At 70.9% G+C, this 57,671-nt stretch carries 47 protein-coding genes, 1 tRNA gene, 1 other RNA gene and 1 pseudogene (1 of these 50 running past the window's edge); 16 read left to right on the plus strand and 34 right to left on the minus strand.

Features of this window, described 5'->3' with window-relative positions; all coding sequences use genetic code 11:
* On the plus strand, positions 1-243 hold the final stretch of the coding sequence (locus tag C3481_RS04615; protein WP_103840964.1) for a fumarylacetoacetate hydrolase family protein. Its footprint begins 627 nt before the window's first position; only the last 243 of its 870 coding nucleotides appear in the window; its start codon lies off the left edge, out of view; its stop codon occupies positions 241-243.
* Here the strand turns inward: C3481_RS04615 and C3481_RS04620 are convergent.
* The 10 genes from C3481_RS04620 to C3481_RS04665 form a co-directional block, all read right to left on the minus strand.
* On the minus strand, positions 233-1,387 hold the full coding sequence (locus C3481_RS04620; protein WP_023951832.1) for a LacI family DNA-binding transcriptional regulator: 1,155 nt from the start codon (positions 1,385-1,387) through the stop codon (positions 233-235). The genes C3481_RS04615 and C3481_RS04620 overlap by 11 nt on opposite strands.
* Before the next feature lie 37 nt (positions 1,388-1,424).
* On the minus strand, positions 1,425-3,269 hold the full coding sequence (locus tag C3481_RS04625) for a glycoside hydrolase family 3 protein (RefSeq protein ID WP_103840966.1): 1,845 nt from the start codon (positions 3,267-3,269) through the stop codon (positions 1,425-1,427).
* 56 nt (positions 3,270-3,325) lie between these two features.
* Positions 3,326-4,210 carry a carbohydrate ABC transporter permease gene (locus tag C3481_RS04630; RefSeq protein ID WP_023951834.1) on the minus strand — a complete coding sequence of 295 codons (885 nt, stop codon included), beginning with the start codon at positions 4,208-4,210 and terminating at the stop codon, positions 3,326-3,328.
* A gap of 4 nt (positions 4,211-4,214) precedes the next feature.
* Positions 4,215-5,165, minus strand: a complete 951-nt coding sequence (locus C3481_RS04635; RefSeq protein WP_036305017.1) for a carbohydrate ABC transporter permease — start codon at positions 5,163-5,165, stop codon at positions 4,215-4,217.
* Positions 5,166-5,170: 5 nt separating this feature from the next.
* Positions 5,171-6,436, minus strand: coding sequence for an extracellular solute-binding protein (locus C3481_RS04640; RefSeq protein WP_258039012.1), 1,266 nt, complete (start codon positions 6,434-6,436; stop codon positions 5,171-5,173).
* Positions 6,437-6,611: 175 nt separating this feature from the next.
* Entirely contained in the window at positions 6,612-7,019 is a 408-nt protein-coding gene (locus C3481_RS04645) for a DUF4190 domain-containing protein (protein WP_023951837.1), read from the minus strand.
* A gap of 76 nt (positions 7,020-7,095) precedes the next feature.
* Positions 7,096-8,556: an aspartate ammonia-lyase gene (locus C3481_RS04650; protein ID WP_103842010.1), complete on the minus strand. Its 1,461-nt coding sequence runs from the start codon at positions 8,554-8,556 to the stop codon at positions 7,096-7,098.
* 54 nt (positions 8,557-8,610) lie between these two features.
* Positions 8,611-9,558 (minus strand): phosphodiesterase, encoded by a 948-nt coding sequence (locus C3481_RS04655; protein WP_103840970.1) that lies wholly within the window; start codon positions 9,556-9,558, stop codon positions 8,611-8,613.
* A gap of 23 nt (positions 9,559-9,581) precedes the next feature.
* On the minus strand, positions 9,582-9,917 hold the full coding sequence (locus C3481_RS04660) for a hypothetical protein (RefSeq protein ID WP_023951841.1): 336 nt from the start codon (positions 9,915-9,917) through the stop codon (positions 9,582-9,584).
* Positions 9,914-11,158, minus strand: a complete 1,245-nt coding sequence (locus C3481_RS04665) for an inorganic phosphate transporter (protein WP_064956942.1) — start codon at positions 11,156-11,158, stop codon at positions 9,914-9,916. Before C3481_RS04665 ends, C3481_RS04660 begins: the two co-directional genes overlap by 4 nt.
* A 199-nt stretch (positions 11,159-11,357) precedes the next feature.
* On the opposite strand from C3481_RS04665, the gene C3481_RS04670 reads away from it, so the two are divergent.
* The gene (locus C3481_RS04670; RefSeq protein ID WP_374754837.1) at positions 11,358-13,577 is read left to right on the plus strand and encodes a S9 family peptidase; all 2,220 of its coding nucleotides are present in this window, start codon (positions 11,358-11,360) and stop codon (positions 13,575-13,577) included.
* Here C3481_RS04670 and recR read toward each other — a convergent pair.
* Both recR and C3481_RS04680 read right to left on the minus strand, forming a co-directional pair.
* The gene (gene recR / locus C3481_RS04675; protein ID WP_023951846.1) at positions 13,537-14,130 is read right to left on the minus strand and encodes a recombination mediator RecR; all 594 of its coding nucleotides are present in this window, start codon (positions 14,128-14,130) and stop codon (positions 13,537-13,539) included. The genes C3481_RS04670 and recR overlap by 41 nt on opposite strands.
* Positions 14,131-14,133: 3 nt before the next feature.
* A pseudogene (locus tag C3481_RS04680) lies at positions 14,134-16,441 on the minus strand (DNA polymerase III subunit gamma and tau).
* An 89-nt stretch (positions 16,442-16,530) separates the two neighbouring features.
* Here C3481_RS04680 and C3481_RS04685 point away from each other — a divergent pair.
* A complete protein-coding gene (locus C3481_RS04685) occupies positions 16,531-17,670 on the plus strand; it encodes an NAD(P)-binding domain-containing protein (RefSeq protein WP_103840972.1) in 1,140 nt (379 codons plus the stop codon).
* Between the two features lie 34 nt (positions 17,671-17,704).
* On the opposite strand, the gene C3481_RS04690 is transcribed toward C3481_RS04685, so the two are convergent.
* From C3481_RS04690 to ffs, 5 genes are all read right to left on the minus strand, one after another.
* A complete protein-coding gene (locus tag C3481_RS04690; RefSeq protein ID WP_023951853.1) occupies positions 17,705-20,284 on the minus strand; it encodes a glycoside hydrolase family 65 protein in 2,580 nt (859 codons plus the stop codon).
* 66 nt (positions 20,285-20,350) lie between these two features.
* Positions 20,351-21,079, minus strand: coding sequence for an HAD family phosphatase (locus tag C3481_RS04695; RefSeq protein WP_071918374.1), 729 nt, complete (start codon positions 21,077-21,079; stop codon positions 20,351-20,353).
* 26 nt (positions 21,080-21,105) lie between these two features.
* The gene (locus tag C3481_RS04700) at positions 21,106-22,335 is read right to left on the minus strand and encodes an acetate/propionate family kinase (protein ID WP_023951857.1); all 1,230 of its coding nucleotides are present in this window, start codon (positions 22,333-22,335) and stop codon (positions 21,106-21,108) included.
* Positions 22,332-24,449, minus strand: a complete 2,118-nt coding sequence (pta, locus tag C3481_RS04705; RefSeq protein WP_064955919.1) for a phosphate acetyltransferase — start codon at positions 24,447-24,449, stop codon at positions 22,332-22,334. Before pta ends, C3481_RS04700 begins: the two co-directional genes overlap by 4 nt.
* Positions 24,450-24,541: 92 nt before the next feature.
* An RNA gene (ffs, locus tag C3481_RS04710) (signal recognition particle sRNA small type) lies at positions 24,542-24,638 on the minus strand.
* A 107-nt stretch (positions 24,639-24,745) separates the two neighbouring features.
* Here ffs and C3481_RS04715 point away from each other — a divergent pair.
* The 3 genes from C3481_RS04715 to C3481_RS04725 are packed head-to-tail and all read left to right on the plus strand — an operon-like array spanning position 24,746 to position 29,340.
* Positions 24,746-25,738 (plus strand): MoxR family ATPase, encoded by a 993-nt coding sequence (locus tag C3481_RS04715; RefSeq protein ID WP_023951861.1) that lies wholly within the window; start codon positions 24,746-24,748, stop codon positions 25,736-25,738.
* Positions 25,739-25,745: 7 nt separating this feature from the next.
* Positions 25,746-27,026, plus strand: coding sequence for a DUF58 domain-containing protein (locus C3481_RS04720; protein WP_103840974.1), 1,281 nt, complete (start codon positions 25,746-25,748; stop codon positions 27,024-27,026).
* Positions 27,027-27,057: 31 nt separating this feature from the next.
* A complete protein-coding gene (locus C3481_RS04725) occupies positions 27,058-29,340 on the plus strand; it encodes a DUF3488 and transglutaminase-like domain-containing protein (RefSeq protein WP_103840976.1) in 2,283 nt (760 codons plus the stop codon).
* A 107-nt stretch (positions 29,341-29,447) separates the two neighbouring features.
* On the opposite strand, the gene C3481_RS04730 is transcribed toward C3481_RS04725, so the two are convergent.
* Entirely contained in the window at positions 29,448-30,842 is a 1,395-nt protein-coding gene (locus tag C3481_RS04730; RefSeq protein ID WP_064955922.1) for a dicarboxylate/amino acid:cation symporter, read from the minus strand.
* Between the two features lie 200 nt (positions 30,843-31,042).
* Here C3481_RS04730 and C3481_RS04735 point away from each other — a divergent pair, with 200 nt between their 5' ends.
* Positions 31,043-31,651 carry an HD domain-containing protein gene (locus tag C3481_RS04735; RefSeq protein ID WP_023951868.1) on the plus strand — a complete coding sequence of 203 codons (609 nt, stop codon included), beginning with the start codon at positions 31,043-31,045 and terminating at the stop codon, positions 31,649-31,651.
* A 41-nt stretch (positions 31,652-31,692) separates the two neighbouring features.
* Here C3481_RS04735 and C3481_RS04740 read toward each other — a convergent pair.
* Positions 31,693-31,781 (minus strand) — tRNA-Ser (locus tag C3481_RS04740).
* 73 nt (positions 31,782-31,854) lie between these two features.
* On the opposite strand from C3481_RS04740, the gene C3481_RS04745 reads away from it, so the two are divergent.
* Together C3481_RS04745 and C3481_RS04750 are read left to right on the plus strand one after the other, a co-directional pair.
* Positions 31,855-32,895 carry a beta-propeller fold lactonase family protein gene (locus tag C3481_RS04745; protein ID WP_088380798.1) on the plus strand — a complete coding sequence of 347 codons (1,041 nt, stop codon included), beginning with the start codon at positions 31,855-31,857 and terminating at the stop codon, positions 32,893-32,895.
* Between the two features lie 29 nt (positions 32,896-32,924).
* The gene (locus tag C3481_RS04750) at positions 32,925-33,701 is read left to right on the plus strand and encodes a siderophore-interacting protein (protein ID WP_103840978.1); all 777 of its coding nucleotides are present in this window, start codon (positions 32,925-32,927) and stop codon (positions 33,699-33,701) included.
* A 31-nt stretch (positions 33,702-33,732) separates the two neighbouring features.
* Here the strand turns inward: C3481_RS04750 and C3481_RS04755 are convergent, their stop codons facing one another.
* Together C3481_RS04755 and C3481_RS04760 are read right to left on the minus strand one after the other, a co-directional pair.
* Positions 33,733-33,930, minus strand: coding sequence for a helix-turn-helix transcriptional regulator (locus C3481_RS04755; protein WP_088380800.1), 198 nt, complete (start codon positions 33,928-33,930; stop codon positions 33,733-33,735).
* Positions 33,931-33,932: 2 nt separating this feature from the next.
* A complete protein-coding gene (locus tag C3481_RS04760) occupies positions 33,933-34,418 on the minus strand; it encodes a hypothetical protein (protein WP_242435679.1) in 486 nt (161 codons plus the stop codon).
* 97 nt (positions 34,419-34,515) lie between these two features.
* Here C3481_RS04760 and C3481_RS04765 point away from each other — a divergent pair, with 97 nt between their 5' ends.
* Positions 34,516-35,151 carry an NADPH-dependent F420 reductase gene (locus C3481_RS04765; protein WP_103840980.1) on the plus strand — a complete coding sequence of 212 codons (636 nt, stop codon included), beginning with the start codon at positions 34,516-34,518 and terminating at the stop codon, positions 35,149-35,151.
* Between the two features lie 40 nt (positions 35,152-35,191).
* Here the strand turns inward: C3481_RS04765 and C3481_RS04770 are convergent, their stop codons facing one another.
* Both C3481_RS04770 and C3481_RS04775 read right to left on the minus strand, forming a co-directional pair.
* A complete protein-coding gene (locus C3481_RS04770) occupies positions 35,192-35,689 on the minus strand; it encodes a DUF427 domain-containing protein (protein ID WP_036305025.1) in 498 nt (165 codons plus the stop codon).
* A 10-nt stretch (positions 35,690-35,699) separates the two neighbouring features.
* Entirely contained in the window at positions 35,700-36,104 is a 405-nt protein-coding gene (locus tag C3481_RS04775; protein WP_103840982.1) for a DUF3054 domain-containing protein, read from the minus strand.
* A 55-nt stretch (positions 36,105-36,159) separates the two neighbouring features.
* On the opposite strand from C3481_RS04775, the gene C3481_RS04780 reads away from it, so the two are divergent.
* From C3481_RS04780 to C3481_RS04790, 3 genes are all read left to right on the plus strand, one after another.
* Entirely contained in the window at positions 36,160-36,777 is a 618-nt protein-coding gene (locus tag C3481_RS04780; RefSeq protein ID WP_103842014.1) for a Type 1 glutamine amidotransferase-like domain-containing protein, read from the plus strand.
* Positions 36,778-36,874: 97 nt separating this feature from the next.
* Entirely contained in the window at positions 36,875-38,590 is a 1,716-nt protein-coding gene (locus C3481_RS04785; protein ID WP_103840984.1) for an AMP-binding protein, read from the plus strand.
* A 108-nt stretch (positions 38,591-38,698) separates the two neighbouring features.
* A complete protein-coding gene (locus C3481_RS04790) occupies positions 38,699-40,462 on the plus strand; it encodes a pyruvate dehydrogenase (protein WP_103840986.1) in 1,764 nt (587 codons plus the stop codon).
* 126 nt (positions 40,463-40,588) lie between these two features.
* Here the strand turns inward: C3481_RS04790 and C3481_RS04795 are convergent, their stop codons facing one another.
* From C3481_RS04795 to C3481_RS04810, 4 genes are all read right to left on the minus strand, one after another.
* Positions 40,589-41,716, minus strand: a complete 1,128-nt coding sequence (locus C3481_RS04795) for a hypothetical protein (RefSeq protein WP_103840988.1) — start codon at positions 41,714-41,716, stop codon at positions 40,589-40,591.
* Between the two features lie 89 nt (positions 41,717-41,805).
* Positions 41,806-42,360, minus strand: coding sequence for an NYN domain-containing protein (locus tag C3481_RS04800; RefSeq protein ID WP_023951887.1), 555 nt, complete (start codon positions 42,358-42,360; stop codon positions 41,806-41,808).
* A gap of 47 nt (positions 42,361-42,407) precedes the next feature.
* Entirely contained in the window at positions 42,408-43,589 is a 1,182-nt protein-coding gene (locus tag C3481_RS04805; protein WP_083990573.1) for a sorbosone dehydrogenase family protein, read from the minus strand.
* 9 nt (positions 43,590-43,598) lie between these two features.
* Positions 43,599-44,993 (minus strand): serine hydrolase, encoded by a 1,395-nt coding sequence (locus C3481_RS04810; protein WP_103840990.1) that lies wholly within the window; start codon positions 44,991-44,993, stop codon positions 43,599-43,601.
* Between the two features lie 97 nt (positions 44,994-45,090).
* Between C3481_RS04810 and C3481_RS04815 the strand changes: the two genes are divergently transcribed.
* Complete coding sequence (locus C3481_RS04815) at positions 45,091-46,398, plus strand: SLC13 family permease (protein WP_103840992.1); 1,308 nt, start codon at positions 45,091-45,093, stop codon at positions 46,396-46,398.
* 17 nt (positions 46,399-46,415) lie between these two features.
* Here C3481_RS04815 and C3481_RS04820 read toward each other — a convergent pair whose 3' ends face one another.
* The 4 genes from C3481_RS04820 to C3481_RS04835 form a co-directional block, all read right to left on the minus strand.
* Positions 46,416-47,126 (minus strand): CoA pyrophosphatase, encoded by a 711-nt coding sequence (locus tag C3481_RS04820; protein ID WP_103840994.1) that lies wholly within the window; start codon positions 47,124-47,126, stop codon positions 46,416-46,418.
* 20 nt (positions 47,127-47,146) lie between these two features.
* Positions 47,147-48,841 (minus strand): AarF/ABC1/UbiB kinase family protein, encoded by a 1,695-nt coding sequence (locus C3481_RS04825; RefSeq protein WP_064956202.1) that lies wholly within the window; start codon positions 48,839-48,841, stop codon positions 47,147-47,149.
* A gap of 53 nt (positions 48,842-48,894) precedes the next feature.
* The gene (locus C3481_RS04830) at positions 48,895-49,479 is read right to left on the minus strand and encodes a PadR family transcriptional regulator (RefSeq protein ID WP_023951899.1); all 585 of its coding nucleotides are present in this window, start codon (positions 49,477-49,479) and stop codon (positions 48,895-48,897) included.
* Between the two features lie 90 nt (positions 49,480-49,569).
* A complete protein-coding gene (locus C3481_RS04835; RefSeq protein ID WP_023951900.1) occupies positions 49,570-49,938 on the minus strand; it encodes a helix-turn-helix domain-containing protein in 369 nt (122 codons plus the stop codon).
* Positions 49,939-50,034: 96 nt separating this feature from the next.
* Here C3481_RS04835 and C3481_RS04840 point away from each other — a divergent pair, with 96 nt between their 5' ends.
* Entirely contained in the window at positions 50,035-50,892 is an 858-nt protein-coding gene (locus C3481_RS04840) for an SDR family oxidoreductase (protein WP_103840996.1), read from the plus strand.
* A gap of 61 nt (positions 50,893-50,953) precedes the next feature.
* Here C3481_RS04840 and C3481_RS04845 read toward each other — a convergent pair whose 3' ends face one another.
* Both C3481_RS04845 and ykgO read right to left on the minus strand, forming a co-directional pair.
* Positions 50,954-51,733 (minus strand): isocitrate lyase/phosphoenolpyruvate mutase family protein, encoded by a 780-nt coding sequence (locus C3481_RS04845; protein ID WP_023951904.1) that lies wholly within the window; start codon positions 51,731-51,733, stop codon positions 50,954-50,956.
* Between the two features lie 78 nt (positions 51,734-51,811).
* Positions 51,812-51,934 (minus strand): type B 50S ribosomal protein L36, encoded by a 123-nt coding sequence (gene ykgO, locus C3481_RS04850; protein WP_023951906.1) that lies wholly within the window; start codon positions 51,932-51,934, stop codon positions 51,812-51,814.
* An 82-nt stretch (positions 51,935-52,016) separates the two neighbouring features.
* Between ykgO and C3481_RS04855 the strand changes: the two genes are divergently transcribed.
* On the plus strand, positions 52,017-52,946 hold the full coding sequence (locus C3481_RS04855; RefSeq protein WP_103840998.1) for a GTP-binding protein: 930 nt from the start codon (positions 52,017-52,019) through the stop codon (positions 52,944-52,946).
* A 15-nt stretch (positions 52,947-52,961) separates the two neighbouring features.
* Here the strand turns inward: C3481_RS04855 and C3481_RS04860 are convergent, their stop codons facing one another.
* Positions 52,962-57,512 (minus strand): lamin tail domain-containing protein, encoded by a 4,551-nt coding sequence (locus C3481_RS04860; protein WP_103841000.1) that lies wholly within the window; start codon positions 57,510-57,512, stop codon positions 52,962-52,964.
* Positions 57,513-57,671 lie beyond the last annotated feature (159 nt).

Consider the following 57,671-nt stretch of genomic DNA (forward strand, 5'->3'; position numbering starts at 1 on the left):
GTCGTCGACGGACAGACGGTGCAGGACGCCTCGACGGGGCAGATGATCCGATCGGTGGCCACGCTCGTCGCGCACCTCTCGACCGCGGCGACGCTGCTGCCCGGCACGCTCATCTCGACCGGCAGCCCGGGCGGAGCGGGCTACTCGCGCGACCCGCAGATCTTCCTGCGCGACCGCTCCGTCGTGACCGTCGGGATCGACGGGATCGGCGAGCTGCGGACGCACTGCCGCATCACGGACTGACCGCGCACCCGCAGCTCCCGCCGACCCGGAGTCCCACCTCGACGCGCACGCTTCGGCGCGCTGACCCGTCGCCCGGATCGTTCAGCAGCAGGTGGGCGGCGATGCGCCCCATGAGTTCCATCGGCTGACGCACGGTGGTGAGCGGGGGCGACGACATCCCCGCCGCCTGGATGCCGTCGAAGCCCGCGAGCCGGACGTCGTGCGGCACCTGCACGCCGCGGGCGTGCAGCACGTCGAGCGCAGCGAGCGCGATCTGATCGGTCGCGCACAGGACCGCGTCAGGCAGCGTGCCCGCGTGCGCCCGTGAGCTGAGCCCCGGGAAAACCGGCGCGCGCTCGAGCTCGACGGTGTCGATGATCTCCGCGCTCGCGCCGGGATGGGCCGCGACGGCCTCGAAGAAGGCAGCGCGGCGCTCGTCGGTGTCGAAGCCCGCGGGCGCGTCGATCCACCCGAAGGTGGAGACGCCGTGGACCTCGACGAAATGCTCGACGAGCATCCGCTCCCCGCCCGCGTTGTCGGCGAGGACGTGGTGCGCGTCGCCGAGCGGCGAGCTGAGCACGGCGACCGGAAGCGTCGACGACACCGAGCCGAGGGATGCCGTCACCGTCGGACCCGGGAGGATCGCGAGGCCGTCGACCTGGCCCGCCGTGTCGGCGATCTCGGATGCTCCCAGGCCCCCGGTGCTGAGCAGCACCGCGGTGCCGGCCCGTTTGCACTCGAGCACGAAGCCGCGCTGGATCTCGTCGACGTAGAGCGGGAAGGTGCGCGGAGCACTCCGGCGGACGTCCTCGTCGGCGTCCCAGGCGATCAGGTCGACGTCGAGGTCGAGCTCGGCGAGATCGGTGAGCCCGGGTGGCGGCGTCGGCCCGGCGGACGGCGCGCCCGCGGACAGCCCCGTCTCGACGGGCGGCGCCGATTCGACCAGCAGGTCGAACAGGTGCAGCCCGAGCACACCGGTGCGGCCGCGTGCGAGGTTCCGGGCCGATCCGCTCGGGACGTATCCGAGCTCGCGCGCGACACGCAGCACCGTGTCACGCGTCTCGGTGCGCACCTTGTCGGGGCGCCGGAACGCGAAGGAGACCGTCGCGATCGACACCCCGGCCCGTTCCGCGACGTCGTACACCGTGGGCCGTCCGACCACCATGACTACCTCGATTCCCCGGGGAGTCTACCGACGCGCCTCACGCCGGCACGATCGACAGCCCGGTCCCCCGCGGGAAGATCGGCTCGTCCGTGTCGCCCGGGACGTCGGTCCGGGAGCGGCGCACGGCCTCCATCGATCGCGGGATCTCGACCGGCAGCGTTCCCCGCGGCGGCACGGCGCCGGTGAGAGCGGCGAGCACCGCGGCATCCGAGCTGCCGTAGTCGGCGACGATCGCCGAGGCGATGGGGACGAAGGGGGTGAGCACGGCGGGCCTGTCGAGACCGACGACCAGCACCAGCGGGGCGTGGGCGGCGACACGGCCCAACCGCGACACGAGCCCGGGCCCGAAGTCGAGAGAGCCCTGGTGGAACCACTTCTCGAGGAACAGGTCGTCGCGGGGCTCGAAGGGCGCTCCGACACGGACGATCGCGACGTCGGCATCCTCGGGCCGCTCGACGCGGTCGCCGTGCGCGGCGAGTGCGCTGTCGCCGACGTTCTCGGCGTAGATCCTCGGCCGGGGCTCCGAGCGGATGGGCAGCACGTCGTCGCGATTCTGCAGGACGGTCAGCGACTCCGCCTGCGCACGGGTCCCGAGCTCGCGGAAATCGGCGTTGCCGACGATGCGCTCGGCCGCGTCCTCGTCGACGTACGGGTCGTCGAAGAGGCCCAGCCGGAACTTCACGAGCAGGATGCGGCGGGCGGACACGTCGATGCGCTCGAGGGGCACGGTGCCGGACTCGACGAGGTCGACCAGCAGCTCCGTGCACTCCTCGCCGCCGAACTGGTCGACACCGGCATCCAGCAGCCGCAGCATCCGCTCGGTGGGGTCGAGGTCCTCGACGCCCCACGCCCGCGCCGGCAGCACCTGATCGCCGACGTGATTGTCGTTGACGAGCTCCCAGTCCGTGACGACGACGCCGTCGTAGCCGAGCTCGTCGCGCAGGAGGTCCGTCACGATCTGACGGTTGTAGGCGAACCCCACCTCGGCGATCGGCACCCCGTTCCGCTCGAGTCCGACAGGCATGCCGTAGTACGGCATCATGCCGGCCGTGCCGCGCCGGATCGCCTCGCGGAAGGGCTCGAGGTGGTAGTCGAACATGCCGCCCGGGTACACCTGCTCGCGGCCGTACGGGAAGTGCGCGTCCTCGCCGTCGAGCTGAGGCCCGCCGCCCGGGAAGTGCTTCGTCGTGCAGGCGACGCTCTCGGTACCGAGCTCGTCGCCCTGGAAGCCCCGGAGGTAGGCGGCGGTGATCTGCGAGACCCGTTCGGCATCGAAGCCGAAGGTCTGCGCCTGCCGCCCCCATCGCGCCTCCGTGGGCAGGTCGATCTGCGGATGCAGCGCGGCTCGGATGCCGACCGCGCAGTACTCGCGTCGGGCGACGTCGGCGAACTGCTCGATGACCTCGAGGTCGTCGAGAGCGGCGAGACCCAGCGGCTCGGGCCACTGCGAGAACGGTCCCGCCGAGAAGGCGACCCCGGTGTTCTCGACGAAGGCGTGCCGCGGATCCGTGCTGATCGTGACCGGGATGCCGTGCGGCGTGCGCTCGGCGAGACGCTGGAGGTTGTTGTTCCAGCGCGCGCCCTCGCGGGCGGTCCGGATGGCGTGCACGTTGAAGTGCGTCATGTTCTTGCCGACCACGACATCGGTCGTGGGCGACTTCGAGATGGCCCCCGGCGTCTCGAGGAGCTCGCCGTCGGGGCCGATCTCGATGACGGTCTGGAACATGAGGCCGATCTTCTCGGCCGGCGACATCCGGCCGAGAAGATCGTCGGTGCGTTCCTCGGGGGTCAGGCGCGGGTCCTCGTACGGGTCGAGGATGCCGTTGCCGTTGAGGTCGCGGAAGCGGGTTCCGTCGGGGGCGGTGTGGAATTCGGGTCGCATGAGGGACTTTCGATCGTGGGGGGACGGATGCGGCGACGCGGGGGTCCGCGCGAGGGTCACTTCAGGCCGGTGGTGGCAACGCCCCGGATGAACCAGCGCTGCAGGAACACGAACAGCACGATGATGGGCGCGATGACGAGCACCGAGCCGGCCAGGAGCAGTCCGTAGTTGGTCGCGTTCTGCCCCGTGGAGTAGAGCGACAGCGCCACGGGGAGCGTGTACATCTCCTCGGTCTGGGCGGCCACCAGGGGCCACAGGAAGTTGTTCCATGAGGCGAGGAACGTCAGGATGCCGAGGGTCGCGAGCGGCGGCCCGCACAGCGGCATCACGATGCGCGAGAAGATGCGCCACTCCCCCGCCCCGTCGAGGCGCGCCGCCTCCAGCAGCGCGTCGGGAATGCCCATGATGAACTGCCGCATGAGGAACACGCCGATGGGGGCGGTGATGAAGGGCAGGATGAGCGCGGGATAGGTGTTGACGAGCCCGAGCGAGGAGACCATCACGAACAGGGGCACGAAGGTGACGACTCCCGGCACCATGAGCGTCACCATGACGAGGACGAAGAGCGCCTTCTTGCCGGGGAACTCCATCTTCGCCAGGGCATAGCCCACCATCGAGCAGAACACGATGTTGCCGAGGACGGTGACGACCGCGACGATGAGGCTGTTGGCGAAGAAGTGGCCGAAGTCCAAAGGCCCGAACCACTGCGCGAAGTTCTCGCCCGTCGGGTTCTCCGGGAACCACGTGGGCGGACGGCGCAGGATCTCGCCCTGCGTCTTGACCGATCCCAGCACCATCCACAGGAACGGGATGAGCCAGAGGGCGAGTCCGACCGTCAGGACGGTGTAGGTGATCGCGCGCGGGCCGAACCGACGGCGACGGCGCCGGGGAGCGGGCGGTGGCGTGACGGTGTCCACCACGGGAGCGGGGATGGTTGTCATCGGGTCAGTCCTTCGAACGGAGCAGCCGGAACTGCAGCAGGCTCAGCAGCGCGATGGCCAGGAACAGGACGTAGCTGGCGGCTGACGCCAGGCCGTATTCGCCGAAGCCGAACTGCTGGAAGGTGTAGTACGCGACCGACAGGGTGGAGTCGAGCGGCCCACCCTTGGTCATGACGAACGCCTCCTCGAAGAACTGCAGGTAGCCGACGGAGATGAGCACCGCGCCGAGGAGGATCGTCGGCCGCAGCAGCGGAAGGGTGACCGAGGTCAGACGCCGCCAGGCTGATGCGCCGTCCATCGTCGCGGCCTCGTTGACGTCCTGAGGCACGGCCTGCAGGCCCGCGAGGAAGATGACCATGAGCGTGCCGACGTTGCGCCACACCGCCATCATGATCAGCGACGGCAGAGCGAAAGCGGGATCGTTCAGCCAGTTGGGACCGTCGATGCCGACGAGGGCGAGGGCCGAGTTGAGAAGGCCGTCGGGCTGGAGGATGTACCGCCAGACGACCGCGACCGCCACGATGCTCGTGACCACCGGTGCGTAGAAGCCGACCCGGAAGAACGCGACGATGCGCCCGCCGCCGCTGTTGAGTGCGAGGGCGAGGGCGAGGGCCAGCACCATCGTGACCGGGATGCCCACCACGACGAAGATCGCGGTGACCCCGAGGGAGGTGAGGAAGCGCGGGTCGCCGAAGAGCGTCGCGAACTGGTCGAACCAGACGAAGTTCACCGCGAAGGGCGAAGTGATGTCACGCGCCGTGAAGTCCGTGAACGACATCGCGAACGAGCCGACGATCGGGAACAGCATGAAGACGGCGAAGACCGCGACGAAGGGCAGGCAGAACGCCCAGGCGATGAGGGCCTGGCGCTTGCGCTGCCTCGCGTGCAGCCCGCCGGGGCGGGAGGCCCCGCGGCCGGAGTCGACTCCGGCCGCGGGGAGGGTGGTGGTGGACATCGAGGTCACTCGAGTCCGATCGCGTCGGCGTCGGCCTGCAGCTTCTGCAGCACCGCGGGAACGTCGGCGCCGCCGCGGCGCAGCTGCTCGAGGGCCTGGTCGCCCTTCGCGGCGACCTGCACCCAGCTGGTCGTCACGGGCGGAGCCTTGGCGGTCTGGAGCTGTTCGCCGAAGGTCGTCAGGCTCGCGTCGTCTGCCAGCGCAGGAGCGTCCCACGCCGCCTGGAGAGCGGGCAGGTCACCCGTCGTCTCGTAGAAGGCCGCCTGGGTCTCCGGCTCGCTGAGCCAGCGGACGAGCTTCCACGCCGATTCGGCGTTCTTGCTCTGGTTGAACACGACGAGGTTGGCGCCGCCGCTGAACGAGACCGACCCGCTGTCGGCGGGCAGGACCGCTGTGGCGTACTTCGAGGCGAAGTCGGGGCCGCCCAGCAGCTCGAGCTGACCACGCAGGAACGGGCCCTCGACGACCATCGGGGTGGTCCCGGCCACGAACTCGGCCTCCGTGGCTCCGGCCGAGATGTCGGCGTTCGCGTCGGCGAGGCCCGTGTCGAAGAAGCTCTTGTAGTACTCCAGCCCCGTGGTCATCTCGGGGGTGTCGAGCGTCCAGGCGTCACCGTCGGTGAGCTCGGCACCGGCAGACCACGGCATCCACATCGCGCCCTGGAACGAGTCGTTGCCGCCCGGCATCCGGATGCCGTACTCGGCGCCGGCCTTGTCCTTCATGTCGGCGGCGAGCTGCTGCAGTTCGTCCCACGTGGCGGGAGCCTGCGTCCAGCCCGCCTGCTGCGCGAGATCGGTCCGGTAGTAGAGCACCCGCGTGTCGACGTACCAGGGCACGCCGGCGGCACGGTCGTCGAACTCCGTCGTGCTGAGGGCACCGGGGAAGAAGCCGTCGGTCGCGATCTCGGCCGGGACGGTGGCGAACGCGTCGCCGAAGTCGGCCATCCACGTCGAGCCGACCATGGCGACATCGGGGGTGTTCCCGCCGGCGATCGCCGTCTGGAACTTGTTGTGCGCCGCGTCCCACGGAATGGCGGTGACGTCGATCTTCACGTCCGGGTTCGCTTCCTGGAACTTCTCGACGAACGCGGGCAGCGCTTCGCCCTCGGCGCCCATCGCCCACACGCTGATCGTGCCCGTCGCCGGGCTGTCGTCGATCGTGGTGACCTCAGCAGGTCCGGCAGCCGACTCGTCCGCCCGGCCGCAGCCGGTCAGGATGAGCGACACCGCGGCCAGGGTGGCGATGCCACCTGCCACTGTCCTGAACTTCACGTCTTCCTCCTTGAATCGCGGGACCGCCGCGGCGATCAAAGCGCTTAACCTTTGCGCCGTCGTCGAGTTTAAGCGCTTTGAGCGCCAAGACGCAATCGCGCCCGGGAGTCCTGAGCCGGGCATGAGGAAGCCCCCGCGGATCGGATCCGCGGGGGCTTGCGGTGTTGGCGTCGGCTCAGTACCGCGCGGAAGAGCAGGGCTGGGTCTGACCCCAGACCGTCACGGTGTCGGCCCCTTCCACGACGCAGGTCTGGTAGATCTCGTTCGCCATGTTGCCGAAGACGGTGAACAGCACGATCGCCACGACGACGCCGATGACCATGAGCACGGAGCTGATGATGATCGCGGCGAGCGCGAACCCGTTCTTGTGCCCCGCCTTCTTGCTCTGGACGAGCGCGACGATGCCGAGGACGAGGGCGACGAGCTGCGCGAAGAACGACAGGACGAAGGCGACGATACCGAGGGTCTTGCCCGGGATCGGTGCGTTGGGGTTGCCGTACGAGGCGTCGGAGGATGACGTCGGGTACGCCGGTGGCTGGTAGGCCGGAGGCTGCGGCGCGGACGGGTTGTTCGGGTCGGTCATGGGATCCCCCGGTCGGTCGGTAAGAGGTGGACTTCTCGACGTTAGCGAGAGCCGACCCCCCGGCACAAAGGGGTGGTCAGCCCGACACGCTCTCCTCAGCGTCGGCGAGGACGATCGGGATGGCCGCCGTCACGGCCTGCAGCCCCGACAGCCGCGCGGGCGAGAGCTGCTTGTCGACCTCCTCGCGCGACATCAACCCCGCCTCGACGACGAGGTCGCCCACGTTGCGGTGGGTCAGCAGTGCCGTCTTGGCGAGGGCCGCCGCCGCCGCGTAGCCGATGAAGGGGGTGAGCGCCGTGACCACGCCGACCGACGAACCGACCATCGCGCCCAGCCGCTCGCGGTTGGCGGTGATGCCGTCGACGCAGTTGACGCGCAGTGTGCGCATGGCCCGCCGCATCCACGTGATCGACTGGAAGATCGAGTGGGCGATGATCGGTTCGAATGCGTTGAGCTGCAGCTGTCCACCCTCGACCGCCATCGTCACCGTCAGGTCGGCGCCGGCGACGGCGAACGCGACCTGGTTGACCACTTCCGGGATCACCGGGTTCACCTTGCCGGGCATGATGCTCGACCCCGCCTGGCGCGCCGGGAGATTGATCTCGCCCAGGCCCGCCTGGGGGCCGCTCGAGAGCAGGCGCAGGTCGTTGCTGATCTTCGAGAGCTTGATGGCGTTGCGCTTGAGCGACGAGGAGAACGACATGAACGCGCCGGTGTCGCTCGTCGATTCGACGAGGTCGACGGCGCTGGAGAGGTCGAGGCCGGTGATCTCGCGCAGGTGGCGGACGACCGCGGGACGGTATTCCGGATGCGTCGTGATGCCCGTGCCGATGGCGGTCGCACCCATGTTGATCTCGTAGAGGAGCGACGCGTTCTCGCCGAGGCGGGAGTGGTCCTCACCCAGGGTCGTCGCGAAGCCGTGGAACTCCTGTCCGAGCGTCATCGGAACGGCATCCTGGAGCTGCGTGCGCCCGACCTTGAGCACGTCGTGGAACTCGACGGCCTTCGCCAGGAACGATTCGCGCAGCAGCGCCAGCTCGTCGAGCAGCCCCTGCAGGTCGAGGGCGAGACCGACCTTGATCGCCGTCGGGTAGACGTCGTTGGTGGACTGGCTGCGGTTCGTGTGGTCGATCGGCGAGAGGAAGCCGTAATCGCCCTTGGGGCGGCCCGCCAGCTCGAGGGCGATATTGGTGATGACCTCGTTGGCGTTCATGTTCGTCGAGGTGCCGGCACCGCCCTGGACGACGCCGACCACGAACTGGTCGTGGTACTCGCCGTCGATGACGAGCTGCGCGGCCCGGTCGATCAAGTCGGCGCGCTCGGCGTCGAGCACGCCGATCTCCCGGTTCGCACGCGCCGAGGCCTGCTTGACCATCGCGAGGGCCCGGACCAGGTCGCGATAGACGGAGATCGGCCGCTGCGAGATCGGGAAGTTCTCGAGTGCGCGAGCGGTGTGCACGCCCCAGTAGGCGTCGGCGGGGATTTCGAGCGAACCGAGCGAATCGGTCTCGGTGCGGGTGGCGGGAGTGGACGACATCATGCACGGGTCCTTGTGGGTCTCACGGCGATGGGAGGGACGATCCCAGCCTAGTCAGCGCTTGCGGGAAAACGCCTCGAGACGCTCCTGCGGCGACAGCCGCGCCATCTCGGCGACCCACTCGGCGGAGAAGTATTCGCCCGTCGGAGCGTCGACGACGGGCACGACGGTGTGGGTGATCACGTCGTCGTAGACGTGCACCAGCTGGAACGCCTGGCCGGCATCCATTCCGTTGACCGCCTGCGGCGGGCGCTGGAGGTTCATCGTGTAGCAGGTGGCCGACGCGACCGAGACCGGAACGCCCGCGAATGTCCCGGAGGTGGAGTAGTGAAGGTGACCGGCGAGGATGCCGCGCACGTCGGTCCCCGCGATGGTCTCCGCCAGCGCCTCCTGATGACGCAGCTCGAGGATGTCGAAGAACGGCACGTGGCTCGGCAGCGGCGGATGGTGCATCGCGAGGATCGTGCCGTGGGGCGCGGGCTCGGACAGGATCCCGCGCAGCCAGTCGCGCTGATCCGCATCGATGTCACCGTGGTGCCAGCCCGGGACCGTGGAGTCGAGGGCGACGAGCCGCAGTCCCGACAGGTCCCAGGCCCCGGTCAGCGGTTCCCGGGTCGACGGTCCGCCGAACAGGCCCACGCGCATCGCGTCGCGTTCGTCGTGATTGCCGGCCACCCACACGATCGGCGCCGCCAGCCGCTCCGCCACGGGTTCGACCGCCTCGCGGAGGCGGCGATACGCGTCAGGCTCGCCGAGGTCGGTGAGGTCACCGGTGAAGACCAGCGCGTCGGGTCGGACGCCGGTGCGCTCGACGGCCGCGAGGGTGGCGTCGAGGTTCGCCTCGACGTCGTAGCGCCCGCCGAGCGCAGCGCCACCCGCCAGCAGGTGCGTGTCGCTGATATGGACGAGGACGTGACCAGCGGGCTCATGACGACCGAAACGCACGGATGCCGCAGGGTCGCGAGGCTGTGTGGAACCGTCCGACGGCGCTGCTGAAGTCATGGCCACAGCCTATGCCGGGGGTCCTACCGCCCCGCCACGATGAGGACGATGCCCCCGAGGACGGCGAGCCCGCAGAGGGCGAAGGCGCCGTAGGCGGCCACGAGCGCGACCCTCTTCTGGGCCGCCGTCAGCGGGTTCTTCTTCGCCGCCTTGGCCGCGGCCTTCGCGTGGCGGCGCGCCTGCTTCTCGCTGATGACCGCGATCGCGTCGGTGAACTCCGCGGGAGTCACGACCGGCACGCGGCCCGCACGAACCAGCATCCGCAAGCCGAACGCGTAGAAGCCGACGACGAGCACGGCGCCGGTGATGGCCGCCGCGAACACCTGGACGAAGGCGAACCAGTCGATCGAGACGTTCATCGCTCGCCCTCCGTCTGCTCCGAGCCCGACTTCCTCGCCGCGGCCGCCGCCTTCGCGCGCCGCTGCCGCCGCGTGGGCGGCGGATCGGCCGGCACCTCGACGGCGAGACCGGAATCGGCGACCTCGCTCATCGCGTTGCCCGCGTGCACCTCGTTGCGACGCGAGCGGAGGAACAGCGCGAGGACGATCGCGACGGCGGCGATCGCATCGATGACGATGCCCACCGGCCCGAACCACACCACGAGCAGAGCGGCGACGGCGCCCACGGCCCCCGAGGCGGGAAGGGTCAGCAGCCAGCCGACCGCGATGCGGCCCACCGTGGCCCAGCGGACCGTCGAGCCGCGGCGTCCGAGTCCGGAGCCGATCACCGAGCCCGACGCGACCTGCGTCGTCGACAGCGCGAAGCCGAGGGCGCTCGAGGCGAGGATCGTCGACGCGGTCGACGCCTCGGCCGAGAACCCCTGGGCGGGCTTGACGTCGGTGAGCCCCTTGCCGAGAGTGCGGATGATGCGCCATCCCCCCATGTAGGTGCCGAGCGCGATCGTGACGGCGCACGCCACGATGACCCACAGCTGGGGCTCGGCGTGCTCGGCGCTCTGCCAGCCGGCCGCGATGAGGGCGAGGGTGATGACGCCCATGGTCTTCTGCGCGTCATTGGTGCCGTGCGCGAGCGCGACGAGAGAGGAGGTGAAAATCTGCCCCCAGCGGAAGCCGTCGCGACCATCGGGCTTGCCGTCGTGGCGACGGGTCACGGCGTAGGCGACCTTCGTCACGGTGAACGCGATGACACCGGCCGTCACGGGCGCGATCAGCGCGGGCAGGATGATCTTGCTCAGCACGACGCCGAAGTCGATCGCCATCGCCCCGACACCCACGAGGGTCGCGCCGATGAGGCCGCCGAAGAGGGCGTGGGACGAACTCGACGGGAGTCCCAGCAGCCACGTCAGCATGTTCCACGTGATCGCGCCGATCAGCCCCGCGAAGATCAGCGGCAGCAGCGCGGTGGCGGCGAGCTGATCCTCGTGGATGATCCCGTGCGAGACGGTCTTGGCGACCTCCGTCGACAAGAATGCTCCGACGAGATTGAGGCCGGCGGCCAGGAGGACGGCGACCTTGGGCTTGAGCGCCCCCGTCGCGATCGGCGTCGCCATCGCGTTGGCGGTGTCGTGGAAGCCGTTGGTGAAGTCGAAGAAGAGTGCCAGTCCGATGACCAGCAGAAGAATGAGTACAGCGGTTTCCACTGTGCGCTCTCTGTGCGTGCGGGCCCGCGAACACGGGTCCTCGAGTACGGATCGGGATGCCGCGGCAGCGGCGGGCGCGAACGAAGAGTTCACCGTCTGTTCAGGGTCCGGCAACCGGACCATCGAATCCTGCCACACCATCGCCGTCACCGTGAATCCGAGCGGCCGGATCGGGCGGTCACGGCGCTAGCGTGGAACGGTGACCGACACCCGCGACATCCTCAGCCCCTCTTCCTCCGACGCTCCCGCGGCCCCTGTCGCGGCCGTGCGCGAGCACCGCCGCACCCACCACGGCGACGAGTTCGTCGACCGGTACGAGTGGCTGCGCGAGAAGGACGACGCCGAGGTGATCGCGCACCTCGAGGCGGAGAACGCGTACACCGACGCCCGCACGGCGCACCTGAGCGGGCTGCGCGAGCGGATCTTCGAGGAGATCAAGGGCCGCACGCTCGAGACCGACCTCTCTGTTCCGAGCCGCCGCGGCGACTGGTGGTATTACAGCCGCACCGTCGAAGGCAGCCAGTACGGCATCCACTGCCGCGCTCCCCTCGCGTCGCCCGACGACTGGACGCCTCCGCAGCTCGAGCCCGGCGTCGATGTCGCCGGCGAGCAGGTGCTTCTCGACGGCAACGTCGAGGCCGAAGGCGCGGAGTTCTTCTCGCTCGGGAGCTTCGAGGTCTCCGCCGACGGTTCCCTGCTGCTCTACGGCGTCGACACCGAGGGCGACGAGCGATACACGCTGCGCCTTCGCGACATCGCCACCGGCGAGAACCTGCCCGACGAGATCACCGGGACCTTCGCGGGAGCCTCGCTGTCACCGGACGGCCGATTCGTCGTCTACTCCACGGTGGATGACGCGTGGCGACCGGACTCGGTCTGGCTGCACGAGATCGGCACCGACACGGCATCCGACGGGCGTCTGTTCCACGAGCCCGACGAGCGCTACTGGGTGGGTGCGGGCTTCACGCGCAGCGACCGCTACCTCGTGATCGAGGTCGGCTCGTCGATCACGAGCGAGGAGTTCCTCGTGCCGGCGGACGACCTGCGGGCCGAACCCCGGTCGGTGTGGCCGCGGCGCGAGGGCGTGGAGTACTCCGTCTCGCACGCGGTCGTGGCCGGCGAGGACGTGCTCTACGTTCTGCACAACGAGGACGCGCTCGACTTCGAGCTCGTCCGGGTCTCGGCCGCCGACCCGACGGGTGCGCGCGAGGTCGTGCTCCCCCACGAGCCGGGACGCCGCCTCGAAGGGCTCTCGACCTTCCGCGACTGGGCGCTGCTCGGCTACCGGCGCGACGGACTGCAGCGTCTGGGCATCTTCGACTACGGCTCGGGCTCGGTCACCGAGCTCGAGTTCGACGAGCCGCTCTACACCGTGGGCTCCGGCGGCAACCCCGAGTGGGCGCCGCCCGTGCTGCGTCTGGGCTACGGCTCGTTCGTCACCCCCGGCACCGTCTACGACTACGTCGTCGCCACCGGCGAGCTGCTGCTGCGCAAGCGCCAGCCGGTGCTGGGCGGATACGACCCCGCGGACTACGAGCAGCGACGGGTGTGGGCGACGGCCGACGACGGGACACTCATCCCGGTCTCGGTCGTGTGGAAGCGGTCGTTCGGCGACCCCGCCGAGAGCGAGGGCGAACAGCCGCGCGCGCTGCACCTGTACGGCTACGGATCGTACGAGCACTCGATCGACCCGGCGATGTCGGTGGCGCGCCTGTCGCTCCTCGACCGCGGCGTCGTGTTCGCCGTCGCCCACGTGCGAGGCGGCGGCGAGATGGGGCGCCAGTGGTACGAGGACGGCAAGCTGCTGCACAAGCGCAACACGTTCACCGACTTCGTCGCCGTCGCCCGCCACCTCGTCGAGACCGGCTACACCACACCCGATCGGATGACCGCCGAGGGCGGGTCGGCCGGCGGGCTCCTCATGGGCGCCGTCGCGAACCTCGCCCCCGAGCTGTTCTCGGGCGTCCTCGCCGCGGTGCCGTTCGTCGACGCGCTCACGACGATCCTCGACCCGTCGCTGCCCCTGACCGTCATCGAGTGGGACGAATGGGGCGACCCGCTGCACGACCCCGACGTGTATGCCTACATGAAGTCGTACTCGCCGTACGAGAACGTCCGCGCGGACGCCACCTACCCCCGCATCCTCGCGGTCACCTCACTCAATGACACTCGTGTGATGTACGTCGAGCCCGCGAAGTGGGTCGCCCGGCTGCGGGAGGTCGGGGCCGACGCGTTGCTGAAGTGCGAGATGGTGGCCGGCCACGGTGGGGTGAGCGGCCGGTACAACTCGTGGCGCGAGCGCGCGTTCGAGCTCGCGTGGCTGCTCGACGTCGTCGGCCTGGCCGACCAGCCGGCCTGCGACCACCCGAGGGGCGCTGTCAGAGCTGGCGGCGCCCCTCGAACGCACGGCCGAGGGTGACCTCGTCGGCGTACTCGAGGTCGCCTCCGACGGGGAGGCCCGATGCCAGCCGCGTCACGCGGATCTCGAGAGCGGTCAGCAGGCGACTGAGGTAGGTCGCGGTGGCCTCTCCCTCGAGGTTCGGGTTGGTCGCGAGGATGACCTCCTGCACGGTGCCGTCGGCCAGACGCTGCATGAGCTGCGCGATGCGGAGGTCGTCGGGGCCGATGCCGCCGATGGGACTGATCGCGCCGCCGAGCACGTGGTACAGGCCTCGGAACTCGCGGGTGCGCTCGATCGCCGCGACGTCCTTGGCGTCTTCGACGACGCAGATGAACGTGCCGTCACGCCGCGGGTCTCGGCAGATCGCGCAGCGGTCGTGCTCGGACACGTTGCCGCAGACCTCGCAGAAGCGCACGCGCTCGCGCAGCTCGCCGAGCAGGTGCGAGAGCTTGGAGACGTCGAAGGTGGGAGTCTGCAGGATGTGGAACGCGATGCGCTGCGCCGACTTCGGTCCGATGCCGGGCAGGCGACCGAACTCGTCGATGAGGTCCTGGACGATGCCGTCGTACATGGCTTAGCCGAATCTCGTGGGTGAGGTGAAGGGTTCTTCGCGGACGAAGGTGGCCCCGAGCATCTGGCGGACGACCGCTTCGCCGTAGCGCTCGATACCGCCCCGCGCGGGCACGGCGTTCGAGCGGCCGCTCGACGGCGCGGGGGCGGCGACTGCGGGCCCCGGCGATGTCTGTGCGGGGCCTGTCGTCGCCGGAGCGGGGGTCGTGGACCGTTCGACGGCGACCGGCGCCCGCGGGGGGCAGCGGCGCATATTCGTCGACGGGAGGCGGCGGGTAGTCGCGGTCCTCCTCGTCGATGGGTGGCAGGGGCTCGGGGTACGGGTCGACGTCACCGTCGTGGGGAGCCGTGAGCGTGCGCACGGGGGCGGCGACGGCATCCTCCGGCTCGTCGTCCACAGCGAACTGCGGTGCCGGGTCGCCCTGCGGGATCGGCGCGACGGCCCACTCGGTGACGGGGCCGGCGGAGGACGCGGAGCCGGAAGGTGACGCGGATGCGGCCGGACGGGCGCCCGCCGACGCCGAGGGAGCGCCCGCGGCGCGTTGACCGCCGGGGGCCGGCTGCGACGGCGGGGCCGCCGCGGGCTGCCGGTTATCCCCCGCGGGCTGCTGTCGCGGTGCGCCGCCCGACTGACCGCCCGGTTGCGGGGCCGGCGGGCCGCCCGGTGCCGGGCCGCCGCCGGGGTCGGAGTCGTGACGGGCGACGTACTTCACGCGGACGCCGAGGACGCCCAGGATCGCGCCCCGCAGGTCTTCGCTCGGTCCCTTGCCTGCGTTGAGCTTCTTGAACTGCAGGACGTCGGACTGGCTCTGGAACGACAGCGTCAGCACGCCCGTCTCGGAGAACGCGACAGGTGTGGCGACGGAGGCGATCATCCACGAGGTGCGGCTGATCGACTCGAGACGCTGCAGCACCTCGGGCCATGCGTCGCGCATCTGCGCGAGCGTGACGGTCGACGGATCGCGTGGTTCGGCGGAGCTCGCGGCCGCGGGACGCTGCGTATCGGGCGCGGGGGCTCCCGACGCGGCGGCCGGCGCGGCGGGGGCGGCGGACGGCGCGGACGCGGCGCGCTCGGGCTGCGCAGGGGCCGAAACCTGAGCCGGAGCGGGCGTGACGATGCGCGGCGGGGCTGCGGGCGCGGCCGCGGGAGACGAGGCGTGCGACGCGGGAGCGGCGGCGACCGGGGCCTGGTCGGCTGCCGGAACACTGTGCTGCGCGGCGGCGAGGACGCGCGCCACGAGCAGCTCGAGCTGAAGCCGCGGCGACGTCGCTCCCGACATCTCGTCGAGGGCGGTGACCACGAGGTCGGCCGTGCGCGAGAGGCGGTCGGTGCCGAAGAGCGAGGCCTGCCGCCCCATCCGCTCGAGCTCTTCCGCGGACACGCCGCGCAGCACGGCGGACGCGCCCTGGCCGGTGGCCGAGACGATGATGAGGTCGCGCAGCCGCTCGAGCAGGTCGTCGACGAACCGGCGAGGGTCCTGCCCCGTCTGGATCACCCGGTCGACCGCCGCGAAGGCCGCGGCGGCGTCGACGGCTCCGAACGCTCCGACGACCTCGTCGAGCAGCTCCGCGTGGGTGTAGCCGAGGAGGGCGACCGCGCGCTCGTAGGCGACCGCGCCGTCGTCGGAGCCGGCGATCAGCTGGTCGAGCAACGAGAGCGTGTCGCGGGGCGACCCGCCCCCGGCTCGCACGACGAGCGGCAGCACGCCGGCCTCGACCTGCACGCCCTCCTGGGCGCACAGCTGCTCGACGTACTCGAGCATCGCGGCAGGCGCCACGAGCCGGAACGGGTAGTGGTGGGTGCGCGAGCGGATCGTGCCGATGACCTTCTCGGGCTCGGTCGTCGCGAAGATGAACTTCACGTGGGCCGGCGGTTCTTCGACGAGCTTGAGCAGGGCGTTGAAGCCCTGCGCCGTGACCATGTGCGCCTCATCGAGGATGAAGATCTTGAAGCGGTCGCGGGCCGGGGCGAAGACGGCGCGCTCACGAAGGTCGCGGGCGTCGTCGACACCGTTGTGGGAGGCCGCGTCGATCTCGACGACGTCGAGCGAGCCGCCCCCGCCTCGGCTCAGTTCGACGCAGCTGTCGCACGTGCCGCACGGCGTGTCGGTGGGGCCCTGAGCGCAGTTGAGGCAGCGGGCGAGGATGCGGGCCGAGGTCGTCTTGCCGCATCCGCGAGGACCCGAGAAGAGGTACGCGTGACCGACGCGGTCGGAGCGGAGCGCCGTCATCAGGGGTTCGGTCACCTGCGACTGGCCGATCATCTCGCCGAACGCTTCGGGACGGTAGCGGCGGTAGAGGGCGGTGGTCACCCAGACAGACTACGGCGTACCGCTGACACCGGCCCCGTCGGCCTCCCCACGTCGGGAACAGCGCGCGCCAGCGCGCGGTTGCACGGGGCATGGGAGCAGCGCGCGTCGATGTCGTCGTCATCGGCGCGGGGCAAGCGGGGCTCTCCGCCGCCTACCATCTGCGGCGGCGCGGGTTCGTCCCTCTCTCCCCCGGCGAGACCCCCTCCGACGCGTCGGTGCGATCCTTCGTCGTCCTCGACGCCGAGGACGCCCCTGGCGGCGCCTGGCAGCATCGCTGGGAATCGCTGCGCATGCAGACCGTCAACGGCATCCACGAGCTGCCCGGTTTCGCGGTGCCGCCGGCCGACCCGGCAGCTCCGGCCCGCACCGTGCTGCCCGCATACTTCGACGACTACGAGCGACGCTTCGGCCTCGGGGTGCATCGCCCCGTGGAGGTGCGGCGCGTCGAACGCGAGGACGCCGATCCGCGCGGCCGGCTGCGCGTGGTCACCGGCACCGGCTCGTGGTCGGCCCGCTGGGTCGTCAACGCCACGGGGACCTGGCGCCGCCCGTTCTGGCCGCACTACCCGGGAGCCGAGACCTTCGCGGGGCGTCAGCTCCACGTGCACGACTACGTCTCGGCCCACGAGTTCGCGGGCCAGCGGGTCGTCATCGTCGGCGCCGGCATCTCGGCCATCCAGCTGCTCGACGAGATCTCCCGCGTCGCCGACACCTTCTGGGTGACGCGCGACGAGCTGCGGTGGGATGCCGGCGGTTTCGACACCGCCGCGCGCATCGCGGCCATCGCCGGGGTCGAGGAGCGCGTGCGGCAGGGGCTCCCGCCCGGCAGCGTCATCTCGGTCACCGGCCTGCACTGGAACCGCTGGGCGGAGTCGGCTCAGCAGCGCGGCGTGCTCGTGCGGCATCCGATGTTCGAGCGGATCGAGCCGACCGGCGTGCGCATGCCGGACGGCCGGCTCGAGCCCGCCGATGCGATCCTGTGGGCGACCGGCTTCCGCGCCGACATCCCGCACCTGACCCCGCTGGGCCTGCGGACCGCTGCGGGCGGCATCCGGGTCGCGAACGGGCGCGCGATCGACGAACCGCGGCTGTTCCTCATCGGCTATGGGCCGTCGCAGTCGACGGTCGGCGCCAACCGCGCGGGCCGCGACGCCGTGCGGGCGATCATGTCCGAGCTCGCGGCGACCGCTGCGCCAGATCCCGAACCCGCCGCGGCGGCGGTTCCCTGAGCCGGCCGGCCAGGGCCCTCCGACTCCGACGTCGTCAGGAGTCGGAGCCCACCTGCTGATCGGCGAAGGTCTGCGCGTAGTCCTCGACGACGGGAACCTCACCGGTGATGATCGGAACGTCCGTCGTCACCGTCGGAATCGACGTCGTCACCGTCGCGTCCGGGATCGAGGCCGACAGCAGCGAACCGTCCTCGCGTCGCGACTGAGCGAGCTGGCGCAGCGACGGGCGGCCCGACAGGAGCGGTCCCTGACCGGCGAGCGGGATGCGGACGGTGTCGCCGCCCGCGACCCGGAACTCTCGACCGCGCACCGAGAAGTCCACCGGGTCGCCCGGCCCTGCGGCGACGGTCATCGCGTCGGCGGTCAGCGTGATGTCCAGGCGCGTGCCCTGCCAGTGCAGGGTGTACTCCAGCGAGGGCCAGTCGCGCGGCAGGCGCGGGTCGAAGCTCAGGGCTCCGTAGTGGTCGCGCATGCCGCCGAATCCGGACACGAGAGCGGTCCACACGCCACCGGCGGAGGCGACGTGCACGCCGTCCGAGGCGTTGCTGTGGAGGTCGCCGAGATCGACGTAGATCGACTCGAGGAAGTACTCCAGCGCGAGGTCCTGGTATCCGACTTCGGCCGCGAGAATCGACTGCACGACACCGGACAGGGTCGAGTCGCCGGTCGTGAGCGGGTCGTAGTACTCGAAGTCGGCCAGCTTCTCCTCGTCGGTGAAGTGGTTGCCCTGGAGGAACAGCGCCAGCACCACGTCGGCCTGCTTGAGCACCTGGTAGCGGTAGATCACGAGCGGGTGGAAGTGCAGCAGCAGCGGCCGCTGGCTGTCGGGGGTGTTCTCCAGGTCCCACACCTCGCGGTCGAGGAACACCGCATCCTGCGGGTGGATGCGCAGCGATTCGCTGAACGGGATGAGCAGTGCCTCGGCAGCCCGCTCCCACCCGTCGGCCTCTGCGGGGTCGAGATCCAGACGCTCGATGAGCGCGCGGTACGCCTCGGGCGCCTCCTCGGCCATGTCGCGCACGGTCCGCGCGGCGAACCGCAGGTTGAACCGCGCCATGACGTTCGTGAAGAGGTTGTCGTTGACGACCGTCGTGTATTCGTCGGGTCCGGTGACGCCGTGGATGTGGAACGACTCTGCGGATCCATCCTCGCCGAAGCGCCAGAACCCGAGCGTCGACCACAGCCGCGCGGTCTCGACGGCGATGTCGACGGCCTCGCGGTAGAGGAAGTCCACGTCGCCCGTAGCCCGCACGTACTTCGCGAGGGCGAAGCTGACGTCGGCGTTGATGTGGTACTGCGCGGTGCCGGCGGCGTAGTAGGCCGAAGCCTCTTCGCCGTTGATCGTGCGCCACGGGAATAGGGCGCCGGCCTCGTTGAGCTGACGGGCCCGGCGGCGCGCGGCGGGGAGCATGAGGTAGCGCATGCGCAGCGCGTTCCGGGCCCACAGCGGAGTCGTGTAGGCCAGGAAGGGCAGGACGTAGACCTCGGTGTCCCAGAAGTAGTGGCCGCTGTATCCCGACCCGCTGACACCCTTGGCGGGCACGCCCTGTCCATCGGCTCGGGCGGCCGCCTGCGCGAGCTGGAACAGGCACCAGCGGGTCGCCTGCTGCAGGTCCTCGTGGCCGCCGATGCGCACGTCGGAACGACGCCAGAAGTCGGCGCACCACGCCGCCTGCCGCTCGAACTGAACGACGACGCCCTCCTCGCGGACCCGGTCGAGCACGCGGCGGCCCCGCTCGACGAGCTCGCGCGCCGGCACGCCTCGCGACGTGTGGTAGCTCACGAGCTTGGTGACGGTGATGGGGACGCCCTGCCGGGCGTTCACCCGGTAGACGTTCTTGGCGATGTCGGGCTCGATGAGCCGGCGAGACGAGTACTCGTTCTCGGTCTCGACGAGGTGGTCGGCGACGACCGACACCGTCATGCCCGAGTTGGTGGACTTGTACGACAGGACCGACCGGCCGTCCTCGTCCTGCCAGTACTCCTGCGGCTGGAGGACCCGCTCCTCGATCTTCTCGGTCTTGCGCGGATCGAAGCCCGCGGCGGCGCGGCCCGGCGCCGACCCCCCGTAGACGTCCTCGCCGTCCTGACGGTTGACGATCTGGCTGCTCACCGAGACCGGGGCGTCGGAATTGAGCACCGTGATGGTCAGCCGCATGATCGCCAGGTGCCTCTGCTCGAACGAGACGAGGCGCTCGAAGTCGACCTGCACCTCCTTGCCGCTCGGGGTGACCCACAGCAGCTTCCGGGTGAGCACGCCGGTGCGCATGTCGAGAACCCGCTCGTAATCGCGGATATCGGCGACGTCGAGCGAGAGAGGCTCGTCGTCGACGTAGACGCGCATCACCTTCGCGTCGGGCGCGTTGATGATCGTCTGCCCGACCTCGGCGAAGCCGAAGGCCTTCTCCGCGTGGCGGATCGGGAAGATCTCGTGGAAACCGTTGATGAACGTGCCGTGCTCGTGCGCGTAGCGTCCCTCGGGGTGGTTGCCGCGCAGCCCGAGGTAGCCGTTGCCGACCGCGAAGAGCGTCTCGGTCACGCCGATGTCCTCGACCGAGAACCTCTTCTCGACGAGACGCCAGGGGTCGACGGGGAAGCGATCGCGATCGATCATGAGGGCCTTCCGGAGGACGGGCCCCGCCGCTGGAGGCGGGCGATGCGGGCGGGTGTTGACGTTGGGTCAGACGAACGCGTCGAGATCGTCGACGACGACGTGGGCTCCGAGCGCGCGGAGCGCGTCGGCGCCGGCGCCGCGATCGACGCCGACCACGAGAGCGTAGCCTGCCGCGACTGCCGACTCGACACCCGAGTGGGCGTCCTCGATCGCGACGGAACGGGCCGGATCGACGCCGAGCATGCGCGCGCCCTCCGCGAAGACGTCGGGCGCGGGCTTGGAGGGCAGGTGGCGCTCCTCGGCGATGACGCCGTCCATGACGACGGGGAACCTCTCCAGAAGCCCCGCGACGGCGAGGACCTCGCGCGCGTTCTTCGAGCTGGACACCACGGCGATCGGGACCCCGGCGGCCTGGAGCTTGTCGACCAGGGCCAGCGATCCGGGGTACGGCGCGATTCCCTCGGCTCGCAGGACGCGCTCGAACACGGCGTTCTTGCGGTTGCCGATGCCGCAGATCGTGTCGGCCGACGGGTCGTCGCCGGGGTCGCCCCACGGCACCTCGACGTCGCGCGAACGCAGCAGGCTCGCGACGCCGTCGTAGCGCTTCTTGCCGTCGAGATGGCGGAAGTAGTCGTCCGCGGTGTACTCCGGCGTGATCCCCCAGGCCGTGAACAGCTCGGTGAACATGGCCTGCCAGGCGTGCATGTGCACGTCGGCGGTCGGGGTGAGCACGCCGTCGAGGTCGAACAGGACGCCGTCGTAGGTGGTCAGGTCGGGAAGCTGAGCCGAGGTCACGGAACCAGCGTAATGAGGTCCGGCGGTCACGCCGTCACGGCGATGGTCTGCCGCGCGATCTCCAGCTCCTCGTTCGTCGGGACGACGAGCACCTCGACCCGGGAGGCATCCGTGGAGATCCGGCGGATGCCGCGCCCGCGCTGCTCGTTTCTGGCCGGATCGATCTCGACACCGGCGAACCCGAGCGTCTCGAGGGCTGCGGCGCGCACCAGCGGGGAGTTCTCCCCCACGCCGGCGGTGAAGGAGATGACGTCGACGCCGCCCAGCTCCGCGAGGTACGCACCGGCGTAGGCGCGCAGCCGGTGCGCGTAGACCTCGAACGCCAGTGTGGCCGCCTCGTCGCCGCGCTCGACCCCGTCCTCGATGTCGCGCATGTCGGAGACCCCCGCAAGGCCCAGCATGCCGCTCCGCTTGTTCAAGAGGTCGTCGAGCTGAGGGATGGTCATCTCGGCGCGGCGGGCCAAGTGGAAGATGACGGCCGGGTCGATGTCGCCCGACCGCGTGCCCATGACCAGGCCCTCCAGCGGCGTCATCCCCATCGACGTGTCGACCGAGCGACCGCCGTCGATCGCCGTGACGGATGCGCCGTTGCCCAGGTGGAAGACGATCTGGCGCAGCTCGGCGAGCGGACGGCCGAGGTGAGCCGCGGCCGCCTCCGAGACGAACTTGTGGGATGTGCCGTGGAACCCGTAGCGGCGGACGCGATGCGCCTCGGCGAGCGCCGCGTCGATCGCGTAGGTGTAGGCGGCGGGCGGCATCGTCTGGTGGAAGGCGGTGTCGAACACCGCGACGTGCGGCAGGTCGGCGAAGGCGGCCTTGGCCGCACGGATGCCCTGCAGCGCGCCGGGGTTGTGGAGGGGCGCGAGCACCGAGAGCTCGTCGATGTTGATCTCGACGAGGGGCGTGATGAGCGTCGGCTCGAAGAACCGCGCGCCGCCGTGGACGACGCGATGGCCGACGGCGACGGGCGCGTGCTGCTCGAGTGACGGGCCGTTCTCGGCGAACGCGTCGAGCATGAGCTGGAAGCCCGCGGTGTGGTCGGCGATCGGAAGCTCGCGCTCGAAGGTGGCGTCGGTGGCGGTGACCGCGGCCTCCCCGCCAGCGGCGGGCGGGAAGAACACGGTGTGCTTGACCCGGCCCTGCTCCTGCCCGATGCGCTCGACAAGACCCGACGCGTGAGGGAGCCCGGTCTCGGCGTCGATCAGCTGGTACTTGAACGACGACGAGCCGCTGTTGATGACGAGCACGATGCTCATGCGGATGCCCCTCCCTGGGCCTGGATCGCGGTGATGGCGATCGTGTTGACGATGTCTTCGACGAGGGCTCCGCGGGAGAGGTCGTTGATCGGCTTGTTCAGACCCTGCAGAACGGGACCGATCGCGACGGCGCCGGCGGAGCGCTGGACCGCCTTGTAGGTGTTGTTGCCGGTGTTCAGGTCGGGGAAGACGAACACCGTCGCCTTGCCCGCCACGGAGGATCCGGGCATCTTCTTGGCCGCGACGGCGGCGTCGGTCGCGGCGTCGTACTGGATCGGTCCTTCGACCAGCAGCTCGGGGGCGCGCTCGCGAACGAGCGCGGTGGCCGCGCGCACCTTGTCGACGTCGGCGCCCGACCCCGACTCCCCCGTCGAGTACGACAGCATCGCCACGCGCGGGTCGATGCCGAACTGGCGCGCCGTCTCGGCCGACGAGACGGCGATGTCGGCGAGCTGCTCGCTCGTGGGGTCGGGGATGACGGCGCAGTCGCCGTAGACGAGGACGCGGTCGGCGAGCGCCATGAGGAAGACGCTCGAGACGACCGAGACGCCGGGCTTGGTCTTGATGATCTCGAACGCGGGACGGATCGTGTGCGCCGTCGTGTGCGCGGCTCCCGAGACCATGCCGTCGGCGAGACCGAGGTGCACCATGAGCGTGCCGAAGTACGACACGTCGGTGACCGTGTCGGCCGCCTGGCCGTACGTCATCCCCTTGTGAGCGCGCAGGCGCTCGTATTCGCGGGCGAACTTGTCGACGTGGACGGCGTCGAAGGGCGAGAGGATCTCGGCTCCGCGCAGGTCGAGACCGAGCTCCAGCGCTCGCGAGCGCACCTCGATCTCCTCGCCCAGCAGCGTGATGTCGGCGATGCCACGGGCGAGGACGATCGACGCGGCGTGCAGCACGCGGTCGTCGTCGGCTTCGGGCAGGACGATGCGGCGGCGGTCCGTGCGCGCCCGCTCGACCAGGCCGTACGCGAACATCAGCGGGGTCACGACGGTGGACCGCGCGAGCCCGAGCGCCTCGGTCAGCTCATTGGTGTCGATGTGCCGCTCGAACAGGGCCGCGGCCGCCTCGTAGTGCCGGCGCGAATCGGCCGCGAGGCGCCCACGCGTGCCCATGATGCGGGCGGCGGTCTCGTAGGTGTCGAGATCGGTGGCGATGATCGGGAGCGTCTCGCCGACGCCGTCGATCAGCCGGTCGACCGCCTCAGGCAGCGGGAACCCGCCGTTGATGACGATCGCCGAGAGCGAGGGGAACGTGCCCGACCCGTGCGCGAGCAGGGTCGCGAGCAGCACCTCGGCCCGGTCGGAGGGGATGACCACGACCGAGCGCTCGCTGAGCCGCGGGAGCACGTTGACCATCGACATCGCGCCGATGACGACCCCGAGCACCTCGCGCCCCAGGAGGTCGGCGTCGCCCTTGACGAGCGAGCCCTCGACCGCGGCCAGGACGGTGCTCACCGACGGCGAGACGAGGAAGCGGTCCTCCGGCACGGCCCAGACCGGGACGTTCTGCGGCACCGCGCCGCGCACGGCGTCGATGATCTCGTCGAGACGATCGCCGTCCGCACGGTTGGCGACGACGGCGAACAGCTCGGCGCGGTCGCCGCGCAGCTCCGACACCGCCAGCGAGGCGATCTGCCCCATCTCGTCAGGGGTGCGCGCGGGGGCGGACCCGAGCTTCTCGCCGCCGCCCTGTCCCGCCCGTCCGCCGAGGACCAGCAGCACCGGCGCGCCGAGGTTCACCGCGATGCGGCCGTTGTAGCTCAGCTCGGCGGGGGAACCGACATCCGTGTAGTCGCTGCCCATGATGACGACGGCGTCGCACTTGGCCTCGACCGACTTGTACCGCTCCACGATGCGAGAGAGCGCCCCGTCGGGGTCGCGCCGCATGTCGTCGTAGGTGACGCCGATGCACTCGTCGTACGCGAGGTCGACGCCGTCGTGGTCGAGCAGCATCTCGAGGACGTAGTCGCGTTCCTCCGTCGACCGGGCGATCGGCCGGAAGACGCCGACGCGCGGCGCGACGCGGCTGAACGCCTCGAGCACCCCCAGCGCGATGATCGACTTCGCGGAATGGCCTTCTGCGGACGTGATGTAGATGCTCTGAGCCACGGGTTCAGCCTAAGAGGGAGAGGCCTGACCACGAGCCGTGAATATCGCCACGGTCGTGGCGGCGGATGCCGCAGGCCACGACGGTGGGGGAAAAATAAGACTCTCCGCGAACCCGGCAGAGCCCGGTTACCCTTGCTACGTTTCCGTCCTGGGGGAGTTGGCCTGGATGCCGCCTCGCGGAGAGCTGTCACCAGTCTAACCCGGAACCTGAGTCCTCCCGTCACCGGGGCCGGTTAGGCTCTCGCCAGACGGGCGCGACGCGGCGGGGCACGCGACGCGGAGAACGAGGGGATCGCATGACCAACCACGGCACCCAGGCAGCTTTCGGTCCCGACCGGTTCGCCGCCACCACCGATGCCATCTCGGCGAGTATCGCCCGCGTCATCGACGGAAAGCCCGAGGCGGTGCGCTCCGCGCTCGTCTGCCTCCTGGCCGAGGGGCATCTCCTCATCGAGGACGTGCCCGGCGTCGGCAAGACGATGCTCGCGCGTGCGCTCGCCGCGACGGTGGACGCCACGGTGCGCCGCATCCAGTTCACCCCCGACCTGCTGCCCGGCGACGTCACGGGCGTGAGTGTCTTCAATCAGGCCGATCGCGAGTTCGAGTTCAAGCAGGGGGCGATCTTCGCCCACATCGTCATCGCCGACGAGATCAACCGATCCTCCCCCAAGACGCAGTCCGCGCTGCTGGAGGCGATGGAGGAGCGCCAGGTGACGGTCGACGGGCGCACCCATGCGCTGCCCGCGCCGTTCCTGGTGGTCGCGACGCAGAACCCCCTCGAGATGGAAGGCACCTACGCCCTGCCGGAGGCGCAGCGCGACCGCTTCATGATGCGCATCTCGATGGGCTATCCCGACGCCGGATCCGAGGCTCGGATGCTGCGCGAGCGCGACACCGTCAACCCGTTGTCGTCGCTCGCCCCGGTCATCACGGCGCGCGAGGTGCAGGATCTCATCGCCTGGGCCCGCAGCCTGCATGTCTCGCCCTCCGTCGAGGAGTACGCGGTCGCGATCGCCCGCGCCACCCGCGATCACCGCGACCTGCGCCTGGGGGCCAGTCCCCGCGCCACTCTGCAGCTCGTCCGTGCCGCGAAGGTGTGGGCAGCCCTCGACGGCCGCCCCTTCGTCATCCCGGACGACATCGTCGCGCTGCTTCAGCCGGTCTTCGCCCACCGCCTCATCCCGGCGCGGACGACCGGCGCGTCCCGCGGCCGCAGCGGTGCCGAAGTCGTCGAGGCGGCGTTGGCCGACATCGCCGCGACGGTGCCGGTGCCGCTGCCGGTCCGCTGAGTCCGCCATGACCGGTTCTTCCCGTCCGGCTCACCGCCGGCATCGGCTGGGCCCCGCCCTCCGACGGGCCTGGCCGCTGACGGCCCGCGGTTGCGGCGCGCTGCTGATCGCCGTCGCCGCCATCGTCTGCGCGCACGCCTTCGGCGTCGTGGAGCTCGTATACGTCGGCGTGCTGCTGATCGCGGCCGTCGCACTGGGCTGGGGGTCGCTGTGGTTCGTCCACAGGTACGGCGACGTGTCGCGTTCGTTCTCCCCCGACGTCGCCGCCGTCGGGAGCGAGAGCGTCGTGACCGTGCACGCGACGGCCCGCGGCGGGGTCTCCGGCGCGATCGCCCGGTGGACCGACATGTTGCCGAACGGCGTGGAGGGGGACGCATCCGGCATCCTCACCGGTGCGGCCGCTCTCGACCGCATCCGGCTGACCTACCGCATCCGGGGCACCCGGCGCGGCATCCGCGACGTCGGCCCCTTCGCCCTCGTCGTGACCGATCCCTTCGGGTTCACCCGCCGGAGCGTCCGCATGGGCCGGGCTGAGCCGATCACCGTCGCGCCGGCGACCGTGATGCTTCCCCCGCTGACGGAATACCCCGGCGAGGCGGGTGGCAGCCTCCACACCGCGACGCACCAGCTGGGCGAGGGCGCCGACAACCTCATCCCCCGGGCCTATGCGCCGGGCGACTCGATGCGGCGGATCAACTGGCGCGCGAGCGCGCACCACGACGAGCTGATGGTGCGTCAGGAGGAGCAGGAGTCCACTCCCGAGGCCACCGTCGTGCTCGACCGGGCGGCGTCCCGCTGGGCCCCCGCCGCGTCGCGACCCGGCGAAGACCCGGCGTTCGAGGCCGCCGTGACGGCGGCGATCTCGGCCGTCGCACGCCTGGCCCGGGAGGGCTACGACGTCACGGTCATCGACTCGGAGGGACATCCGGTGGGCGTGCCCGTTCCGGCCGGCGATTCCGTCGCGGTCGAGCAGCTGGCCCTCGACCTGGCCACGATCGTCGCCGGCTCCGACGATCGACTGACGGCGCTCCCCCGCCTGTTCGCAGGCACCGTCGCGGGACCGGTGGTCGTCGTCTCCGCACGCGTGACGACGGCCGACGCCGATGCGTTGGCGCCGCTCGTGGCGCACAGCGCGCTTCCCGTGCTGCTGGCGGCCGAATCCTCGGAACAGGCGCTCGCACGGGCATCCGCCGCCGGCTGGCGGGCCGGCGTCCTGACTCCCGACGGCGACCTCACCGAGAGCTGGCGAGCCGCGACCGAACGGGGGACCGCTCGTGCCGCGTACTGATCCGTCGCGCCGGTGGCGGCATCGTCCGACGATGCCCTCGCGAGCCGAGCTGAGCCTCACCGGCGACACGCCCCTGGCGGCCGTCCTCCTCCTCTCGATCGTCGCCGCGATCCTCCCGCTGCTGCGCGTGGTCGCCGCCGGCACGTGGCTCGTCGTCGCGGTCGCCGTGGCGGCCGCCCTGCTGCTCGTCGGCGTCGGACTGCGGCGGCTGCACACGCCCGCCGTCGTGGTCACCCTCGCCGAGCTGGTGACGGCGGGTGCACTCGTCACCGCCGTCCACTTCGGCGACACCGCGCTGCTCCTCGTCATCCCGACCCCCGGAACCTTCGCCGAGGTGCCGTCCCTCATCGCCGGCGCGAGCGGGCAGATCGTCAACGGAGTCGCGCCCCTCACCGCGGACCGCCCGCTCGCGGTCCTCGCCGTGACGGCGGTCGCAGCTCTCACGATCCTGCTCGACCACACCGTCATCACGGCACGGATGCCGCTGCTGGCGGCCATCGCCCTCGTCGCGGTATGGCTGATTCCCGCACTGTCGGTGCCTGCGCCCGTCGACCTGATCGCGTTCGTCGTCTTCGCGGCCGCGGTGCTCCTGCTCATCCGGACCGAGACCCGCTCGCGCGAGCGTGCGCTGGCCCGATCGGCCGCAGCCGCCAGCGCCGCCGAGGCGCGACAGCGCGGCGAGGCCGAACCACGGCGCCGCCTGCCACGCTCGGGTGCCGTGCTCGCAGCAGGCCTCGCGGTGACGGCGATCGTGGCGACCGTCATCGTGGTGCCCGAGCTCCCCCGCCCCGCGCCGCGCGTCGGAATCGGAACGGGCCCCGCCACCACCATCAACGCCAGCCTCGAGCTCGGCGACGATCTGCGGCGCCCCACCGACGTCGAGGTGCTCACGACCCGCACCAACGCGCCCAGCATGCCCTACCTGCGTGCCGCGACGCTCTCGAGCTTCGACGGACGCGTCTGGGAACCCGACCGCGACGAGACCACCCCCCTCACTCCCGAGGCGCTCGGTCCGGTCGTCGCCGACCCCGACGTGCGGGTGACCGAGTACCAGACGACCGTCAGCATCACGCAGCTCTCGTCCGCATGGCTGCCGGTACCCGGCCCGGCCGTGCGCGTGGACGACCTCTCCGGCGGCTGGGAGGCGATGCCCTCCAACCGCACGGTGGTCGCCGCGGACACCGACACGCAGGGACAGGAGTACGTCACGACGACCCATGTCGTGCGTCCGACCCTCGAGCAGATCCAGGCGGCCGGGACGACCATCGACGGCCTCCCCGACACCGTCACCCAGCTGCCCGCCGACATGCCCGCCGCGATCGAGCGGACGGCGCGCGAGGTCACCGCGGGGGCCGAGAACGATTACGACCGGCTCGCCGCCCTCCAGCGCTGGTTCCGCAGCGCGGAGTTCACCTACTCGCTCGATGCTCCGGTCTCCGACGGGTTCGACGGATCGGGCGTCGACGCGATCGCGGACTTCCTCGAGGTGCGCAGCGGCTACTGCGTGCACTTCGCCTCCGCGTTCGCGGTGATGGCGCGGACGCTCGACATGCCGTCCCGCATCGTCGTCGGATACCTGCCCGGAACGCTGACCGGCCGCGTCGTCGATGGCGAGAGCGTCGCGACGGTGCTGAGCTCGCAGCTGCACGCGTGGCCCGAGGTGTACTTCGCCGGCATCGGCTGGGTGCCGTTCGAGCCGACGAACAGCCTCGGCACCCCCGCCAGCTATACGCGCTCGGCGCAGCCGCTGCCGGACGACGGCGGGCAGGACGTGCCCCCCGCGCCCGCGCCGCAGCAGACGGCGACGGTCGCGCCCGATGGCGGCCCCACTCCGACGCCGACCTCCTCGACGGGGACGAGCGCGGGCTCCGAAACCTCGCCCCTCGCGCTCGCGCTGCCCTACGGCGGAGTCGTCCTCGGCTTCGCGGCACTCGTGCTGCTGCCCGCCCTCCTCGGTGCCGCGCGGCGGCGGTGGCAGACGACGGCTGCCGAACGCGGCGATGTGCTCGCGGCGTGGCGGATCGTCCGCGAGAGCGCCCGCGACATCGGCGTGCGCATCGACGACGCCGAGAGTCCCCGCGCGCTCGGCATCCGCCTGGCGGCCGTGCCGACGGTTCCCGTCGACCGCGTCGACGCGCTCGTCGCGGCGGTCGAACGGACGAGCTACGACGTTCCCGACGGCGACCGCGACGCCGCGATCGGCCGCGCCGCGGCATCCGACGCCCTGGCCGTCCGCCGAGGGCTGCTCGCATCCGTCTCGACGCCGCGGCGCATCGGCGCCGTGCTGCTCCCCCGATTCCTCGTTCGCGCCTGATCTCCGCGGGCCCCACGCATGCCGATGGGGCGCACATCCCGACATCGAGCGCAGAAGAAGCTGCGCCGGATGCCGAGAAGTGCGCCCCGTCGCGGTGGGCGCGAGCGTCAGGCCCGGGCGGGGGCCTCTACCTCGTCGGCGCTGTCGTCGGCGAACGGGTCGCCCGAACGCTCGGCGTCGTACAGCTCGCGGTCGAGGATGCCCTCGCGCTTGGCCACGATCGTCGGCACGAGCGCCTGGCCCGCGACGTTGACGGCCGTGCGGCCCATGTCGAGGATCGGGTCGATCGCCAGCAGCAGGCCGACACCCTCGAGCGGCAGGCCCAGGGTCGTGAGGGTCAGCGTGAGCATGACGGTCGCACCCGTCGTGCCCGCCGTCGCGGCGGAACCGACGACAGAGACGACCACGATCAGCAGGTACTGCACCGCGTTCAGCTCGAGGCCGAAGAACTGCGCGACGAAGATCGCGGCGATCGCCGGGTAGATCGCAGCGCAGCCGTCCATCTTCGTCGTCGCCCCGAACGGCACGGCGAACGAGGCGTACTCGCGCGGAACGCCGAGGTTGCGCTCGGTGACCCGCTGCGTGAGCGGCAGGGTGCCGATCGAGGAGCGCGAGACGAAGGCGAGCTGCACGGCGGGCCACACGCCCGAGAAGTACTGCCGCACCGACAGGCCGTGGGTCTTCAGCAGCACGGGATAGACGACGAAGAGCACGAGAGCGAGGCCGATGTAGATGGCGACGGCGAACCAGAGGAGCGTCGTGAGCTTCTCCCAGCCGTAGGTGACGACGGCCGACCCGATCAGGCCGAGGGTGCCGATCGGAGCGATGCGGATGATCCACCAGAGCACCCGCTGGACGACCTTCAGCGCCGACTCGGTGAACGACACGAACGCCTCGGCGCGCTTGCCGAGCTTGAGGGCGGCGATGCCGATCGCGACCGAGATGACGATGATCTGGAGCACGTTGTAGCCGACGCTCGAGCTCGCGGCGCCCGTCTCGGGGTTGATCGAGGTCGACACCGACAGACCGAGGAAGTTCTGCGGGATGAGCCCCGTGAGGAAGCTCCACCAGGAGCCGACGCTCGAGGGGACGTCGGGCGTGAGCTGGCCGGCGTCGACGCGCGCGCCCGGCTGGATCGTGACACCCAGCACGATGCCGATCGTCACGGCGATCAGCGCGGTGATCCCGAACCACAGCAGGGTCTGACCCGCCAGACGCGCGGCGTTGGTGACGTTGCGCAGCTGCGTGATCGAGGCGACGATCGCGAGGAAGATCAGCGGCACGACCGCCGTGCGCAGCAGTGTGACGTAGCCGCTGCCGATCGTCGACAGCGTTGCGGCGAGGCCGTTCGGGTTGCCCTCGGCATCGGGCCCGAGCTGGCGTGCCAGCAGGCCGAGGAGGACGCCCGCGACGAGCGCGATCGTGATCTGGAAGCCGAACGAGCGGTAGAAGGGCTTCTTCCGCTTCGCCGGCGCGGCGTTCTTCGAGGTGGCAGAACTCATGGTGGTGCTCCTGAGAGGGATGACGTCGCGATGGCGACCCACCGACGCTAAACCCGAATCGGGGTCGCCGGGGCCGTATGACCTTCCATGACACCCGCCGGCCTGCTCGCGCCGTCGCTTTCGGGACACGGGCGCTCTGATGTCTGCCGGAGTCGGCAGCGGGGCGGTCGGGTTTGCCGCCGCCACCCCAGAATGAGCGCATGATCCGTGATCTCGACCGCCTCCTCGCCCCGCCGACGCCCACCGCCGCGCTCGCCCTCGAGGCGGTGAGCCGGTGGTCGTCGGCCGTGCTCGTCGACCACGGCATCCGGTCGTGGGCCTGGGCGCGGCTGCGCGCCGAAGCGCTCGGGCTCGACCACGACCCCGAACTGCTGTTCGTCGCCGCGATGCTCCACGACCTCGGCGTAACACCCGCGTTCGACGCGCACGAGATGGCGTTCGAGTCGGCCGGCGGCGCGGCGGCGTGGCTCTTCGCGGCCGGTGCGGGGTGGCCCGCCGCGCGCCGCGAACGCGCGCGCGAGGTCATCGAGCGGCACATGTGGCTGAGCGTCGACCCGGCGCTCGACCCCGAGGGTCATCTGCTGGAGGTCGCGACGAGCCTCGACGTCTCGGGAGTCGCGCCGGAGCTATGGGATGCCGAGACCCTGCGGGCCGTCACGCGAAGGCATCCACGCCGGGACTTCGCCGCGCAGTTCGCGGGGTGCATCCACGCACAGGCGCGCCGCAAGCCCGGCACTCCTGCGGCCCGGCTCGACGCGTCACAGCGCATCGCCGAGGGCGGGCGGGTGTGGGACGACATCCTGGCATGACGAAGGGCGCCACCCTCGCGGAGTGGCGCCCTTCATTTCGGCGGAAGTGACAGGATTTGAACCTGCGAGGCGAGTTACCCCGCCTACATGGATTCCAGCCATGCTCCTTAGGCCGCTCGGACACACTTCCGTCGACGAGTTTATCAGTCCCCGGCGTGGACTCCCGCCGCGTCGGTCTCGGACCGCGGAGCTAGGCTCGTGGCGTGACTGATTCCTCTCTCGTCCTGGTCGCCAACGCGGGTGACAGCAGCATCAGCGTGTTCCGTCTCGATGGCGACGCCCTCGAACGGCTCTTCGTCGCCGACGGCCTCACCGGCACCGGCACCTTCGCGATCGACCGCGAGCGCGGCCTCGTCTACGCGGGAGTCAAGGGTGCGACCTCCGACGAGCCCGCGGCGATCGTCACGCTCTCCCTCGACCGCGCCACGGGCGAGCTCACCCCCCGCTCGCGCTTCGCGCTTCCGGACGGCTCGGTCAGCTACATCGCTCTCGCCCGCGGGGGCACGGCGCTCCTCGCCGCCTCGTACGGCGGTGACTACGGGTTCGTCGCCCCGATCTCCGACGGCGCGATCGGCGAGCCGACCGGCCGCGTCGAGTTCGCCAAGCTGCACTCGGTGCTGCCCTCCTCCGACGGGCGCTTCGCCTACTTCGTCTCACTCGGCGACGATCTCGTCGGGCAGTTCGAGCTCGGCGACGACCTGACGCTGACTCCGGTCGGCCCGGGCACCGCCGCGGCGCCCGCCGGCAGCGGACCCCGCCACCTGGTGCTCAACAGCGCCGAGGACGCCGTCTACGTCATGACCGAGTACTCCGGCGAGGTGCTGCACTACGTGCGCGACGCGGCGACGGGCGGCCTGGAGCTGCGCTCCCGGGCCAACGCAGTCGACCCCGCAGCCGGACTCGTGCGCGGTGAGATCGGCGGCGACCCGGTCGCCAACCACGCCGTCTGGGGCGCCGACATCCACTTCGGCGCGGACGAGCGGTACCTCTGGATCTCGGAGCGTTCGACGAGCACGCTGGGCGCCGCGCCCGTCGCCGAGGACGGCACCGTGCAGGACGTCGGGTCCTTCATCCCCACCGAGCCGCAGCCGCGCGGCTTCGCCCTCTCCCCCGCCGGCGACCGCCTGATCGCGGCGGGTGAGAAGTCGCGCACGGTCTCGCTCTACGCCGTCGACGGCGCCGAGCTGACGTTGCTCGAGCAGGCCGAGACCGGCGCGGGCGCGAACTGGGTCCGCTTCGCCTGACCCGCGGCGCCCCGGGTACCGTGGGTGAGGTGGCTCTCTCCTCTCGCACCGCTCCCCGTACCCCGCGCCCGAGCATCCAGCTCGAGGTCGTCGGAACCGAACGCCTCTCCGCGCACCTGGTGCGCGTGACCCTCGGCGGCGACGGCTTCGCGGGGTTCCAGAACCGGCCCGAGACCGACAAGTACGTCAAGCTGAAGTTCACGACTCCCGCTCCCGAATCCGCACCCGTCACGCGGACGTACACCGTCCGGCGGGTGGATGCCGTCGCCGGCACCCTCTCGATCGACTTCGTCGTGCACGGTGACGAGGGCCTCGCCGGGCCGTGGGCGGCGCGCGCGCAGGTCGGCGACCGGATCGAGCTGATGGGACCGGGCGGCGGCTACGCCCCGGATGCCGCCGCCGATTTCCATCTCTTCGCCGGAGACCTCTCGGCCGTTCCGGCGATCGCCGCCGCACTGGAGGCGCTGCCGTCGGATGCGGCCGGACACGCGTTCGTCGAGGTGGAATCCGACGACGCGATCCTGCCCCTCGACGCGCCTGCGGGTGTCGAGGTGGAGTGGGTCGTCGACCCTGCCCACGACCCCGAGGCTCTCGCCGCCGTCGTGCGGCAGTACGACTGGCCGGCGGGCGACGTTCAGGTCTTCGCGCACGGTGAGCGCGAGTCGATGAAGGCTCTGCGACACGTGCTCTTCGACGAGCGCGGACTCGAGCGCGGCCGTGTCTCCCTGTCGGGCTACTGGGCCCGGGGCCGCAACGAGGACCGGTTCCAGGCGGAGAAGCGCGAGCCCATCGGCCAGATCCTCTGAGCCCGCCGTACCGAACGACTCGGTGCGTCCTTCATTCTGCGCTGTCGGAGAAGATGTCCTCGATCGCGCATCCGAACACCCGAGCGAGCCGGAACGCCAACGGGAGGGACGGATCGAAGCGCCCGCGTTCGATCGAGATGATCGTCTGACGCGAAACCCCGAGCTCATCGGCGAGACGCTGCTGCGACCACCCCCGGTCGCGTCGGCGCTCGGATACCGAGTTCTCCATGTTCAGCCGCGGCGCTGCTGCGCCAGGTAGCGCACCGCGACCGAGCCCATCGCGATCATCAGTACCGCTGACAGAGCGATAAGGGTCGGGACCTCGACGCGCGTGAACGCGAGGGTCGCCGTACCGAGCCCCACGATGAGGAGGGTGTCAGTGAGAGCGCCGCTCGTGGCCCGCTCGAACCACCGCGACTCGACCGACTGCTCGGGCTGCTCGGCAGCTCCTCGCAGAGTGGACCGGTCGACGACCGCCACCCAGGCGAAGCCGATGCACGGGGCGAGCGTGAGAGCGACGATCACGGCCGCTCCGACCACCGGCTGCGGTCCGCCGCCTCCCGTCGCGACCACGAACGCCGCGAGTGCCGATGACGCGAGCGCACCCGCTGGGATCGCGATCCACAGCGCGGAGAGCCGGCGATCGCCGAACCTCATGCGTCCCCAGCGGGGGCGCGTATCAGCGACGGACAGCGTGTTCCGGTTCTCTTTCATCATCTTCCCGACTGTCAAGTGAGCTTTACTGTTAACTAAACTTTACATAGTTTTCAGCCCCGAGGGAATGCCGGGGCCGCCACCGACCGTTGCCTTCCCCATGACAACTGTGGGAATCATCGGAGCAGGACACATCGGAAGCGCTCTCGCCGAGGGCCTGGTCGCACGCGGCTACGACGTCGTGATCGCCAACTCGCGCGGGCCGGAGACGCTCGGCGACCTCGTCGCGCGGCTCGGCGAGCGCGCACGGGCGGCGACCGCGCAGGAAGCGGCCGAGGCGGCGGATTGGGCCGTCGTGACGGTGCCGCTGAAGGCGCTCGAGGACGTCCCCGCCGAACCGCTCGCGGGCAAGATCGTGCTCGACACGAACAACTACTACTGGGAGCGCGACGGCCGCATCGCCAAGCTCGAGGAGAAGCGCACCACGACGTCCGAGATGGCGCAGCGTCATTTCGCCGAGTCGAAGGTCGTCAAGGCGTTCAACCACATCCCCGCCGCCGACATCAACACCGACGGCTCCCCCGCGGGAACCCCGGACCGGCGCGCGCTCGCGACGGCGAGCGACCACCCGGATGCCGTCGCCCACGTCACGGCGCTCTACGACGCGTTCGGCTTCGACACCGTCGACATCGGTTCGCTCGCTGAGAGCTGGCGCGTCGAGCGCGACCAGCCCGCTTACGTCGTGCGGCAGAACGCCGACGAGCTGCGCGCAAACCTCGCCCGCGCCCAGCGCTGAACGAAGCGCGGCAACGCCTCCGCGGGCCTGTTCGAGCGGGTCACCATCCCATCGAACCGGGAACCCCCTTGAACGGGCCTGCGAGGTTCGACGTCACCCAGCCGCCGTAGAACCCGCCGGGCTGTGGCACGACGACCTCGCCGTCGACCGTGCACCGGTCCATCCCGCCCGCGTAGACGGCCACGCGACCGACGAGCTCCTCATACCCCGGCGACGGGTTCGGATAACCCCACGCGGCGCGCTCGCGCACCGCCGTGCCGCGGACGACGTCGAAGTACTCGGCGGCACCCTTGAACTCGCAGAACGAGCTGCCGGCCGCAGGTATCAGCGAGCCGGGCACGAACGCCGCGGCCGGCAGGTAGTACACGGGCGGATGGCTCGTCTCGAGCACCCGCACGACGTCGTCGGTGTCGACGATCGTGACGGCGGCGAAATCGATCGTGACGCGCGCCTGGACGCGTTCGAGACGGGGCGGTCGCGGGTAGTCCCAGACGGACTCCTGTCCGGGACCGACGGGATCGGGGGTGGGGCGGCGCATGCCCGACAGGTTACGCGCGAGGAGCGACATCCCGGCTGCGAGGACGCCCATCGCCGCGCGACCGCAGCGAACGGATGCCGCGGGCGATGAGACGCCATCCGACCAGCAGGACGAGCAGCGTCAGCGTCGCCACGATCACGAACGGCAGCGCCGTGCCCTGCCCCGACGCCGCGCGCAGCAGCATCCCGCCGACCACCGTCACAACCCAGATGACGAGACCCGTCGGCACGATCGCGGTCGGCGATCGCCAACCGCGCACGGCAACCCACGCCACCAGCAGGCCGGCGAGGAACGGCCACGAAGTCTGCCAGAGGCCCGCGAGCACATCGGAGTCATGGCTCGCCCGGCCGGTCGCCGCGAACGCCACCACGAGGATGACATCGAGCAGGAAGGCGAGGACGGACGCACGGATCATCTCTCCATCCTCTCCCGCCACCACCGTGTCGGCCGTCCCCGATAGCGTGACGGGCGTGCGACTGCTCCTGCTCTCCCTGCATCCCGGCGCGCTGCGCCCGTTCCTCGACGACGGCGACCGCCCGGGCCCGATCGTGTACATCGACGACGCGCAGGCGGCGTTCCGCGACGCGCCCTTCGTCGCCGCCGAGCGCGAGGCGGTGCGCTCGTTCGGCCGCGACGTGATCGATGCGACGTTGCGAGACACCGCGCCCGAGGACGCCGACCGCCTGCTCTCGCGCGCGGGGGCGGTGTACGTCGCGGGCGGAAGCACCTTCGCGCTTCTCGAGGCCCTGCGACTCTCCGGCAACGACGACGTCCTCGTCGACCATGTTCGACGAGGGCTCCCGTACATCGGGCTCAGTGCCGGATCGATCGTGGCGGGACCCGACGTGACACCCGCATCGCTGATGGACGATCCTGCCGACGGTCCCGCCCTCACGAGCCACGAGGGCCTCGGACTGGTCGACGTGACGGTGATCCCGCACGCCGACGGAGCGCTGCCGCCCTACCCGCCCGAGCTGATCAGCCGCATCGTCGACACCTACGGATCGGATTTTGCGATCCTCCCGCTGCGAGACGATCAGGCGCTGCTGATCGAGGATGCCGGTTCGCGGGTGATCGCCTCGCGCTGAATCCGTGCGTCCCATGCTTCGCCCAGCATCCGCTTCTTCCTAGACTCGGAAGGCGTCCGCCGCGCCTGCTCCGGACGAGAGAACAGATCCGAGGCCCATGTCTTCTCCCGATGCGACGGCGGCGACGGCCGCATTCCGCGCCGCCCGCGACTTCCTGCTCGACAACGCGCACTCACCCGAGGCGGCCCACACCGGGTTCAGCTGGCCCGACGTCGGCGACCACTTCAACTGGGCCGTCGACTGGTTCGACGCCATCGCCACGGGCAACGACCGCATCGCCCTGCACGTCGTCGACGAGGACGGCAGCGAGACGCGGGTCACGTACGACGAGATGCGTCGTCGCTCGAACCGCGTCGCCAACTGGCTCACCGGCCTCGGCGTCGGGCACGGAGATGCCGTCATGCTCATGCTCGGCAACCGTGTCGAGCTGTGGGAGGCGATGCTGGCGATCCTCAAGATCGGTGCCGTCATCCTGCCGACCTCGGTCGTGCTGGGCGCCGACGACCTCCTCGAGCGCGTCGAACGCGCCGACATCCGCGCCGTCCTGGCCGACCCGGTCGACGCCGCCAAGTTCGACGGGATCGCGGGCGGCTTCGAGCGCGTCGTCGTGGGCGGCGAGCGTGCGGGATGGCACTCGTTCGCGGATGCGGCCGACGCCGACGACGCGGCACCCGGTGTCGTCGTGGCCTCCGATGATCCGGCCATCGTCTACTTCACCTCCGGCACCACGTCGCGGCCCAAGATGGTCGTGCACACGCACGTGAGCTATCCGGTGGGGCACCTCTCGACCACGTACTGGATCGGCGTGCGCCCCGGCGACGTGCACATGACGATCAGCGCTCCCGGGTGGGGCAAGCACGCGTGGAGCCTGTTCTTCGCGCCGTGGATCGCCGAGGCGACGATCTTCGTCTACAACTACGCCCGGTTCGACGCCGCGCGCCTCGTCGAGCAGCTCGACCGCAACGCGGTCAACACCTTCTGCGCCCCGCCTACGGTCTGGCGCATGCTCATCCAGGCCGACCTCGAGAAGCGGCCCCGCGCACTGCGCGAGCTGCTCTCGGCCGGCGAGCCCCTCAACCCCGAGGTGATCGACACGATCCAGCGCTGGTGGGGGCTGCAGATCCGCGACGGGTACGGGCAGACCGAACTGACGGCGGTCATCGGCAACACGCCGGGCGTCGCCGTCAAGCCCGGCGCGATGGGCCGACCGCTCCCGGGCAACGACATCGTGCTGATCGACCCGCTCACCGGGCGCATCGGAGACGAGGGCGAGATCTGCCTGCCGACCGCGCCGATCCGTCCGCTCAATCTCATGCCCGGCTACCTCGGCGAGCCCGAGCGCACCGCCCGGGTCGACCACGACGGCTACTACCACACGAGCGATGTCGCCGTCCGGGATGCCGCCGGACAGCTCACGTTCGTCGGGCGCACCGACGATGTGTTCAAGGCCAGCGACTTCAAGGTGTCGCCGTTCGAGGTCGAGTCGATCCTGCTGACGCACCCGGCCGTGGCCGAGGCGGGCGTCGTCGGGGCGCCCGACGCCGTGCGTCTCAACATCGTCAAGGCGTACGTGTCGCTCGCGGCATCCTGGGAGGCGTCGGCCGAGACCGCGCGGGCGATCCTCGCGCACGCCCGCGAGCACATGCCTCCGTACATGCGGGTGCGCCGCGTGGAGTTCTTCGAGCTGCCGAAGACGATCTCGGGCAAGATCCGCCGGGTCGAGCTGCGCGAGCGCGAAGTGGCCGCCGCGGATGCCGGCGAGCGCGTGACGACCGAGTGGCGCGAGTCGGACTTCCCCGACCTCAAAGGCTGAGGCGTGGCTCGCCTGTCGCTCAGGCGAGCCATCCGCAACCCCTGGCATGCGCACAGGCGGCGGGAGAAGACTGAGGGTGTCCGGACAGCCTCAGCAGAAGGAGCCCTCGTGCCGCAGAACGTCGCCGAACAGATCGTCGCCCAGCTGATGGATGCGGGGGTGAAGCGGATCTACGGCATCGTCGGCGACTCGCTCAACCCGATCGTCGACGCGGTACGACGAACCGGAGGCGCGGCGGAGGGCGGGATCGACTGGATCCACGTCCGCCACGAGGAGGCGGCCGCGTTCGCCGCCGCCGCGGACGCCGAGCTCACGGGCGAGCTGGCGGTGTGCGCGGGCAGCTGCGGCCCCGGCAATCTGCATCTGATCAACGGCCTGTTCGACGCGCAGCGGTCGGGTGTGCCGGTGCTCGCGATCGCCAGCCACATCCCGAGCCTGCAGATCGGTTCGGGGTACTTCCAGGAGACGCATCCCGAGCGCCTCTTCAGCGAGTGCAGCGACTACTGCGAGATGATCCTGACGCCCGAGCAGTCGCCGCGCGTCGTGAACTCCGCGATCCGTCACGCCACCGCGGGGTCGTCCGTCTCGGTGATCGTGCTGCCCGGCGATCTCGCCGAGCTGCACTCGACGGGCGAGTTCCCGCCGTTCGTCGCCGCTCGCCCCGGTCGCATCGCGCCCGACGAGCGGAGCGTCGCCGAGCTCGCCGCCGCCATCGACAAGGCCGAGAAGATCGCGATCTTCGCCGGCGAGGGCGTCCGCGACGCGCGCGAGGAGGTCATCGCGTTCGCCGAGCACCTGCAGGCGCCGATGGGGCACTCGCTGCGCGGCAAGCAGTGGATCCAGTACGACAACCGCTTCGACGTCGGCATGTCGGGCCTGCTCGGCTACGGCGCGATCGACCACGCGATGCACGAGGTCGATCTCCTCCTGATGGTCGGCACCGACTTCCCGTACGAGCAGTTCCTCCCCGACGGCGCCAAGACGGTCATCGCGCAGATCGACATCGACGCGCAGCGGCTCGGGCGCCGAGCGGGGGTCACGCATCCCGTCCACGGCGATGTCGGCCTCACCCTCGCGGCGCTGCGCGCACGGACCACCGCGAAGACCGACGACGCGTTCCTCCAGCACACGCTGAAGCGGTATCGGAAGGCGATGAAGGATTCGGTCGCGGCGTACACCGACTCGGATGCGCAGCCGATCCATCCCGAGCGTGCCATGTCGGTCATCGACCGGGTCGCGGCATCCGATGCGGTCTTCACCGCCGACACCGGCATGGGCAACGTCTGGCAGGCCCGCTATGTCACTCCCGGGCCCGAGCGGCGTCTGCTGGCGTCGTGGCGGCACGGGTCGATGGCCAACGCCCTCCCCCACGCCTTCGGCGCGCAGATGGCGTACCCCGATCGGCAGGTCATCGCGATCGCGGGAGACGGCGGACTCTCGATGCTGCTCGGTGAGCTCATCACGGTGGCCGCCTACGACCTGCCGCTGAACGTGTTCGTGTTCAACAACTCCACGCTCGGGATGGTCAAGGCCGAGATGCTCGTCGCCGGCTTCCCCGACTTCGGCGTCGACGTGCCGATGGTCGACTTCGCCGCCGTCGGGCGGGCGCTCGGGTTCCACGCGCAGCGGGTGACCGATCCGGCCGATCTCGAGGCGGCCGCCGCCGCGGCGCTCGCGCACCGGGGGCCGTCCATCGTCGACATCGTCACCGACCCCGATGCCCTCTCGATGCCGGCATCGATCACGGCGGAGCAGGTCGCGGGCTTCGGGATGTCGATGGCGAAGATGGTGCTCGGGGCGAAGGACTCCGGCGGCATCGGCGCGGTGCTCGAGACGGCGAAGTCGAACATCAAGCACATCCGGAGTCTCTGACACCCCGTCGGCCCGCCTCCGGCGCGCCCGCGCCCGCCGATACATTCGTCGGACTCGCGGGGCTGGTGTGCCCTCGGCGCCCGCTCGAGACGACGCCAGCCCCGCCGGTCCGACAGGTGTATCGCCTCAGACGAGGTCGGCAGGCAGCGGGAAGCGCAGGACGGCGGCGACGGGTGCACCGTCGGGCAGGTCGGTGCTGCGGACGGCCCGCACGCGGCCGCCCGAGCGCAGGACGCGCGCCGCGATCTCGTCGAGGATCGCGTAGGTGGTCGGCCCGGCGTCGGGCGCGCGGGTGATGTGGCCGGACTCGTCGATGATGCCCTCCTGGTCGAAGGCCAGATCGAACAGAAGCTCGTCGACGGCGGCGGTGCTGGCGGCGACGGCGGCGTCGCGGACCGACGACGTCGCGAGCCGCTGGGCCCGAAGCGACCCGAATCGCTCACGCCACTGCGCGAGCTCATCCTGCTCGTGGGTGTCGAGGATGCCCCGCGCGGCCTGCTCGAGATCCGCGCTCGACAGCGAGTCCGGGTGCGCGTCGATACTGTGCTCCAGAAGAAGGCGATGTGTGTTGACCGCGCGGTAGGCCGGCTCGAGGTCTTGGGAGGCGGCGAGGATGAGTGGGACATCGGCGGGAACGACGCGCACCACGGCGTCCTGGATGATCCGGCTGAACTTCTCGCGCTCGATGCGGTCGCCCGTCGTCCCCTGCGGCCGCGGCATGTCGCGCTGACCGTCGGTCGTGGTGTGCTCGAGCGCGGCCCAGAGGTCGTCGGGCAGCTCGAGCCGCCGCTCGGTGAGCCCGAGGTCGGGACCCAGTTCGCTGAGACGGCCGCCCTCGCGCGACACCTGGATGACGAAGGCCCGGCGCGGGAACGACACGGCGCGCAGCAGCTGCCCCGCGTCGAAACGGTCGCCGACCGACGCCCGCGGTTCGAGGCGGCTCGGCAGCCGGAACGCCTCGACACGGCCGGGCGATGCGAGCACGACGGTCGAACGCGACTGGCTCTGCCAGAACTCCTCGTCGTCGAGCAGCGCGCGCAGCGACGCGAGCACAGCCTCGCGATCGGCGTCGTCGATCTCGACGGCGGCGAGTTGTCGCGCCGCCTCGTCGATGCCCTCGCGCAACTGGAGCTGCGCGTGGCGCCGGTCCGCGGGAATCGGTGACGACGGGGCGACGATCGTCACGCTCGCGGGGTGGCGAGCGTCGAGGAGGTCGAGGAGGGATGCGGTCTCAGGAAGATCGGATGCCAACATCGCCTCAGGTTAGGCAGCCGACCGCGCCGGGCGTCGAGGGGTTGCATGCAGCCGCGGATGCCGTTAGGACACGGCCCCGCCGCACCCGATCAGGCGAGGAACTCCCACGGGTCGAACGACTCGATCGGGATGACGCGGACGCGCGGCAGCGGCGCATCGAATGCATGGACGTCGTACTCGAGGTCGAAGAACTCGACGCCCGGGATGGCCGTGAGCTCGCTGCTGCGGAACTCCGAGAACGCCAGCACGCCCACGCGACGACCGGGCCCGGTGAGCGCCGCCACCTCGCCGACGAAGTCGCGGTCGTGGCTGACGAGCACGACATCGTCCTCGCGTTCCTTCAGCGCCGCGAGCGTGCGCTGGATGGCGATGTCGACGACCTTCTCGTCGGCGTCGCCCGACAGCGGCACCGGCTTGTAGTCGAGGGCGAGCAACGCCTGGACGAACGACATCGGCAGGTGGTTACTTGCGTTGAGGAAGAACAGGCCGCGAGCGGGCTGCTGCCATTGATCGTCGACGAACTGCAGCAGGCGGTCCCAGCGGGGTCGTTCGTCCGGGAGCGGACGACGCCCGAGGATCGACTGACCGAGCGTCGCGTCGATGTTCTCGCCGTCGACGAGCAGCCATGTCACGCGTTCGGTCATGAGGTCCCCTGTCTGCGAATGTCTCCCGTGAACGCTATCAAGCCGGTTCAGTCCGCTGCCGCCAGGGGGACCCGCGTCAGGCGGTCGTCGCCGGCCGCCGCGTTCCCCCGGCCGTCGGTGTTGTTCGTGAGCAGCCAGAGCTCGTCACCCGCCACGACGGCATCGCGGACGCGGCCGAGCTCACCCTGCCAGAGCGCGACCGGCTCGCCGGTGAGAGCGCCTGCCTCGACGTCGATCTGCCATACGCGTTCGCCGCGCAGACCCGCGACGAAGAGGGTGTTCCCCCGCGCCGCGACGCCGCTCGGGCTCGCCTCCTCCGGCGTCCAGGTGATGAGGGGCGCGATGAAGCGCTCGTCGTCCGATGCTCCCTCGACGACCGGCCAGCCGTAGTTGCCGCCGGCTTCGATGCGGTTGATCTCGTCGAAGCGATCCTGTCCGAACTCGCTCGCCCACAGCGTGCCGTCCTGCGTCCACGCGAGACCCTGCACGTTGCGGTGGCCGAGGGAGTACACCTCCGACCCGGAAGGGTTGCCCGGGGCGGGCTCCCCTTCCGGCGTCAGCCGCAGGATCTTCCCCGCCAGCGAACCGGGCTCCTGCGCCGCCTCGGGCCGTCCGGCGTCTCCCGTGGCGACGTAGAGCATGCCGTCGGGCCCGAAGGCGATGCGCCCGCCGTTGTGGACGCGATCACGCGGGATGCCGTCGATCACGACCTCCGCACCGCCGAGCCGGCGGTTCCCCGCCTCACCGTCGAGCCCCACGCGCACGACGCGATTGTCATCAGCCGTCGTCACGTAGGCGTACAGCAGCGTGCGGTCCTCGTCCGCGTCCTCATGCACCGCGATGCCGAGGAGGCCGCCCTCGCCGACCGCGGCCGTGAGGTCGATCTCGCCCACGACGCGCGCGAGCCCGTCCGCGTCGACCTCGAGGACAGCGCCGTCGTCGCGCTGGCTCACCAGCTGGGTCCCGTCGTCGAGGACGACGACCGACCACGGCACCTCCAGCTGAGTGACGACGTCGCGGGGCTCGCCCGCGGCGTGCCACCAGGCGACGGCATCCGCCTGTTCCGTCGGGGTCTCGCTCGGGGTCGGCGCGGTCGCGCCGCCGCTCGGGCGCGGTTCGGCCGCGCCGGTGCAGGCGGACAGCAGCAGCGTCGAGGCGAGGAGCGCCCCGGCCAGGGCCTTCGGCCCCCGAGGACGCGGATGGATGCCGTGGCTCGTCGAGCGCTTCATCGTTCCAGGCTACGGGCCGGCGAGGATGGCGGCGGCGTCCTGTGCCCACCCGAGCGCGGCTTCGGGGTGTGCGAGCGTCGTGGCGTCGTCGGCGCGCGCGAGCACCGTGATGACGACGGGCGCGCCGCCCTCCCGCTCGAGGTACCACGAGCCGGCGAGCACGCCGACCGAGCTCCCGCCCTTGAAGGCGACGTACGTCCATTCGTCGCCGAACGCGAGACCGGGATTGGCGGACAGGATGTCGCGCACCGGCTCCCCCGCCGGCGTCTGCGCCCGGTCCTGCAGCGCAACGTGTGCGGCCGCGAGATCATCGGGCGCCGCGAACCAGTCGATCCCGTCGGGCCAGCCCGGCTGCGCATCGGAGGCGGTCGCGACATCGGGGACGCCGGCGGGCAGCCGCTCCAGCACCGAGCGACGGGCATCGGGGTCGCCCGCAGCGGTCCACAGCGCCCGCAGATCGGCGTCGCCGAAGAGGAGCCAGAAGAACTCGCGCGTCGTGGCGAACGGGAGGTTCGCCTCGGGGTCGGAGTGCCCCATCGAGACCATCACCGCTTCGACCGCATCACGACCGACGGCGCGGGTGAGCATGTCGGTGGCGGTGTTGTCGCTGATGGCGATCATCTTGTCAGCGGCCTCCCGCACGGTCACCTTCGTGCCGTCGGGACGGTCCTGCAGCTCACCGCTGGGGAGACTGCGCACCGCGGCGTCGACGACCAGCTCGTCGTCCCAGGCGAGCCGTCCGGCCGCGACGGCGTCGACGACGGCGCCGAGCACCCACAGCTTGAAGATGGAGCCGATGGGTCCGGCGGCCTGGTCACCGCCCTCGTAGAGCACCTCGCCCCCGACCTCCCGGACCTGCACGCCTGCGGTGAAGGCGGCGTCGTCGATCTGCCGGGTGAGCTCGTCCCAGGATGCCGCGGGCGTGCGCTCAGGCTGCGGCGGGCTGAACAGGAGCATCTGGATGCGAGCGTCGGGGGTGACCGAGATCGACATGTCGTAGGTCACCTGAGCGGACTCGATGGTCACGCGGGCCTGGGTCTCGACGCCGTCGTACCCGACCGCCGTCCACGGGGCCGCGGCCTGCATCTGCGCGAACACGTCCTGCAGCTGCGCGGGCGGGAGCTGCTCCAGAGCGGCGGCGTCGAAGTGCGTCTCGATGTCTTCGATGTCGGTGGCCGCGTCGGCGTTGATCTCGTCCATCACCCAGCGGACCTGGTCGCCGACCGGTGTGCCGGGGATCTCGACGGGTGCGGCCGGCGAGGCGGGCGTCCCCTCCGGCGCGGGCTCGGCAGAGCAGGAGGCGAGCGCTGCGGCGGTCGCCGCCGCGACGGCGACGGCGACCGGTCCGCGTCGGCGGGAGCGGGTGGATGGACGAGCAACATGCGTATCGATGGGGAGACTCACCTATCCAGCTTCTCGACGCACGGGTGTCACCGCCTCCCCCTGCGGGAGGAGATCGTGGCCACCCGAACCGGCTCGGCCCTGCGGGTAGCGTGAAAGGGTGGACCCGATCGTCGCGACCTTCCTGATCCTCGCCGCAGCGATCATCGCGTTCCTGTCGGCGCGGGTGCCGCTCGAGGTCGTGGCCGTGGGTGTCGCGCTCGGGCTGTGGGCCACGGGGGTGCTCACCCTCCCCCAGGCGTTCGCCGGTTTCGGCGATCCCACGGTGCTGTTCATCGCGAGCCTGTTCATCGTCGCGACGGCCCTCGAGACGAGCGGCGTCACCCGGATGGTCGGTGCCGTGATCCTCGCGCGCGCCGGTACGCGGCGTGGCCGCATCCTGATCTGGGTCGGCGGGATCGTCGCGATCCTCACCGCGCTGATCAGCATCAACGGCGCCGTCGCCGCGCTCATCCCCGTCGCCGCCGTGATCGCCCGGCGGTCGGGCCTGTCGCCGTCGCAGCTCATGCTGCCGATGGCCTTCATCGCGTCGTCTGCGTCGCTGCTCACCCTGACCGGAACACCCGTCAACGTCGTGGTGTCCGAGCTCGCGGCCGAGGCGGGCCGCCCGTTCGGCTTCTTCGAGTTCGCGCTCGTCGGGCTCCCGCTCGTCGCGGCCACGATCGCGATCGTCGTGCTGCTCGGCCCGCGGCTGCTGCCGCATCACGGACCGGACCCCGCCCCCGAACATCACACGGAGCGCGAGGCCGAGACTCTCTCGCTCGTCCCCGAGGCCGTACGCACGGGGGCTGTGCGCACGCAGCGGCGCAGTCGCCTGCACCGCGGCTCGCGGCGCACGCTCGCCGTCACAGCCGTGATGGTCGCGCTGCTGGCCACGGGCGCGATCCCGCCCGCGGTCGCCGGCCTCCTCGCCGCCGGCTCCCTCATCGTGCTGCGGGTCGTGAAGCTGCCCGACCTCTATCACGGCGTCTCGTGGACGACCCTCGTCCTCATCGCGGGCATGATCCCCCTGTCCGTGGCGTTCCTCGAGACCGGCGCGGCCGACGTCGTGGCCGACGCCCTGCTCGCCGTCGTCGGCCAGGCCGACCCGCACCTGGCGCTCATCGTGGTCTGCGTCGTGGTCGTCGTGCTCGGACAGTTCATCTCGAACGTCGCCACCGTCCTGATCGTCGCGCCGGTCGCGACCTCGATCGCGCTCACCCTCGATGTCAGCGCGCTCCCGTTCCTCATGGCACTGACGGTCGCGGGGGCGTCGTCGTTCCTCACCCCGGTCGCCACTCCCGTCAACCTCATGGTGATGGCGCCGGGCGGGTACCGGTTCGGCGACTACTGGCGGCTCGGGCTGCCGCTCACCGTCCTGTTCCTCCTCGCGGCGGTGTTCTACGTCCCACTCATCTGGCGGTTCTGAGCGCGGGGCGGCCGTGGTCAGGACGGCGGCAGGACCAGCTCCCTGCCGGTGTCCCAGTCCTCGGTCCAGCCGAGCTCGGTGAACAGGCCGTCCAGGAGCATCGCGGTGAAGCCCCACACGAGGAACTCTCCGGCATCGTGGCGGACGACGAAGCCCGGTCCCCGCCATTCGGCGCCGTCTCGGCGCAGGACCGTGACGCCGCGGTTCGCCGGCGCGAGCAGATCGGCGACCGGGGCGCGGAACACGGCCGCGGATTCCGCCACATCGACCACGCGCACGGGTGATGGACGACGCCACCAGGCCAGGACGGGCGTCACGAGGTGGTGGGAGTACTCCAGCGGAACCGCCGGAAGGGCGCCGAGCACCTCGACCCCGTCGGTGTCGATGCCGGTCTCCTCGCGCGCCTCCCGCAGCGCCGCCGCAACCGTGTCGGCGTCACTGGGGTCCACCCGGCCGCCCGGCAAAGCCACCTGCCCGGGATGCGATCGGAGCGTCGCCGCGCGGGCGAGGAGCAGGACATCGAGATCGCGCGAGACAGCGGCATCGGGCGCATGATCACTCGGATGGTCATCGAGCATGCCGAAGAGCACGAGCACGGCGGCGGCGCGTGCGCCGGGCGCGGCCGGGGTCCCCGTCACCCGCCCCGCACCGAACCCGGCCCGTCCGGCACGCGCGGCGAGCGCGGCGAGCTGTTCGCGCGCGCCCGTTCCCGGCGTCTCGAGGGGCATTCCTCCAGGCTACCCAGCTCTCAGTCGCGGCGGCCGAACACGCCGCCGAGCAGGACGTGCAGCAGCGGCAGTGCCGAGAGCCCCATGAGCACCGTGCCCGCCGTCTCGTCGTCGGGACGCATCAGGACTCCCGCCACGAGCAGACCGGCGAAGAGGATTCCCGAGACGGCGCGCCGTCCGAGCCGTTCCAGGCGCGACATCCGCCGTTCGAGCCGCCCGCTGTCGAAGCCGAGGTTGCCGTCTTCGAGATGCGTGATGAGGCCGTCGAGCCGCTGCGGGAGGCGCATCGTGATATCGGCGAACGCCATCGCGCGTCGCGCGGCGTCGCGCATGAGATCGCCGCGTTCCTCGCGGAGCAGCCGAGCCGCGTAGGGCTCCACCGCGTCCCAGAGGTTGAACGCGGGATCGATCGAGGTGCACACGCCCGACGTGAGCGAGGCCGCCCGGATGACGAGCAGGAAGTTCTCGGGCAGCTGGAACGGCAGCGCACGGGCGAGCTCGCCGAACTCCCCCGCGAAGTCGCGGAACTCTCGCGGGTCGACCTGCTTCAGCTCGGCGAATCCCATGCCTCCGAAGCGCGCGAACAGCTGGGTCATCGCGCGCTCGAGCTCGCGGACGTCGGCGGAGGGCAGCAGCGCGCCGACCTGCGACATCCCGGCGACGAGTCCGCGGCCGTCGCGGGCCGCGGCAGCGACGAGAACCGTGCGCAGCGCGTCGCGCGCCGAGGGTGAGATCTCGCCCATCATCCCGAAGTCGATGAACGTCAGCACCCAGTCCGGCTCGCCCTCGCGGCGCCGATCGGACGGCACCGGCGTGACGAAGACGTTGCCCGGGTGAGGGTCGGCGTGGAAGAAGCCGAAACCGAAGAACTGGTCGAACATCACGGAGGCGAACACGCTCGCCACCTCGTGAGGGTCGATGCCCGCACGGCGAAGACCATCGACGTCGGTGACCTTGATCGCGGTGACGTCGGCGAGCGTCAGGACCCGCGCGGTCGACCGCTCCCACGCGATCTCGGGGACGGCGACTCGGGGGTTGCCGGCGAACTTCTCGCGGAAGCGCTCGGCGTTGGCCGCCTCGTGCCGATAGTCGATCTCCTCGAGGCTCGTGATGGCGAACTCCTCGACGAGAGCCGGCATGTCCGCTCGCCGCGAGACGATGCGGATGCGGCGCAGCCAGCGCGCGATACGGCGGAGCGCGGCGAGGTCGACGTCGACGATGGTCTGGATGCCGGGTCGCTGGACCTTCACGACGACGTCGGTGAAGCCGGCGTCGGCGGCCTGCTCGGCGGCGAGCCGGGCGCGATGGGCCTGACCGAGGGAGGCCGCGGCGACCGGCTGCTCGTCGAACGACGCGTAGGCGTCGCGCAGCGGCATCCCCAGCTCTGCTTCCGCCGCCGCGCGGATCTGGTCGAAGGGAACCGGGGGCACCTCGTCCTGCAGGCCGGCCAGTTCGGTCGTGATCTCCGGTGGCAGGACGTCGAGCCGGGATGACATGAACTGCCCGACCTTGATCATCAGCCCGCCGAGCTCGACGGCGAGCGCGTGGAAGCGGCGCGCGAGGCGGCGCAGGCGGGCCGTTCGCCCCCGTTCGGAGAGCCGCTCGAGACCGAAGCGCGGCAGGACGATCTCGAACCACCACGTCTGCACGAGCGCCCGCGCGGCGAAGCGCAGGATGCGGCGATAGCGCGCACGCGCGCGGGCATCACCCGGCACCGCGGGGGTGCCGGGTGATGCGACGCGATGCGGTTCGGCCGAGGCCACCCGCGTCAGGCCTGCGCGAGCAGGGCGTACAGCTTGCGGCGCGCGTCGTCGAGGATCTCCACGGCCTGCTGGACCTGCTCGGGCGAACCGCTGCGGCCGACCTGGGCGGCGGCCTGGGCGAGCTCGACGCCCGCCTTGGGCAGCGCGGTCACGCGGCTGTGGTCGCGGCTCGTGGACTCCCACGGAGCGGACTTCTCGCCCGCCTCGCCCGCCGCCTCGCGGCCGGCCTCGGTGAGCGAGTAGGTCTTGCGTCCGTTGGACTCCTGGGCGCTGACGAGGCCCTCGTCGGCGAGCAGCTGGAGGGTGGGGTACACCGATCCCGCGCTGGGCTTCCACGACCCGCCGCTGCGCTCTTCGATCTCGTGGATGATCTGGTAGCCGTGCATGGGCTGCTCGGCGAGGAGGGCGAGCACGGCGGCACGGACGTCGCCGCGTCCGACCCGGGTGTTCACCTTCTGCTCGAAGGTCGACTTCAACTGGTCGAATGCCTCGAACACGTTGTTCCCGAGATCGGAGACGTTGAACCCGCCTCGTCCCCCGAAGATGTTGTCACGGCCGCCGAAACCGCCGGTGGGGAATGTTCCGCTCATGCTGACCTCCCGGTCGTCGATACGTTAGCGATACCTGACGATATATCGTTATCGCCCCCGGCGACAGGGCTCGCACGGAACACTCAGCCTTCACGCGGGGCGGCCGACGATGTCGTCCGCGTTCGCGGCGATCCACTCCATGAGCGGCATCATGCGCTCCATCAGCTCGACACCGCGTTCGGTCAACGCGTACTCCACGCGAGGCGGCACTTCGGGGTACGCGGTGCGGCTCACGATGCCGTCGGCCTCGAGCGTACGCAGTGTGGACGCGAGCATCTTCTCGCTGATGCCCGCCACGGAGCGCCGGAGCTCACCCCATCGGGCGGTGCCGTCGGTCAGTGCGAGCAGCACGAGCACGCCCCATTTGCTCATGACATGGTCGAGCACGACCCGCGTCGGGCAGTTCTCGGTGAAGACCTGATCGGAGGACGCCCGGATCTGCGCGAAACTCACTGCCATGTAGGTAGCTTACCGAAAAGTGGGTACACATCTGACGGAATGCAAGGATGCCCGGCGGCGGTTGTCACCGGCAACACCCGACCGAAAGGACCACCGATGACCATCCTCATCACCGGAGCGAGCGGACAGCTCGGCCACCTCGTCGTCGACGCGCTGCTCGCCCGCGGCGTCTCCCCCGACACCGTCGTCGCCGGGGCTCGCGACCTCGCCAAGCTCGCCGACCTCGCCGACCGCGGTGTCGCCACCGCCCGCGTCGACTACGACGACCCCGCCTCGCTGCGCGACGCGCTCGCGGGCGTCGACAGTGTGCTGCTGATCTCGGCGTCGGAGCCGGGCAAGCGGCTCGCGGGCCACAAGAACGTCATCGACGCGGCAGCGGCGGCAGGAGTGTCGAAGCTCGTCTACACCAGCGCCCCGAAGGCGACGACCTTCGAGTGGCCCTTGGGCGCCGAGCACAAGGCGACCGAGGAGGCGATCGCGGCGAGCGGCGTTCCGGCTGTCGTGGTGCGCAACAACTGGTACATCGAGAACTACGTGCCCGACGTCCAGCGCGCCGCCGAGAGCGGTGTCATCGCGGCATCCGTCGGCGACGGGCTGATCGCACCGGCCTCGCGCGCCGACTTCGCCGAGGGCGCCGCCGTCGTGCTCATCGAGGACGGTCACCTCGGCGAGGTGTACGAGTTCGCAGGCGACACCCGCATCGGGTACGACGCCATCGCGGCCGCGGTATCCGAGGTGCTCGGTCGCGATGTCGCCTACGCGCGCGTGTCGACGGAGGATCACATCGCGGCCCTCGAGAGCGCCGGTCTCGACGCCGGGACCGCCCAGTTCGTCGCGGGGATCGACACCGGCATCCGCGAAGGCGTTCTCGATGTGGACGACCACACCCTCTCGCGCCTCATCGGACGACCGACGACCTCGTTCGCGGACGGGCTTCGCGCCGCACTCGCCTGACCCGCAAGATGCCGACGCACTCCGCCCCTCGGGGGCCGGGGCGCGTCGGCATCGGCTCCGCTCAGTTCAGAGGGCGCGTCGAGGGCGGGATGACACCGTTGGCGTAGAGCTGCTGGGCCACATCCTGCAGCGCCGTGAGAGCGACCCGCTGGGTCGTCGGACCGTACGAGATGCGGGCGACGCCGAGATCCTCGTACTCCTTCGCGGTGAGCGCGCCGGGCAGCCCGATGACGCTGAGCTTGCGCTCTCCGAGCCCCTCGACGAGGCGCCGGGTGATGTCGGCGTCGAGGATCCCCGGGACGAAGACCAGATCGGCGCCGGCGTCGAGATACGCGCGACCGCGCTCGATGGCATCGGCGATCGATTCCTCGGTCGAACGGTCACCCGCGCGCACGAAGGCGTCGGTGCGGGCGTTGAGGGCGAACGGGACACCCTCGGCCTCCCCCGCCCGGACGATGGCCTCGACCGCGCGGACCGAGTCCGCGAGAGGTTGCAGGCGGTCTTCGACGTTGGCTCCCACGATGCCCACGCCGATGGCCCGGCGCGTCGTCTCACCGGGGTCGCCGAAGCCGGCGTCGAGGTCGGCCGACACCGGGACGTCGCCCGCTACCGAGACGATGCGGCCCACCATGTCGAGCACGATCTCGAGCGGGATGTCGGTGCCGTCCTCGTACCCGAACGACGCGGCGATCGAGTGACCGGCGGTGGCGATCGCGCGTGTCTCGGGCAGAGCCAGGATGGCTTCGGCCGACACCACGTCCCACACGTTCACCACCCGGAGGATCTCGGGCGCAGCATGGAGTGCGGACAGGGTCTGGGCTCGCTCAGCGGGGGTGCTCATGCCGATCACGCTAACCGCGCGCGGCGCACACGGGGCACATGTTGCGCGATTCGACGACACGCGTCATCGGGCCGCGCCTCAGCCCTGGCGCCCTTTGAACCGCGGGTTGAGCTTGTTGATGACGTACACGCGGCCACGGCGACGCACGACCTGCGCGCCGGGCTGATTCTTCAGCGACTTGATGGATGCGCGAACCTTCACGACGACCTCCTATTGAGAACTCTTATCAACAACAAGGTACGGTGGAGGACCGATCGCCACAACTCGAGCCGGAGAGAACACCGTGACCACTCATCTCGCCGTCACCGGCGTCTGCAGCGCCGAACGCCGTCGTTACGCCCGTCTGTGCGTCATCGCCGGACGCCACCGCGCCCTCCGCGTCGTCGACCTCGCCAGCGACGCCGACCCGGTCCACGTCCACGCCACCGTCCACGGCATGCCCTCGCTCTGCGTGCTGGATGCCCGCCATGCGATCGACGACCTGCGCGACGAGGCACCGCTGCGTCGGGCCGTCCCGCACGGAGACGGGCGAGCAGACGTCGGAGCACGCGCGCGGCTGGCGGCGCAGCTGATCGAGGCGGCGAGCGCCGTCGTGATCGTCAACTGGGAGCGGATGCCGACGGCCGACCTGTCGATCCTCATGGCACTCGCGTCGCACCTGGCACCGACCGCCCGCATCCGACTCAGCCGCGGCGTCGTCGACGACCTCTCCGCACTGGGCTTCGGCACCACCCTTCCGCTGCGCGACGCGGGCGATCGCGCCGGATGGACGCGTGCCCTCAACGGCGAGCACGATCCGTTCCTCACCGATCGGCGCGTTGCGACGATGCGCTACGAGCAGTTGCGCCCGTTCCACCCCGGCCGGCTCGTGCTGGCTCTCGATCTGCTCGATTCCGGCTCGTGCGGACTGGTCCTGCGGTCGGTCGGGGTCTGCCGTCTCGCGACGCGGCCGAATGTTCCCGCGCGGTGGGAGCAGGCCGGCTCGGCCATGTGGATCGACCCGATCGAGGCCGGCCACGGACTCGACGACGTCGGCCAGGACATCGCTCTGACCGGCATCGACCTCAACACCGTCGCCGTGCGGCACGTCCTGGATGCCGCCGTGCTCGACGACGCGGAGCTGTCGGCGGGTCCGACGGCCTGGCGACGGCTGTCCGACCCCCTGCCCGAATGGAACGTGGCGGTCGGGTCCGAAGACCCGACCGCCGACTGAGCCGCTGGGTGCGGTTCAGATCCGTCCGCGGCGGTGCGCGCGCCGGCGGATCGCCGTGAGAAGCGCGCCGCCCGCGAGGAGCGCGAGAGCGATCCCGGTCACCGTCGCGGTCATCGAGGCCTCGCCGCCCGTCGCAGCGAGATCGCGCCGCGCGCCGACCCCGGCCGCTGCGCCCGCCGCCTCGGGGCCGGTCGCGCCGGCGCCGCCGGACGGAGCACCGCCCGCACCCCCACCGGTGCCGCCGCCTGCTCCGCCTCCGGCGCCGGGGTCCGAGCCCCCGCCCGAGCCCTCGCCGGGGTTCTCGGGCTCGACGGCGGCGGTCACGGTGAACAGCGACACGCGCGAGTCGTCGACGGCGCCGAAGGGATCGCTCGTGCGGACGTACCATCCGCGCTCGCCCTCCTCCGCGAGCGGCCAGGCGGCCGAGAGGATCGAGCCGCTCGCGACATCCGAGAACGTCGCGATCTCCGTGCCGCCGAGGACCTCCGCCGAGAAGGCGTCGGTGCCGAGGGTGCGCGTGCCCGGCTCGATGCGCAGCTGATCGTACGTGAGCGCGAACTCCTGCTGCGAGTAGTCGCCTGCTCCCGCCGGGCCGAGGAGGCTCGGCTCGTCGGAGTTGTAGACGTCGAGTGACGGCGAGTAGGTGCGCACGAGCATCTGCCGCCCCTCGTTGTCGAAGTGCAGGAGGCGGAGGAAGCCGAGACCGCCCTCCGGGAGGCCCTGGTAGTCGAACAGCATCGAGTACACGGTGCGGTCCGAGACGCCGTCGCCGTCGTCGTCGAACGCGTCCTCGCGCAGGAATGCGTCGTGGTAGTGCCCGGAGAAGACCATGCGGACGTTCGGGTTGGTCGCGACGACCTCGTCCATGACCCGCTGCGGGATCGCACCGAGCCCGCCGGTGGTGAGGATGAACTCGTGCTGCGCGATGATCGCGACGCGATCGGGGTACTGCGCGAGCACCTCGTTCATCCACGCGATCGACTGATCGCCGGGGAGCCATCCGGTGTACAGCATCAGGAAGTCGATGCCGCCCGCCGAGATGAGGTCGTAGTGACCGCGGTTGTCCTCGAAGCTGCCGCCGTACCAGGGGTTGCCGGCGTAGCGGTCCTCGCCGAAGTACGCACCGTAGTTCGAGTAGTCCTCGAGGTGGTGTCCCACATCGTGGTTGCCGGCCAGGACGCCGTAGGGCAAGCCCGCCTCGTCGAGGCGGCGGTACTCGGGATCGGCCCGCTCCCACTGCTCCATCACGTCGTAATCGTCGATGATGTCGCCGGTGTGGAAGAGGTACTGCAGGTTCAGCTCGTCGCGCCGATCCAGCAGGTACGAGTGGATCGCCTGCTGGTGCCGGTATGGCTCGCCCGGGAGGGTGTTCTCGTTGTAGTACTGCGTGTCCGACTCCCACGCCAGGGTGAAGTCGTACTCGCTGCGCGGAACATCGGCGGCGTTGTGCGGTGCGACCGGAGTCGTCCGGTCCGAGCGGTCCGCGCCCGCGAAGCCTTCGGAGTGCTGCACAAGCATCCGCACCACCCGTCCCGCACCGTCCGAGGCGGCGAACGCGTAGTCGTCGACCGCGACGACGGCATCGAGCGAGAACGACTCGTCGTCGCCCGCGCTCACGTGGCGGTCGACCTCGTCCCACCCCGACCCGTCGGCTCGCTGGACGTAGAGGATGACGGTCGCTCCCGCGTCGGCGTGACCCGACCAGGTCGAGCGGACGTCGGAACCGGCGTCGGTGTCGGTGACCGCGACGTCGAACGACTGGTACGGGAACGCCCGGTCGCTCGTAATCTCCTCCGAGAGGCCGTCGACGGCCGCGAGAGTGCGCAGCTCGTCGGTCGTCAGCTGTTCCGCCTCGGCGCGGTCGACGGCTCGTGCGTCCTGCACGGTGCCGGACTGCGCGCTGACGTCGCCGTCGGACAGATCGAGCCGGCGTCCCTCGAGGAAGCTCACGTCGAGGACGTCGCCCGTCGGATCCTCGACCTTCGCCTGCAGCGTCACGTCGCCCGCGGGCACCTCGGCCCCTTCGGCCGGCGCGAGAGCCCCGGCGCTCGGCTGCTCGTCGTACGTCGTGAAGGTCGCCGTCCACGAGTCGGTGTTGCCGGCCTGATCGGTCGCGGTGATCTCGACGCGGTGCTCCCCCGCGGCCAGGTCGACAGACGAGGTCTCGTGAGGCAGGGCGATCTCCGCGCCGTCGAGCCGGGCGACGGTGCTCGCGACGCCCGATCCCGCGTCGACGATCTCGGCATCGATGACGATCGGTCCCTGATAGGCGGTGCCGTCGACGATCTGCGAGGTGACGACGGGAGCGGTGTTGTCGACCGTCACCGTCCGCGAGACGGTCGTCTCGCCGTCGGTGGCCGCCACCACGGCGGCACCGTCGGCGCCGGCGGTGGTGTCCCAGGAAGCCGAGAGCGCGGCGAACGCATCGTCGGGCAGCGCGAAGCGCGCCTCGTAGTAGTCGAGCTTCCCGGTGGCGGCTCCCGCCTCGGTGACGCTGTCGCCCATCCGCAGGACTGCGGCAGGATCGTCGTAGCCGAGGGGCGTGAGCGTCCGGCCGTCGGGGAGCACCAGGCGCAGGGCGCGGATCTCGAAGTCGTCGTTGTTCTCGGCGAGGTCGATCTCGGGCGCCTTCTTCGTACCCGCCCACACGCTCACGACGAGCTCGTCACCGCGGACGACGTACTCGAGCGGCACGGGCGTGACGATCGTCTCCCATCCCTGCGTGCCGATCTCGAAGATGTTGAGGACATCGTCACCGATGCGCACGCCGTTCTTGAAGTAGTAGTTGACGTTCGTCGTGTCGAAGACGAAACGCGGCTCGTCCTCGAGGGTGGGGGTGGTCTCCACGGCCGCGCCGTCGATCGTCAGCTCGATCGGGCTCGGGTACGCGTCGCCCGCGGCGACGATCTCCGTCGTTCCCGATACGAACCGCCCGTCCTCGAGATTGAGTCGGACCGGGTTGGTGTCGACCCCGGCCACAGGAACGCGACGAGTCTGCGTCGACGCGGTGTTCGTGCCGTCGCTCGCGGTGATCGTGTATTCGTACCAGCTCTTGCCGATGAGGTCGGCGGCGTTGACCACGAACGTCGCCGATCCGTCGCCGGCGTCGAGGAGGTTGATGCGCGCCGGGGCGGGGTCGACGTCGTTGGCGAGCTGCAGTGTCACGGTCCGCGCCAGGACGTCATCGGTCACGGTCGCGGTGATGGCGAAGTCGGTGCCCGGCTGGATCTCGGCGGCGGTGCCGTCGACGATCGTCGGCGCCTGCGTGTCGGGCGCCACGATCATGAGCCCGCCGGGAACCTGGTCTGGCTGCACGGCACCCGGCGACGCCGGGGCGAGGTCGACGATCCGCTGCGTCGCGACATCCGCTCCGACGGTGTAACGGATCCCCTGGTCGGCGACGGTGTCATCGGCGCCGTCGAGGTTGTACAGCGCGGTGCTGACGTGACGGCCGCTGTTGGTCTCGATCGCGACGCCCCGAGGCGAGCCGTTCGCCATCCCGGCCGAGGAGATCTCGACGAGACTCTCCCCCGCGACGAGCCGCGAGCCGAAGTGGTCGTTGAAGTCGGCGGCGGTCAGGGCGTCGTTGGCGCCGTTCTTGATCCACAGCACGAGCGTCTCGCCGGCCGGGATCACGACGTCACCGGGAACGGCCGGCCAGACGCTCGACGAGCCCTCGACGGGGTAGAGGTAATCGATCGTGTAGTCGGAGAAGTCGATCGGATCACTCGAGGCGTTGTAGACCTCGATGAACTCGAAGGCGTCGGAGCCCGCGACGTTGGCCGAGTCGGGCAGCAGCTCGGTGATCTGCAGCGGTGCGGTGACGACGCTCGGGTCGGGCTTCGGGTCGAACCCCGGCTGTTCCCCCGGCTCCTCTCCCGCGGGCGGGGTGACGGCTTCGGGCGCGACGACGCCGGGCGTCGCCGCAGCCGGCTCGGCGAGGATGTCCGTGCCGCCGTCGACGCGCTCAGCGGGCAGACGGAAGTGCGCCGACTGTCCGGCGGCGGCCGCCGTGCGGCCGTAGGTCGACCAGCCCACGATCCCGTCGTTCTGCAGGATGCGGATGCCGCGCGGCGCGCCGTTGGCCATCCCGGCCTGCCCCGTCACGCGCACGACGGTGGTGCCGGCATCGGCGCCCCAGTGCGCGCGGAACTCGTCGATCGAGCGGGCGAAGGAGTCGACGCTCCCCGCGGTGTAGCTGAGCCAGAACACGACGGTCCCCCCGGCGGGGATCACGACCGGGTCGGCCACGGCGAGCGGAACGTCGCGGGAGCGGTCGGCACCGTCGACATACGTGTACGCGAACGAGACGCCCGCAGCCGCCAGGTCGACGTCGGCGGCACCGCGGTTGTGGACCTCGAAGAACTCGTAGTCGTCGACGCCGACGTTGTCGGGGGCGATCTCGGTCACGACGAGCGAGCCGGATGCCGCGTCGGCCGCTGTCGGCACGAGAGCGGTGGGAGCCGCGAGCGCGGGCGCTGCGAGCGCGAGCGAGAGGGCTCCCGCGGCGAGCGTCGCCGTCGTCGCGATGGTGAGAAAACGGGCGCGTGGGCGCTCAGCGGGCATGACAAGCCACCTTCGGTGCAAGAGGGATGCCGCCGACGGTAGGGGCCGTGCGCGAGCACGAAGTGAACGCTCCCGTCCCGCGAGGTGTCCGCGCGGTGACACGCTGCGTCATCTCGGTGTGCTAATCGCGCGTGGCGTTCACCGCATGTTCACGGATCG

Origin of the sequence: Microbacterium sp. Ru50, from assembly GCF_002920555.1 — a bacterium.
GTDB classification, from domain to species: Bacteria; Actinomycetota; Actinomycetes; order Actinomycetales; family Microbacteriaceae; genus Microbacterium; species Microbacterium arborescens.

What these genes read in the sequence shown, in the direction of transcription:
- C3481_RS04620 (WP_023951832.1), bottom strand. Translation starts at nt 1,387, where the DNA reads ATGGTGGTCGGACGGCCCACGGTGTACGACGTCGCGGAACGGGCCGGG.
- C3481_RS04625 (WP_103840966.1), bottom strand. Translation starts at nt 3,269, where the DNA reads ATGCGACCCGAATTCCACACCGCCCCCGACGGAACCCGCTTCCGCGAC.
- C3481_RS04630 (WP_023951834.1), bottom strand. Translation starts at nt 4,210, where the DNA reads ATGACAACCATCCCCGCTCCCGTGGTGGACACCGTCACGCCACCGCCC.
- C3481_RS04635 (WP_036305017.1), bottom strand. Translation starts at nt 5,165, where the DNA reads ATGTCCACCACCACCCTCCCCGCGGCCGGAGTCGACTCCGGCCGCGGG.
- C3481_RS04645 (WP_023951837.1), bottom strand. Translation starts at nt 7,019, where the DNA reads ATGACCGACCCGAACAACCCGTCCGCGCCGCAGCCTCCGGCCTACCAG.
- C3481_RS04650 (WP_103842010.1), bottom strand. Translation starts at nt 8,556, where the DNA reads ATGTCGTCCACTCCCGCCACCCGCACCGAGACCGATTCGCTCGGTTCG.
- C3481_RS04655 (WP_103840970.1), bottom strand. Translation starts at nt 9,558, where the DNA reads ATGACTTCAGCAGCGCCGTCGGACGGTTCCACACAGCCTCGCGACCCT.
- C3481_RS04660 (WP_023951841.1), bottom strand. Translation starts at nt 9,917, where the DNA reads ATGAACGTCTCGATCGACTGGTTCGCCTTCGTCCAGGTGTTCGCGGCG.
- recR (WP_023951846.1), bottom strand. Translation starts at nt 14,130, where the DNA reads ATGTACGACGGCATCGTCCAGGACCTCATCGACGAGTTCGGTCGCCTG.
- C3481_RS04685 (WP_103840972.1), top strand. Translation starts at nt 16,531, where the DNA reads ATGGGAGCAGCGCGCGTCGATGTCGTCGTCATCGGCGCGGGGCAAGCG.
- C3481_RS04690 (WP_023951853.1), bottom strand. Translation starts at nt 20,284, where the DNA reads ATGATCGATCGCGATCGCTTCCCCGTCGACCCCTGGCGTCTCGTCGAG.
- C3481_RS04700 (WP_023951857.1), bottom strand. Translation starts at nt 22,335, where the DNA reads ATGAGCATCGTGCTCGTCATCAACAGCGGCTCGTCGTCGTTCAAGTAC.
- C3481_RS04715 (WP_023951861.1), top strand. Translation starts at nt 24,746, where the DNA reads ATGACCAACCACGGCACCCAGGCAGCTTTCGGTCCCGACCGGTTCGCC.
- C3481_RS04720 (WP_103840974.1), top strand. Translation starts at nt 25,746, where the DNA reads ATGACCGGTTCTTCCCGTCCGGCTCACCGCCGGCATCGGCTGGGCCCC.
- C3481_RS04725 (WP_103840976.1), top strand. Translation starts at nt 27,058, where the DNA reads ATGCCCTCGCGAGCCGAGCTGAGCCTCACCGGCGACACGCCCCTGGCG.
- C3481_RS04730 (WP_064955922.1), bottom strand. Translation starts at nt 30,842, where the DNA reads ATGAGTTCTGCCACCTCGAAGAACGCCGCGCCGGCGAAGCGGAAGAAG.
- C3481_RS04735 (WP_023951868.1), top strand. Translation starts at nt 31,043, where the DNA reads ATGATCCGTGATCTCGACCGCCTCCTCGCCCCGCCGACGCCCACCGCC.
- C3481_RS04755 (WP_088380800.1), bottom strand. Translation starts at nt 33,930, where the DNA reads ATGGAGAACTCGGTATCCGAGCGCCGACGCGACCGGGGGTGGTCGCAG.
- C3481_RS04760 (WP_242435679.1), bottom strand. Translation starts at nt 34,418, where the DNA reads ATGATGAAAGAGAACCGGAACACGCTGTCCGTCGCTGATACGCGCCCC.
- C3481_RS04765 (WP_103840980.1), top strand. Translation starts at nt 34,516, where the DNA reads ATGACAACTGTGGGAATCATCGGAGCAGGACACATCGGAAGCGCTCTC.
- C3481_RS04770 (WP_036305025.1), bottom strand. Translation starts at nt 35,689, where the DNA reads ATGCGCCGCCCCACCCCCGATCCCGTCGGTCCCGGACAGGAGTCCGTC.
- C3481_RS04775 (WP_103840982.1), bottom strand. Translation starts at nt 36,104, where the DNA reads ATGATCCGTGCGTCCGTCCTCGCCTTCCTGCTCGATGTCATCCTCGTG.
- C3481_RS04785 (WP_103840984.1), top strand. Translation starts at nt 36,875, where the DNA reads ATGTCTTCTCCCGATGCGACGGCGGCGACGGCCGCATTCCGCGCCGCC.
- C3481_RS04795 (WP_103840988.1), bottom strand. Translation starts at nt 41,716, where the DNA reads ATGTTGGCATCCGATCTTCCTGAGACCGCATCCCTCCTCGACCTCCTC.
- C3481_RS04800 (WP_023951887.1), bottom strand. Translation starts at nt 42,360, where the DNA reads ATGACCGAACGCGTGACATGGCTGCTCGTCGACGGCGAGAACATCGAC.
- C3481_RS04805 (WP_083990573.1), bottom strand. Translation starts at nt 43,589, where the DNA reads ATGAAGCGCTCGACGAGCCACGGCATCCATCCGCGTCCTCGGGGGCCG.
- C3481_RS04820 (WP_103840994.1), bottom strand. Translation starts at nt 47,126, where the DNA reads ATGCCCCTCGAGACGCCGGGAACGGGCGCGCGCGAACAGCTCGCCGCG.
- C3481_RS04830 (WP_023951899.1), bottom strand. Translation starts at nt 49,479, where the DNA reads ATGAGCGGAACATTCCCCACCGGCGGTTTCGGCGGCCGTGACAACATC.
- C3481_RS04835 (WP_023951900.1), bottom strand. Translation starts at nt 49,938, where the DNA reads ATGGCAGTGAGTTTCGCGCAGATCCGGGCGTCCTCCGATCAGGTCTTC.
- C3481_RS04840 (WP_103840996.1), top strand. Translation starts at nt 50,035, where the DNA reads ATGACCATCCTCATCACCGGAGCGAGCGGACAGCTCGGCCACCTCGTC.
- C3481_RS04845 (WP_023951904.1), bottom strand. Translation starts at nt 51,733, where the DNA reads ATGAGCACCCCCGCTGAGCGAGCCCAGACCCTGTCCGCACTCCATGCT.
- C3481_RS04860 (WP_103841000.1), bottom strand. Translation starts at nt 57,512, where the DNA reads ATGCCCGCTGAGCGCCCACGCGCCCGTTTTCTCACCATCGCGACGACG.